Annotated in this window: 51 protein-coding genes (2 of these 51 cut by a window edge); 33 read left to right on the forward strand and 18 right to left on the reverse strand. The window is 52.4% G+C overall.

All coding sequences use genetic code 11. The annotated features are described in order from the left end of the window. The 6 genes from hisS to C9J03_RS15715 all read left to right on the forward strand — a co-directional run. Positions 1-1,010, forward strand: partial view of a histidine--tRNA ligase gene (gene hisS, locus C9J03_RS15690; protein WP_039457932.1) — the 3' portion only. The gene continues 259 nt to the left of window position 1, outside the view; the window shows 1,010 of its 1,269 coding nt (coding positions 260-1,269); the start codon falls outside the window, past its left edge; its stop codon occupies positions 1,008-1,010. Positions 1,011-1,023: 13 nt separating this feature from the next. Beyond that, positions 1,024-1,635, forward strand: coding sequence for a YfgM family protein (locus C9J03_RS15695; protein WP_044624089.1), 612 nt, complete (start codon positions 1,024-1,026; stop codon positions 1,633-1,635). Positions 1,636-1,645: 10 nt separating this feature from the next. Further along, positions 1,646-2,803 (forward strand): outer membrane protein assembly factor BamB, encoded by a 1,158-nt coding sequence (gene bamB / locus C9J03_RS15700; protein ID WP_044624088.1) that lies wholly within the window; start codon positions 1,646-1,648, stop codon positions 2,801-2,803. 181 nt (positions 2,804-2,984) lie between these two features. Beyond that, positions 2,985-4,493: a ribosome biogenesis GTPase Der gene (gene der / locus C9J03_RS15705; protein ID WP_044624087.1), complete on the forward strand. Its 1,509-nt coding sequence runs from the start codon at positions 2,985-2,987 to the stop codon at positions 4,491-4,493. Positions 4,494-4,677: 184 nt separating this feature from the next. After that, positions 4,678-5,553, forward strand: coding sequence for an alanyl-tRNA editing protein (locus tag C9J03_RS15710; RefSeq protein ID WP_107291728.1), 876 nt, complete (start codon positions 4,678-4,680; stop codon positions 5,551-5,553). 403 nt (positions 5,554-5,956) lie between these two features. Beyond that, complete coding sequence (locus tag C9J03_RS15715) at positions 5,957-6,181, forward strand: zinc ribbon domain-containing protein (protein ID WP_082060708.1); 225 nt, start codon at positions 5,957-5,959, stop codon at positions 6,179-6,181. Between the two features lie 84 nt (positions 6,182-6,265). Here C9J03_RS15715 and xseA read toward each other — a convergent pair whose 3' ends face one another. After that, positions 6,266-7,627: an exodeoxyribonuclease VII large subunit gene (gene xseA / locus C9J03_RS15720; RefSeq protein WP_044624084.1), complete on the reverse strand. Its 1,362-nt coding sequence runs from the start codon at positions 7,625-7,627 to the stop codon at positions 6,266-6,268. A 270-nt stretch (positions 7,628-7,897) separates the two neighbouring features. On the opposite strand from xseA, the gene guaB reads away from it, so the two are divergent. The 4 genes from guaB (at position 7,898) to C9J03_RS15740 (ending at position 14,976) form a co-directional block, all read left to right on the forward strand. Further along, entirely contained in the window at positions 7,898-9,361 is a 1,464-nt protein-coding gene (guaB, locus tag C9J03_RS15725) for an IMP dehydrogenase (RefSeq protein ID WP_039459756.1), read from the forward strand. A gap of 114 nt (positions 9,362-9,475) precedes the next feature. Continuing rightward, positions 9,476-11,059, forward strand: coding sequence for a glutamine-hydrolyzing GMP synthase (gene guaA / locus C9J03_RS15730; protein ID WP_039459754.1), 1,584 nt, complete (start codon positions 9,476-9,478; stop codon positions 11,057-11,059). Positions 11,060-11,460: 401 nt separating this feature from the next. Beyond that, positions 11,461-13,020, forward strand: a complete 1,560-nt coding sequence (locus C9J03_RS15735) for an AbgT family transporter (protein WP_039459752.1) — start codon at positions 11,461-11,463, stop codon at positions 13,018-13,020. A gap of 399 nt (positions 13,021-13,419) precedes the next feature. Further along, a complete protein-coding gene (locus tag C9J03_RS15740; RefSeq protein ID WP_039459750.1) occupies positions 13,420-14,976 on the forward strand; it encodes an AbgT family transporter in 1,557 nt (518 codons plus the stop codon). A gap of 79 nt (positions 14,977-15,055) precedes the next feature. Here C9J03_RS15740 and fghA read toward each other — a convergent pair whose 3' ends face one another. Both fghA and C9J03_RS15750 read right to left on the reverse strand, forming a co-directional pair. Further along, positions 15,056-15,898, reverse strand: a complete 843-nt coding sequence (gene fghA / locus C9J03_RS15745; RefSeq protein WP_044624083.1) for an S-formylglutathione hydrolase — start codon at positions 15,896-15,898, stop codon at positions 15,056-15,058. A gap of 56 nt (positions 15,899-15,954) precedes the next feature. Then, positions 15,955-17,085 (reverse strand): S-(hydroxymethyl)glutathione dehydrogenase/class III alcohol dehydrogenase, encoded by a 1,131-nt coding sequence (locus C9J03_RS15750; RefSeq protein WP_044624082.1) that lies wholly within the window; start codon positions 17,083-17,085, stop codon positions 15,955-15,957. Positions 17,086-17,298: 213 nt separating this feature from the next. Between C9J03_RS15750 and C9J03_RS15755 the strand changes: the two genes are divergently transcribed. After that, positions 17,299-18,168, forward strand: coding sequence for a LysR substrate-binding domain-containing protein (locus C9J03_RS15755; protein WP_044624081.1), 870 nt, complete (start codon positions 17,299-17,301; stop codon positions 18,166-18,168). Positions 18,169-18,271: 103 nt separating this feature from the next. After that, positions 18,272-18,832 carry a tRNA adenosine(34) deaminase TadA gene (gene tadA, locus C9J03_RS15760; protein ID WP_170109016.1) on the forward strand — a complete coding sequence of 187 codons (561 nt, stop codon included), beginning with the start codon at positions 18,272-18,274 and terminating at the stop codon, positions 18,830-18,832. 34 nt (positions 18,833-18,866) lie between these two features. Here tadA and C9J03_RS26750 read toward each other — a convergent pair whose 3' ends face one another. Beyond that, positions 18,867-19,016 (reverse strand): hypothetical protein, encoded by a 150-nt coding sequence (locus C9J03_RS26750; protein WP_156149949.1) that lies wholly within the window; start codon positions 19,014-19,016, stop codon positions 18,867-18,869. Between the two features lie 167 nt (positions 19,017-19,183). After that, positions 19,184-20,713, reverse strand: coding sequence for a membrane-bound lytic murein transglycosylase MltF (gene mltF / locus C9J03_RS15765; RefSeq protein ID WP_082060668.1), 1,530 nt, complete (start codon positions 20,711-20,713; stop codon positions 19,184-19,186). A 381-nt stretch (positions 20,714-21,094) separates the two neighbouring features. On the opposite strand from mltF, the gene purL reads away from it, so the two are divergent. The 5 genes from purL (at position 21,095) to C9J03_RS15790 (ending at position 27,848) form a co-directional block, all read left to right on the forward strand. Next, entirely contained in the window at positions 21,095-24,991 is a 3,897-nt protein-coding gene (purL, locus tag C9J03_RS15770) for a phosphoribosylformylglycinamidine synthase (RefSeq protein ID WP_044624080.1), read from the forward strand. Positions 24,992-25,167: 176 nt separating this feature from the next. Further along, positions 25,168-25,845, forward strand: coding sequence for an HAD family hydrolase (locus C9J03_RS15775; RefSeq protein WP_162845573.1), 678 nt, complete (start codon positions 25,168-25,170; stop codon positions 25,843-25,845). A 157-nt stretch (positions 25,846-26,002) separates the two neighbouring features. Further along, a complete protein-coding gene (locus C9J03_RS15780) occupies positions 26,003-26,407 on the forward strand; it encodes a hypothetical protein (protein ID WP_044624078.1) in 405 nt (134 codons plus the stop codon). Positions 26,408-26,525: 118 nt separating this feature from the next. After that, on the forward strand, positions 26,526-26,864 hold the full coding sequence (glnB, locus tag C9J03_RS15785; RefSeq protein ID WP_039459737.1) for a nitrogen regulatory protein P-II: 339 nt from the start codon (positions 26,526-26,528) through the stop codon (positions 26,862-26,864). Between the two features lie 507 nt (positions 26,865-27,371). Continuing rightward, positions 27,372-27,848, forward strand: coding sequence for a Dps family protein (locus C9J03_RS15790; RefSeq protein ID WP_044624077.1), 477 nt, complete (start codon positions 27,372-27,374; stop codon positions 27,846-27,848). 124 nt (positions 27,849-27,972) lie between these two features. Here C9J03_RS15790 and C9J03_RS15795 read toward each other — a convergent pair whose 3' ends face one another. Then, positions 27,973-28,590: a YitT family protein gene (locus C9J03_RS15795; protein ID WP_082060666.1), complete on the reverse strand. Its 618-nt coding sequence runs from the start codon at positions 28,588-28,590 to the stop codon at positions 27,973-27,975. 444 nt (positions 28,591-29,034) lie between these two features. On the opposite strand from C9J03_RS15795, the gene glyA reads away from it, so the two are divergent. From glyA to C9J03_RS15845, 10 genes are all read left to right on the forward strand, one after another. Continuing rightward, positions 29,035-30,285, forward strand: a complete 1,251-nt coding sequence (gene glyA / locus C9J03_RS15800; protein WP_044624076.1) for a serine hydroxymethyltransferase — start codon at positions 29,035-29,037, stop codon at positions 30,283-30,285. A 164-nt stretch (positions 30,286-30,449) separates the two neighbouring features. After that, positions 30,450-30,899 carry a transcriptional regulator NrdR gene (nrdR, locus tag C9J03_RS15805; RefSeq protein WP_039460556.1) on the forward strand — a complete coding sequence of 150 codons (450 nt, stop codon included), beginning with the start codon at positions 30,450-30,452 and terminating at the stop codon, positions 30,897-30,899. A 48-nt stretch (positions 30,900-30,947) separates the two neighbouring features. Continuing rightward, positions 30,948-32,096, forward strand: a complete 1,149-nt coding sequence (gene ribD, locus C9J03_RS15810) for a bifunctional diaminohydroxyphosphoribosylaminopyrimidine deaminase/5-amino-6-(5-phosphoribosylamino)uracil reductase RibD (RefSeq protein ID WP_044624075.1) — start codon at positions 30,948-30,950, stop codon at positions 32,094-32,096. A gap of 8 nt (positions 32,097-32,104) precedes the next feature. Continuing rightward, positions 32,105-32,761: a riboflavin synthase gene (locus C9J03_RS15815; RefSeq protein ID WP_044624074.1), complete on the forward strand. Its 657-nt coding sequence runs from the start codon at positions 32,105-32,107 to the stop codon at positions 32,759-32,761. Positions 32,762-32,796: 35 nt separating this feature from the next. After that, complete coding sequence (gene ribBA / locus C9J03_RS15820; protein ID WP_044624073.1) at positions 32,797-33,900, forward strand: bifunctional 3,4-dihydroxy-2-butanone-4-phosphate synthase/GTP cyclohydrolase II; 1,104 nt, start codon at positions 32,797-32,799, stop codon at positions 33,898-33,900. A 174-nt stretch (positions 33,901-34,074) separates the two neighbouring features. Then, positions 34,075-34,545, forward strand: a complete 471-nt coding sequence (gene ribH / locus C9J03_RS15825; protein ID WP_039460564.1) for a 6,7-dimethyl-8-ribityllumazine synthase — start codon at positions 34,075-34,077, stop codon at positions 34,543-34,545. Beyond that, positions 34,545-35,012 (forward strand): transcription antitermination factor NusB, encoded by a 468-nt coding sequence (nusB, locus tag C9J03_RS15830; RefSeq protein WP_039460566.1) that lies wholly within the window; start codon positions 34,545-34,547, stop codon positions 35,010-35,012. The genes ribH and nusB overlap by 1 nt, the downstream gene beginning before the upstream one ends. A gap of 62 nt (positions 35,013-35,074) precedes the next feature. Further along, positions 35,075-36,046, forward strand: a complete 972-nt coding sequence (thiL, locus tag C9J03_RS15835; protein WP_044624072.1) for a thiamine-phosphate kinase — start codon at positions 35,075-35,077, stop codon at positions 36,044-36,046. A gap of 3 nt (positions 36,047-36,049) precedes the next feature. Further along, complete coding sequence (gene pgpA / locus C9J03_RS15840) at positions 36,050-36,535, forward strand: phosphatidylglycerophosphatase A (RefSeq protein ID WP_044624071.1); 486 nt, start codon at positions 36,050-36,052, stop codon at positions 36,533-36,535. A 114-nt stretch (positions 36,536-36,649) separates the two neighbouring features. Beyond that, positions 36,650-38,716, forward strand: a complete 2,067-nt coding sequence (locus C9J03_RS15845; protein WP_231580687.1) for a hypothetical protein — start codon at positions 36,650-36,652, stop codon at positions 38,714-38,716. Between the two features lie 72 nt (positions 38,717-38,788). On the opposite strand, the gene dxs is transcribed toward C9J03_RS15845, so the two are convergent. Genes dxs through xseB form a run of 3 tightly spaced genes read right to left on the reverse strand, consistent with a single transcriptional unit; the run spans position 38,789 to position 41,810 of the window. After that, positions 38,789-40,648 carry a 1-deoxy-D-xylulose-5-phosphate synthase gene (dxs, locus tag C9J03_RS15850; RefSeq protein ID WP_044624069.1) on the reverse strand — a complete coding sequence of 620 codons (1,860 nt, stop codon included), beginning with the start codon at positions 40,646-40,648 and terminating at the stop codon, positions 38,789-38,791. A 24-nt stretch (positions 40,649-40,672) separates the two neighbouring features. Beyond that, entirely contained in the window at positions 40,673-41,575 is a 903-nt protein-coding gene (gene ispA / locus C9J03_RS15855; protein WP_044624068.1) for a (2E,6E)-farnesyl diphosphate synthase, read from the reverse strand. Beyond that, complete coding sequence (xseB, locus tag C9J03_RS15860) at positions 41,568-41,810, reverse strand: exodeoxyribonuclease VII small subunit (RefSeq protein WP_039460575.1); 243 nt, start codon at positions 41,808-41,810, stop codon at positions 41,568-41,570. The genes ispA and xseB overlap by 8 nt, the downstream gene beginning before the upstream one ends. Positions 41,811-42,128: 318 nt before the next feature. On the opposite strand from xseB, the gene pomA reads away from it, so the two are divergent. The 3 genes from pomA to thiI all read left to right on the forward strand — a co-directional run bounded on the left by pomA (position 42,129) and on the right by thiI (position 45,485). Continuing rightward, positions 42,129-42,890: a flagellar motor protein PomA gene (gene pomA, locus C9J03_RS15865; RefSeq protein WP_039460577.1), complete on the forward strand. Its 762-nt coding sequence runs from the start codon at positions 42,129-42,131 to the stop codon at positions 42,888-42,890. 9 nt (positions 42,891-42,899) lie between these two features. After that, the gene (locus C9J03_RS15870; RefSeq protein WP_039460579.1) at positions 42,900-43,820 is read left to right on the forward strand and encodes a flagellar motor protein MotB; all 921 of its coding nucleotides are present in this window, start codon (positions 42,900-42,902) and stop codon (positions 43,818-43,820) included. A 216-nt stretch (positions 43,821-44,036) separates the two neighbouring features. Next, complete coding sequence (thiI, locus tag C9J03_RS15875) at positions 44,037-45,485, forward strand: tRNA uracil 4-sulfurtransferase ThiI (protein ID WP_039460582.1); 1,449 nt, start codon at positions 44,037-44,039, stop codon at positions 45,483-45,485. A gap of 281 nt (positions 45,486-45,766) precedes the next feature. Here the strand turns inward: thiI and yajL are convergent, their stop codons facing one another. From yajL to C9J03_RS15920, 9 genes are all read right to left on the reverse strand, one after another. Continuing rightward, positions 45,767-46,390: a protein deglycase YajL gene (yajL, locus tag C9J03_RS15880; RefSeq protein WP_044624067.1), complete on the reverse strand. Its 624-nt coding sequence runs from the start codon at positions 46,388-46,390 to the stop codon at positions 45,767-45,769. Continuing rightward, positions 46,380-47,294, reverse strand: coding sequence for a 2-dehydropantoate 2-reductase (gene panE, locus C9J03_RS15885; RefSeq protein ID WP_044624066.1), 915 nt, complete (start codon positions 47,292-47,294; stop codon positions 46,380-46,382). Before panE ends, yajL begins: the two co-directional genes overlap by 11 nt. Positions 47,295-47,407: 113 nt before the next feature. Then, positions 47,408-48,247, reverse strand: a complete 840-nt coding sequence (locus C9J03_RS15890; protein WP_044624065.1) for a nucleoside-specific channel-forming Tsx family protein — start codon at positions 48,245-48,247, stop codon at positions 47,408-47,410. A gap of 307 nt (positions 48,248-48,554) precedes the next feature. Continuing rightward, positions 48,555-49,337 (reverse strand): nucleoside-specific channel-forming Tsx family protein, encoded by a 783-nt coding sequence (locus tag C9J03_RS15895; protein ID WP_044624064.1) that lies wholly within the window; start codon positions 49,335-49,337, stop codon positions 48,555-48,557. 344 nt (positions 49,338-49,681) lie between these two features. Beyond that, on the reverse strand, positions 49,682-51,055 hold the full coding sequence (locus C9J03_RS15900; RefSeq protein WP_044624063.1) for an AmpG family muropeptide MFS transporter: 1,374 nt from the start codon (positions 51,053-51,055) through the stop codon (positions 49,682-49,684). Positions 51,056-51,241: 186 nt separating this feature from the next. Then, a complete protein-coding gene (locus C9J03_RS15905; protein ID WP_044624062.1) occupies positions 51,242-51,604 on the reverse strand; it encodes a hypothetical protein in 363 nt (120 codons plus the stop codon). A 48-nt stretch (positions 51,605-51,652) separates the two neighbouring features. Beyond that, the gene (locus tag C9J03_RS15910) at positions 51,653-52,207 is read right to left on the reverse strand and encodes a peptidylprolyl isomerase (RefSeq protein ID WP_044624061.1); all 555 of its coding nucleotides are present in this window, start codon (positions 52,205-52,207) and stop codon (positions 51,653-51,655) included. Next, positions 52,207-52,776 carry a YajG family lipoprotein gene (locus C9J03_RS15915; protein WP_039460598.1) on the reverse strand — a complete coding sequence of 190 codons (570 nt, stop codon included), beginning with the start codon at positions 52,774-52,776 and terminating at the stop codon, positions 52,207-52,209. The genes C9J03_RS15910 and C9J03_RS15915 overlap by 1 nt, the downstream gene beginning before the upstream one ends. Positions 52,777-52,839: 63 nt before the next feature. Beyond that, positions 52,840-53,970 carry a methyltransferase gene (locus tag C9J03_RS15920; protein ID WP_044624060.1) on the reverse strand — a complete coding sequence of 377 codons (1,131 nt, stop codon included), beginning with the start codon at positions 53,968-53,970 and terminating at the stop codon, positions 52,840-52,842. A 159-nt stretch (positions 53,971-54,129) separates the two neighbouring features. Here C9J03_RS15920 and bolA point away from each other — a divergent pair, with 159 nt between their 5' ends. The 3 genes from bolA to C9J03_RS15935 all read left to right on the forward strand — a co-directional run. Continuing rightward, positions 54,130-54,444, forward strand: a complete 315-nt coding sequence (bolA, locus tag C9J03_RS15925; protein ID WP_044624059.1) for a transcriptional regulator BolA — start codon at positions 54,130-54,132, stop codon at positions 54,442-54,444. 664 nt (positions 54,445-55,108) lie between these two features. Then, on the forward strand, positions 55,109-56,449 hold the full coding sequence (locus tag C9J03_RS15930; RefSeq protein ID WP_044624058.1) for a Na(+)-translocating NADH-quinone reductase subunit A: 1,341 nt from the start codon (positions 55,109-55,111) through the stop codon (positions 56,447-56,449). Positions 56,450-56,452: 3 nt separating this feature from the next. Continuing rightward, positions 56,453-57,671, forward strand: the 5' portion of a protein-coding gene (locus C9J03_RS15935) for an NADH:ubiquinone reductase (Na(+)-transporting) subunit B (RefSeq protein WP_039460606.1). Its footprint extends 26 nt past the window's final position; 1,219 of the gene's 1,245 nt are visible here — the first part of the coding sequence; it begins with the start codon at positions 56,453-56,455; its stop codon lies off the right edge, out of view.

A 57,671-nucleotide genomic window follows, 5' to 3' on the forward strand; every position in this document is an offset into this window, starting at 1 on the left:
GCTGTGTTCGTGCGGGCATCCAGAATGGCCTGCTGTACAACCAAGAACAGCGTCTGTGGTACACGGGCCCGATGTTCCGCCATGAGCGTCCGCAGAAAGGCCGCTACCGTCAGTTCCATCAGTTCGGTGTGGAAGTGTTCGGCCTGAATGGCCCGGATGTTGATGCAGAGCTTATCATGATGACGGCCCGTATGTGGCGTGAGCTGGGTATCGACAAGCACGTTCGCCTTGAGCTGAACTCTATCGGTTCAATCGAGGACCGTGCCAACTACCGCCAGGCCCTGGTGGCTTTCCTTGAGCAGCATATCGACATTTTGGATGAAGACTGCAAGCGTCGTATGCACACTAATCCGCTGCGTGTACTGGATACCAAAAATGCGGCGATCCAGGAAGTGCTGGTGGATGCGCCTAAGCTGTCTGATTACCTAGGTGAAGAATCAAAACAACATTTTGCCGGTTTGTGTGAACTATTGGACGCAGCAGGTATCGAATATCAAGTAAATGAACGTCTTGTTCGTGGTTTGGATTATTACAACCGTACTGTATTCGAGTGGATCACCGAGAGCCTTGGCGCGCAGGGTACCGTATGCGGCGGTGGCCGTTATGACGGCCTGGTCGAGCAGCTAGGAGGTAAGGCGACCCCTGCGGTTGGTTTTGCGATGGGTCTTGAGCGCCTAGTGCTTATGATGGAAACCCTTGAGCTGACCGATGTACGCCGTCCGGTTGACGTTTACATGGTAACGGCGGGTGAAGGCACTATGATGGCAGGCATGAAGCTGGCTGAGAAACTACGTGAAGACGTGGCAGGTCTGCGGGTAATGAGCCATTTCGGTGGTGGTAACTTCAAGAAACAATTCAAGCGTGCTGATAATGTCGGCGCGGCAGTTGCACTGGTACTGGGCGAAAATGAAATCGCTGAGAATACCGTGGTAGTTAAAGATCTTCGCGGCGGTGAACAAACCACGATGGCGCAAGACGAAGTGGCAGCAAAGCTGGCCGAATTGATTTAAGAGAGGACAGGAAGTGGACGGCAATATCACAGAAGAACAACAAGTTGAACAAATAAAGGCTTGGTGGAAAGAAAACGGTAAAGCCGTTGTTCTCGGTACTGTGATTGGTTTGGGTGGTCTGTTTGGCTGGCGTTACTACCAGTCGGAAGTTCAGTCAGCCAAGGAGCAGGCATCCGATGCATATACCCAGGTAGTTAACCGCCTAGCAACTGGCAGTGAGTCTGCCATGGCTGATGTACAGGCATTTATTGCGGCCCATGAAAGCAGCCAGTACTCGGTACTGGCCGCGCTTCAGCTGGCGAAGGCTCAGGTCGATAACGGTGATTTGGACGCTGCGGCAGCACAGTTGAGCTGGGCGATTGCCAATACTAAAGATGTGGCAATTCTTCCTATTGCTCAAACCCGTTTGGCGCGTATCTATGCCGAGCAGGATGCCTTCGATCAGGCGTTGTCCGAGCTTGACAAAGTGACGGCCGATAGCTGGCAGGCCAAGGTTGCTGAGCTGCGTGGTGATGTTCTGCTGCAAAAGGGTGAGATTGCAGCGGCACGTGAAGCTTATATTAGCGCGCAGCAACTTGGCTCATCCCCAGCCTTGCAAATTAAGCTAGACGACTTGGCACAGTAAGGTAGAGCGTATGCAGAAGGTGTTGAAGCAAGCAGTGTCGATCGCATTGGCTGTCGGTCTACTTGCGGGTTGTGCCAGTGAGGAAGACACTATCCAGATGGCACCGTTGCCAGTGGTTGAAAACACGTTTACCCCAGTGCAGGGATGGAGCAGCAAGGTTGGCAATGGCGTCGGCCATTTCTTTTCCAAGCTGAGTCCGGCAGTCGGTTACGGTAAAGTGTTTGTGGCTGATCGTAACGGCCTGGTCAAAGCACTGGATCCGGATACGGGTAAGGAAATCTGGCAGCAAGATCTTGAAGAGGATATGCCGGCTAGATTGGCGGGCGGAATTTCTCTCTCCTACGGCAAGGTGTTCATCGGAACGGAAAATGCCGAGGTGATCGCGCTCGACGAAACCACCGGTGAGGTTGCTTGGCGCCAGACGGTGGAAGGCGAGGTATTGTCTAAGCCGCTGGTTGATGAAGGCCTGGTCGTAGTCAATACTAGCCGCGGTATTTTGCAGGCACTCGATGCCAATAGCGGTGAAAGCCGCTGGCAACTGGGCAGTGAACTGCCGACGCTGACTTTGCGTGGCGACAGCTCGCCAGTGTCAATTTCCGGCGGGGTGTTCTGGGGACAGGCCAATGGCCGTTTGGCTGGTGCCCTGATGGGTAATGGCCAGATGCTATGGCAACAGCCGATCGGCTCGCCGAAGGGCGGGACCGAAATCGACCGTCTGGTTGATGTTGATGCGTCTCCAGTGATTGACGGTGAGCGCCTGTTTGCCCTTGGTTACAATGGCAGCTTGGTATCGATTGATCTGCGTACCGGTCAGGCGGCCTGGAAACGTAACTATTCCTCGGCCACTGACTTTGTCATCGACGGTAGTCAGCTATATTTGATCACAGACAAAGATCATCTTGTAGCAGTGGATACCCGAAGCGGCATGGAGCTGTGGTCGAACAACCAACTCGAGTACCGTTTGCTCAGCGCCCCTGCTGTTATCAATGGTTACCTTGTTGTCGGTGATAGTGAAGGCTACTTGCATTGGCTTGATCCCTACAGCGGTGATTTTGTTGCCCAGCAGGAAACCGATGGCAGTGGTATTGCGGTACCGCCGGTCCGGATGAGTGATGGCTACCTGGTGATCACCCGCAATGGGCGTATTAACAAAATGCAAATGCCTTAATTTGCCGTTATAATACGCGCCATTATTATTCTCGGCTCCTGCTGTGGACACAGTTAGGGGCCGTTGTTGTTATATCCGTTCGCGATATTATTGTCGGATGAAGGTGTGGGCTTTGGGCCTGGCTGGAGGCAAGAATGAATGGAAAATATGTCATTAAGACTATGAAAAGTAAGAGGTACTTATGATTCCTGTTGTTGCCCTTGTCGGGCGCCCAAACGTGGGTAAATCGACGTTATTCAACCGTCTTACCCGCACAAGGGATGCGCTGGTAGCTGACTTTCCTGGCCTAACAAGGGATCGTAAATACGGTAAGGCTGAGCTCGAAGAACACGAATTCATTGTGATTGATACCGGCGGTATCGACGGGACTGAAGAAGGCGTCGAAACCAAAATGGCCGAGCAGTCACTGGCAGCGATCGAAGAGGCGGACGTTGTGCTGTTCCTTGTTGACGGTCGTGCTGGACTGACATCGTCAGACGAAGCGATTGCTAAGCACCTGCGTAGCCGCGAAAAACCCACCTTCCTGGTGGTGAACAAGATCGATGGTATCGATGCAGACAGTGCCTGTGCTGAGTTCTGGAAGCTGGGCATGGATGGTATGTACCAGATCGCTGCAGCACAGAACCGTGGTGTGACAGCACTGATGGAACGTGCGCTAGCGCCGTTTGCTGACAACTTGAAAGCTGCGGCTCAAGAAGACAGTGACGAAGTGCACATCGAAGATCTCACATCGGTAGAAGATATCGAGAAAGCCAACCTGTCTGAGGCGGATGCGGAAGCAGCATATAAGCGCTTGCAGGAGCAGCCGATCAAGCTGGCGATCATTGGCCGTCCGAATGTTGGAAAGTCGACCCTGACTAACCGTATTCTGGGCGAAGAGCGTGTGGTGGTCTACGATATGCCGGGTACGACCCGTGACTCTATCTATATTCCGATGGAGCGCGAAGGCCAGGAGTATGTGCTGATTGATACGGCGGGTATCCGCCGCCGTAAGAACATGCACGAAGCGGTTGAGAAGTTCTCGGTGATCCAGACCCTGAAGGCTGTTGAAGATGCCAACGTGGTGCTGCTGGTTATCGATGCGCGTGAAAACATCTCGGATCAGGATCTGAGCCTGCTTGGCTTTGCCCTGAATGCGGGTCGTTCACTGGTGATTGCCGTTAACAAATGGGACGGTCTGGATAATGAAGTCAAAGAGCGCGTGAAGTCCGAGTTGGACCGCCGCCTGGGCTTTGTTGATTTCGCCCGTATTCACTTTATCTCGGCACTGCACGGCACTGGTGTGGGCCACCTGTACGAATCGGTTCAGGAAGCCTACCAGTCGGCGACCAAGCGTATCAGCACCTCGATGCTGACCCGTATCATGCAGATGGCGCAGGACGACCACCAGCCGCCGATGATCCGTGGTCGTCGCGTGAAGCTCAAGTATGCCCACGCCGGTGGTTACAACCCGCCGATTATTGTTGTCCACGGTAACCTGGTGAACGAGCTGCCGGGTTCGTACAAGCGCTACCTGATGAACTACTACCGTAAGTCACTGGAAATGATGGGGACACCGATCCGTATCCAGTTCCAGAGCAGCGATAACCCGTTCGAGGGCAAGAAGCAGAAGCTGACGGTTTCCCAGGAGCGTCAGCGCAAGCGTCTGGCAACGGCACTGAAAAACCGTGATCGCGACAGTGATAGCTAATTGATGCTGAAATAGCGAATAAGACAAACCCGGCCACTTGGCCGGGTTTTTTGTTTAAGGTTAGACACCAAGCATCAGAATACTCGGAGTTGTAATGACTGAGAGTGTTTGTCATCGGTTTAACCAGTCGAAAGGTAGAATTTTTGTTATTATCGATTCTTCTCCGAGCAGTAAGGATATCCCCATAGTGATCAGTGCGACTCAGGTTCTTTTCCCAGAACGTATTTACCAGTGCGAAGCCAGCATTCAATTGATGACCGACCACCCGGAACAAGGGTGTTATGTGGTTACCGACCAAACGCCTTTTCACCCAGTCAGCCATATCTGGCCCGATCACCCAGCGGATCGCGGCTCATTGATCCACCAAGGGAAGCCGTATGATGTAGTGGGGTGCCATGTCGGTGCCGTAGAGCAGGTAAGTGGCCAGTTATATGTTGGCGCAGACATTCCAGTGAAACGCGATACGCCGGGATGGGGGTTCGTGGTTGTCCACCAACTGGCTCAAGGCCTGGACTGCCAGCCGGGCAGCGAAGTGATCTTGAGTGTCGATGAGCAATACCAGCTGGCATTGAGCCGGGGTCACAGTGGCGGCCACTTATCCTCGCTGGCGTTGAATAAAGTCTTGCACCATGGTTATTGGCGTAAAGACGCTTCCCGCAAGGATGAGCTCGGACATTATGATTTCCACAGCTATGCGCAGACTGAAAGCCGGGTAACGCAAGACTGCAGCACCGACACATACCGGATCGGAAAAACCTTGCGTAAACGCGGTCTCAATGCGGCCGATATGCTGGCGGCATTGCCTGCCATCACCGAGCAGATCAACCAGCAGCTGGCGCAATGGTGTGAGGCGGGTTATGCGGTGGAAATGCGCCGCGAAGGGCCGGCACTTACCGATTCCCGTTATTGGCGCTGTGATCTGCAGGAAGGCGAGGTGGTCGAAATACCTTGCGGTGGCACCCATGTCCGCTCGCTAGCTGAATATGCGATGCTGCGGGTCGAGTTCCGAGTGGCCAGCGAGCAGGAACTGGTGATGCTGACGCACAGCCAGCCGGCTTGATCTGTGGCATGACAGCGCAATGAAGCCGCCTTTTGGTGGCTTTTTTTATATATATCAGGATGTTATTTTCGATTTGCGAATGTGCGCGGCAAGCGGGTGATCCTTTGTTGTTGTTTTTAAAATATTCTGGATCATCTGTATATTGACGGAAAGCAATAGTTTTATATATCGTTTAAAATTGAAAAACAGAATATGTAACTTATGCTTTCGGGAAGTGTATTGATAAATATTCTTTTGATAGCAGATCGCTGATCACCGTGGCTTTTATCGTTGATCAACAGATCGAAGTACATTCTGGGCGCGCAATCTAAACTAGTATGGGATATCGGATGGGAGGCAGGATCTTGAGGCGCAGCAGGGAAAGTTGGATTATGATGGGGTCAGTTGGATTGAGGGTAAGCATATGAGCCAGAATATTTGTCCGAACTGTAGCCTTGAGCTTGAGTGGCAGGATGGGAAATACCATTGCGAAAGCTGTAGCACAGCATTTATCAAGAAGGCTTTTTGCCCAGACTGCGAAGCTGAGCTGGAAAAGCTTCAGGCATGCGGGGCCGCGAGCTATTTTTGCAATAGCTGCAATGAATTGAAGTCTAAGTCTCGGGTTAGAATTCAGTTCGATAAGGCTTGAGGCGGTCCCGGGGCCACTCCTTTGCCACTGAGATGAAAATGCCGCCCAGTATATGTGACAGGGCGGCATTTTTGTGTTGGTAACTTAGTACTGCGCTGGTTCGGATACCACCGAGTGGATCTCGCCGTCGGCGAGGGTTGTTCGGATGCATTCGCCTTGCTTGACTTGCTCGGTACTGCGAATGACCTGTCCCTTCTGGTTGCGGGTGATCGAGTAACCACGGCCTAGGGTGGCCAGTGGACTGACGGTCTCCAGTTTTTCCGCGGCCATGGCTAGCTTATGGCTGGCATTGAGCAGGCGGCGATCCATCCCGTCCTGTAATCGCTGCTGGAGGCGCTCGAGCCGGTTCTGCTGCGCTTGGACGATCTGTGCCGGTGAGTTGAGTGCCAGTTTGTAGCTGTTGCGATCAATGTGCTGCTGGTGGCGGCTCAGGCGTTGTCTCATTGCCAGCTCCAGCTTGCCTGCCAATTCGTCCAGCTGCTGCTGTTGCTGGTTGAGGCGTACCTGCGGGTGCTGGCGATCAAGACGGTGTTGCAGTCTGATTGTCTGTGCTTGCTTACCCGAAAGGTAATGACGCATGGCATGCCGGAGCTGCTGTACTTTCTGGTTGATCTTCTGAGTCTGGAAACCCATGTCACGGCTGATCAGCTCTGCGGCTGCCGAAGGGGTCGGGGCACGGACATCGGCGACGAAATCCGCAATCGTGACATCCACCTCGTGGCCGACCGCGCTGACAATCGGGATCTGGCTGGCGGCAATGGTCCTTGCTACGATTTCCTCATTGAAAGCCCACAGATCTTCCAGCGAGCCGCCACCGCGTCCGACAATCAGCACGTCGCATTCACGGCGGGCATTGGCACGGCCAATGGCCTGGGCTATCGAAATGGCTGCGCCTTCCCCTTGGACGATGGTCGGGTAAATGATCACCGGCAGGCTAGGGTCTCGTCGCTGCAGGACATGGAGGATATCGTGCAGGGCGGCACCGGTTTTCGATGTGATAATCCCGACTCGCTGTGGCTGCTCCGGTAGCGGCTGCTTGAGTGACTGGGCAAACAGGCCCTCGGCCGCCAGGTTCATCTTCAGCTGCTCGAACTGCTGCTGCAGGCGGCCGTCGCCTTCTGGCTGCATGCTTTCGATGATCAACTGGTAGTCACCGCGCGGTTCGTAAAGCGACAAGCGGGCTTTGACCAACACCTGGGTCCCGTTGGCGGGTTTGAAGGTCACACGGCGGTTGCTGCCTTTGAACATGGCACATTTGACCTGGGCCCGAGAGTCCTTGAGGGTGAAATACCAATGGCCGGAAACGGGCATGGAGAGATTCGATAGTTCACCGACCAGCCATACCACACCCATCTCGTTTTCAAGGATCAAGCGGACTTGGGCATTGAGGCTGGAAACAGTGTAGATACGGTCATTGGTCTGGTTCTGTTGAGTAAATAACGTCACGAGACAAGATACCTGTATTGGAAGGCTGATGGTGTGCGGTAGACCGGGGCCAGGATGTGGTGAAAAGAGCCTGGGCAGATCTATGGACAGATCTTGGTCGCAATATGCTGACCGCAGCACCGGATACTTAACCGATATATACTACACATCAAGACAAAATTGTCAATAAAAAAATTAAAAAAAAGTCTAGCCAATCGATTGCATCCTCCGTATAATTCGTCCGCAATATTTTATCCTTCTTTAACCCTTTACTTGGTGTGAGATATTGCAATGTTACGAATCAAACAAGAAGCTTTGACTTTCGATGATGTCCTGCTGGTTCCAGCCCATTCTACTGTACTGCCTAACACTGCCGATCTGCGCACCCGCCTGACGAAAGACATTACGCTGAACATCCCTATGGTGTCTGCGTCAATGGATACCGTGACAGAAGGTCGCCTGGCAATTGCCCTTGCTCAGGAAGGCGGCATTGGTTTCATTCACAAAAACATGTCCATTGAGCAGCAAGCCAATGAAGTTCGCATGGTGAAAAAATTCGAAGCCGGTGTGGTGTCTGAGCCTGTAACGGTGAAGCCTGACAACACGATTGAAGACGTGAAGCGCCTGACTATCGAAAACGGCTTTGCCGGTTACCCGGTTGTTTCTGACAGCAACGAGCTTGTGGGTATTATTACTGGCCGCGACGTTCGTTTTGTTACTGACCTTTCCCTTAAGGTTGAAGAAGTGATGACGCCAAAAGACAAGTTGGCGTCGGCCAAAGAAGGCGCATCACGTGAGGAAGTTGAAGCTATCATGCAGCAGTACCGCGTTGAAAAAGTACTGCTGGTTAACGATGACTTCCAGCTTCGCGGTATGATCACCGCAAAAGACTTCCAGAAAGCAGAGCGTAAGCCGAACGCCTGTAAAGATGAGCGCGGTCGTCTGCGTGTCGGTGCTGCGGTTGGTGCTGGCGCCGGTAACGAAGAGCGTGTTGCTGCCCTGGTTGAAGCAGGCGTTGACGTTCTGCTTATCGACTCATCACACGGTCATTCTGAAGGCGTGCTAGCACGTATCCGTGAAACCCGTGCTGCTTTCCCTGAGCTACCAATCGTTGGTGGTAACGTGGCAACGGCTGAAGGTGCTCGCGCGCTTATCGAAGCAGGCGTTAGTGCGGTGAAAGTGGGTATCGGCCCTGGCTCTATCTGTACTACCCGTATCGTAACCGGTGTTGGTGTTCCTCAGGTTACCGCGATTGCTGATGCAGTTGCTGTTGCAGATCAGTACGGTATTCCAGTTATTGCTGATGGCGGTATCCGTTTCTCTGGCGACATGTGTAAAGCGATTGCTGCTGGTGCCTCTTGTGTGATGGTTGGTTCAATGTTTGCTGGTACTGAAGAAGCACCGGGTGAAGTTGAGCTGTACCAAGGCCGTGCCTACAAATCATACCGTGGCATGGGTTCACTGGGCGCCATGTCTAAAGGTTCTTCTGACCGTTACTTCCAGACAGACAACGCGGCTGACAAGCTGGTACCGGAAGGTATCGAAGGCCGCGTCGCTTACAAAGGCCACATGAAAGAGATCGTTCACCAGCAAATGGGCGGCCTGCGTTCAAGCATGGGCCTAACGGGCTCGGCGACTATCGAAGAGCTGCGTACCAAAGCGGAATTTGTGCGCATTTCAGGTGCCGGTTTGAATGAGTCACACGTTCACGATGTGACCATCACCAAAGAAGCACCTAACTACCGCTTGGGTTAATTTTCATCAGCTGCACTAGCACCTGACGAAAACGTTTGCCTAAACGCGAAACTTGTATAAGATCGGGGGCGTTTTTATGCCCCCACCTTCCAATTATTTTTTGAGACAGCTCGAATGACCACGACCACAAATATTCATGACCAGCGTATCCTGATCCTGGACTTTGGTTCTCAGTACACCCAGCTTATTGCACGTCGTATCCGTGAAATTGGTGTTTACTGTGAGCTATGGAGCTGGGACGTTGATGAAGCGGATATTCGCGATTTCAACCCTAACGGCATCATCCTTTCTGGTGGCCCGGAAAGTGTGACTGAAGAAGGTTCACCTCGCGCGCCGCAGTATGTGTTCGAAGCCGGTGTGCCTGTATTCGGTGTTTGCTACGGTATGCAGACAATGGCCGAGCAGCTTGGTGGTAAAGTTGCTGGCTCGACAGAGCGTGAGTTTGGTTATGCTCAGGTGAAAGTGGTTGAGCCAACGGATTTCTTCAAGAATATCGAAGATGCGATTGCCGATGACGGCAAAGCCCTACTAGACGTATGGATGAGCCACGGTGACAAAGTGGTAGAGATCCCGTCTGATTTCGTGAAGGTTGCTGAAACCGAGACCTGTCCTTACGCGGCCATGGCCAACGAAGAGAAGCACTTCTACGGCGTGCAGTTCCACCCAGAAGTGACGCACACTCGCCAGGGTATGCGTATCATCGAGAACTTCGTTTTGAACATCTGTGGCTGTGAGAAGCTATGGACATCTGCCAACATCATCGACGATGCGGTTGCCCGTATCAAAGAGCAAGTGGGTGACGATGAAGTGATCCTTGGTCTATCTGGCGGTGTTGACTCGTCAGTTGTTGCCATGCTTATCCACCGTGCGATCGGCGACCGACTAACGTGTGTGTTCGTCGACAACGGCCTACTTCGCCTGAATGAAGGTGAGCAGGTAATGGAAATGTTCGGCGACCACTTCGGTCTGAACATTGTTCATGTTAAAGCAGAAGATCGTTTCCTTGATGCCCTTGCGGGTGAAGCGGAGCCTGAAGCTAAGCGTAAGATCATCGGCCACGTGTTTGTTGATGTATTCGACGAAGAATCGAAGAAGCTATCAAATGCCAAGTGGCTGGCACAGGGGACTATCTACCCGGATGTGATCGAATCAGCTGCCTCCAAGACCGGTAAGGCGCACGTTATCAAGTCTCACCACAACGTAGGTGGTCTGCCTGACGACATGGAAATGGGTCTGGTTGAGCCGCTAAAAGAGCTGTTCAAAGATGAAGTTCGTAAGATTGGCCTTGAGCTTGGCCTGCCTTACAACATGCTTTACCGCCACCCGTTCCCAGGTCCAGGCCTAGGTGTACGTGTACTGGGCGAAGTGAAGAAAGAGTACTGTGATTTGCTTCGTCGTGCTGATGCTATCTTCATCGAAGAGCTGCACAAAGCGGATCTGTACCACAAGGTATCTCAGGCATTCACGGTGTTCCTCCCGGTTCGCTCTGTAGGTGTAATGGGTGATGGCCGTAAATATGACTGGGTTGTATCACTGCGTGCGGTAGAGACTATCGACTTTATGACAGCGCATTGGGCACACCTGCCATATGACTTCCTGGGTAAAGTTTCCAACCGTATTATCAACGAGGTAGACGGCATTTCTCGTGTTGTTTACGACGTATCTGGCAAGCCACCAGCAACGATCGAGTGGGAATAACCGCTCAAAGGCAAACCTAGTACGGCTAGATTGGTTAAGAAGAAGCACCCGTGGGTGCTTCTTTTTTTTGGCTAAACTGTAGTCATGCCGGGGGAGCTATTGACGGTTTGTGAGGCTGCCTAAGGATGGGGGAGAGACATCGTTTATATAGATGAAAGTATTGTTGTGCTCTAGGGGCGGGCTTGTAATGTGCTTGTTAGTATAATGTTTTTCATTAATATTTCATTACAATATGCTATTGTGAATATTTCTGAATGTATGGTGAATCGTGCGTATTTAATTGAACTTTTCATTACAATTCACCGCAAGCTTTTTCTTTATGCAGAAAAAACGGATTGACGGCGATACAACGACAATCTAACGCCGCAAATTTACAACATCACTAAGACCATGGAGTTCCCATGAGCAATCAAGCTGTCAATAAGACGCCTAATGAGTCGCCGAGCGCGATGAATAAGTTTCTTAACTTTATTGAGCGAACAGGTAACAAGATCCCGGATCCTGCTTTGCTTTTCTTCTGGGGACTGATCCTGGTATGGGTTCTGTCTGCAGTTTTCTCTCAGTTCGAATTTGGTTTAATTCACCCGGTTTCTGGCCAAGCAGTAGAAGTTAACAACTTGCTGACTGGCGAAGCCTTTGCAAACTTCCTTGCGACAATGGTGAAAAACTTCACTGGCTTTGCACCTCTGGGTATTGTTCTGGTAGCAATGCTGGGTGTTGGTGTTGCAGAAGCATCAGGCTTCATCAACACTGGCCTTAAGAAGATGCTGAATGTTACACCAGCTAAATTCATCACACCTGTGCTGATCCTGGTTGCTATCGTATCGCACACTGCTGCTGATGCGGGCTACGTTCTGGTTATCCCACTAGGTGGTATCATCTTCCACGCCGCAGGCCGTCACCCACTAGCGGGTATTGCTGCTGCATTCGCGGGTGTATCAGGTGGTTTTGCTGCGAACTTCATCCCTTCAGGTATCGACCCTCTATTGGCAGGCTTCACACAGGAAGCGGCACAAATCCTTGACCCTGAATATGTTGTTAACCCGCTTTCGAACCTATTCTTCACAGGTCTGTCTTCGCTACTGATTGTTGCGATCGGCTGGTACATCACTGACCGTGTTATCGAGCCGCGCCTGTCTCAGACGCCTATCGATGAAGATGCTGAAGAAGCCCCTGACATGGGCTCATTCACCGAGCTTGAAAGTAAGGCTTTCTCGCGCGCGGGTTGGGCAATGATGGCGGGTATCGCGGTGCTATTCCTGGCACTGATCCCTGAGACTTCGCCACTGCGTTCTCCTACGGGTGAAATCACGGCGTTCAATGCACCTGTCATGCAGTCTATCGTACCGCTGATCTTCATCCTGTTCGTGATCCCGGGTGTGGTATACGGCCGTATCGCCGGTACCTTCAAAGCGAGCGATGACGTGATCAAGTCAATGTCGGCGACGATGAGCAGCATGGGTAGCTTCATGGTAATGGCATTCTTCATCGCGCAGTTCCTGGTTGCCTTTACCCAGTCAAACCTAGGTACACTGCTGGCGCTTTCTGGTGCACAGCTTCTGCAGGCAATGAACCTACCGGGTCAGGTAACTATCGTTGGTATGATCCTGCTGACGGCTTTCGTTAACCTGCTGGTTGGCTCAGCATCTGCGAAGTGGGCCCTGATCGGTCCAATCATGGTACCGATGCTAATGGCTGTGGGTATTTCTCCTGAGCTGACTCAGGCGGCTTACCGTGTTGGTGACTCTGTATCTAACATCATTTCTCCAATGATGGTGTTCTTCCCGCTGGTTGTTGTCTACATGCAGCGTTACGTGAAGAGCTCAGGTATCGGTTCTCTGGCTTCGATGATGATGCCGTACTCAATTGCCATGCTGATTGGCTGGACAGTGTTCCTACTGATTTACTGGGCAATCGGTATCCCACTAGGTATCCAGGCACCATACACTTACACCATGTAAGTTCAGAAGTATCCTGAAAAAACAAAGCCCCGCACTGCGGGGTTTTTTTATGCCTTCAGGGTAACCTCCGTCATGCTTTATCGGAATGTTATGTTGTTGAAATGTAGGCGTGTATTGTCGGTGTCAATAATTCAGTGTCGAGTGATTGTTAATCCTGATTTTGTTGTATTGTTTGAAATTTAATTTTGCAAAATTTAAATCCTGTACTAATGCAATAGTACGGTTTGAGTTGTTGCTTAACCTGAGCTGAACGGGTTTTTGTTCTGGGTTTTGTGTATATGATGGTTTTTTGATTTGAATTGGTGCCGATTTAGTGGTTTTACTCAAATGAAATGATTTGTTAGCTTTCTTTGAAAGCACAACATTAAAACTCAATCGGTGTATTAAGGAAGTACGATTATGAGTGAGACCATTTCTAGCCCGCCTTCGCAGAAAGGCATCATCGCGTTCATTGAGCGTGCCGGTAAAAAAATCCCTGATCCTGTGATCATTTTCATGTCGCTGTTTGTATTCTGTCTGGCGCTAACTGCTGTCATCGGCGGCTTGCAGTTTGAGATCACGGGGGCAGATGGTGGTGCCGTCACCCACAGCATTAAAAACATGATGGCGACGGAAAACGTCCGCTGGATGTTTGATAATGCGTTGCTGACAAACTGGCTATCGTTTGGCGGTGGTGTGCTGGGCGTGATCCTGATTGTGATGCTGGGGGTCGGAATTGCCGAAAATTCGGGGTTGTTGTCGGCCGTTATTAAGAAAGTCGGCCTGCGTATCAATGAACGCTACCTGCCACTGTTGGTGATCTTCCTGGGTATCATGAGCTCGATTGCAACGGATGCCGGCTACTTGATCCTGATCCCGCTTGCCGGTCTGCTTTACGCGGGGCTGGGCAAGAACCCATTGATCGGTATGGCGGCAGCGTTCGCCGGTGTGTCGGCGGGTTTCAGTGCCAACTTGATCCCGGCTACGCCAGTTGACGTCATCCTGGGTGCCAACGCACGGATCTTTGCGGAGTCTCAGGGGATCCCATTTGAAACCGCGGCAGGCGAAGCCATTAACCCGGCAACCATGCACTACTTCTTCATTTTCACCTCGACCTTTATCCTTGCGGGTCTAGGTGCTTGGGTAACAAGCCGCTTTGTTGCTCCGCGCCTTGAGAAAATGTCGTACCAACTGCCGGAAGATCTGAACCTGAATGACTTCCAGGTTTCGGATTCAGAGAACAAAGGCCTGCGTGCCGCTGGTCTAGGCCTTATTATTGCATTGGCTGCAGTGGTGGGTTTGGCAATGGGCCCGTTGGCGACCTACACCAATGAGGCCGGACGCGAGGTAACGCCGTACTTAGACAATGTGATCTTGTTGATTGCGATGGTGTTTGCGGTTGTTGGTATCTTCTTCGGTGTGGCCACTGGCAAGTTCAAATCACTGCAGGATGTAGTGAAGGCGATGGTTACGCAGATGAACACCATGGGGTACATCCTGGTATTGACGTTCTTCTGCTATAACTTCCTGGCACTGCTTGGCTTCTCTGGCCTAGGTACGTATGTGACTTACCTGGGGGCGACGTTCCTGAGCGCACTTGGTCTGCAGCAGTTCCCAATTCTGTTGATCATCGGCTTTATTCTGACCACGGCGGTTATCAACCTGTTCGTCGGTGGCCTGACGTCGAAGTGGATGCTGCTTGGTCCTATCTTCGTGCCGATGTTGTACCAAGTAAACCCGAACATGACCCCGGATCTTGTGACGGCGGCCTACCGCGTCGCGGACTCTTCGACCAACATCATCACACCGATGATGAGCTATGCGGGGGTCATCCTGGCCTTCATGCGTAAGTACAAGCCAGAGCTGTCGTTCGGTGATGTGATTGCCATGATGGTACCTTACTCGGTGGCTTTCCTGACGGTATGGACGTCGGTGCTGGTTGCTTTCTTTGCTTTCAATATCCCTCTGGGTTTTTAATTGAGTCTGCAGACAGTAATCGTCCGATAAAACGAACCCCGCGCAAGCGGGGTTTTTTTATCCGTGCCCGAAGGCTGGTTTACAGCAGGTACTGGGCATGGAAGCGCAGGTGATCATCGATAAAGCTAGCGATGAAATAGTAGCTGTGGTCATAACCTTCCTGCATCCGGAGTTCAAGCGGGTAGTCGACGCTCTGGGCGGCGGCAGCGAGTGAATCCGGCTTTAGTTGCTCGTCAAGGAAGTTGTCCTGATCGCCTTGGTCAACGAGGGCTGGCACCGGTTGCTGGTTGTGCTTGAGCAACTCGGTGGTGTCGTATTGCAGCCAGTTGGTGCGATCGTCACCGAGGTAACCACGCAGGGCTTTTTCGCCCCACGGGCAATTAACCGGATTGCTGATCGGGCTGAAAGCGGAGACCGAGCTGTAGCGTGATGGGTTGCGCAGGGCAATCATCAGTGCACCGTGGCCGCCCATAGAATGGCCGCTGATCGCCCGTTTATCGCTGACTGGAAAGTGCGCCTCGATCAGGGCTGGCAACTCGTTGACCACATAATCGTACATCTGATAATGGCGGTTCCACGGGGCCTGGGTGGCATTGACATAAAAGCCAGCACCGAGGCCGAAGTCGTAGGCCCCTTCTGGATCGTCCGGTACTCCTTCGCCGCGCGGGCTGGTATCCGGTGCCACGATGGCAATGCCGAGCTCCGCCGCTAGGCGCTGAGCGCCGGCTTTTTGCATGAAGTTCTCATCGGTACAGGTCAAGCCTGACAACCAGTACAGCACCGGCACTTTAGTACCTTGGGCAATGTGCGGCGGGAGAAAAATGGCGAAGCGCATGTCACAGTTCAGCACCGAAGAGTGGTGGGTATATTGCTTGTGCCAGCCCCCAAAGCTTTTGTTCCAGCTTGTGTTTTCGATAGTCATTAGATTCTCATACTCTCTAGGGTAACTGGGCTCCCGAAGGAGCCCAGCGCTTTGCATTATTTGTTGTAGTGAATGACAGAGCGGATGCTCTTGCCTTCGTGCATCAGGTCGAAAGCGTCGTTGATGTCATCCAGGCCCATGGTGTGGGTGATAAAGTCATCAAGCTTGAACTCGCCAGCCATGTAACGTTCAACAATTTCAGGCAGTTCAGAGCGGCCTTTGACACCACCGAATGCCGAGCCTCGCCATACACGGCCTGTCACTAGTTGGAACGGGCGGGTGGAGATTTCCTGGCCAGCGCCGGCAACACCGATGATCACCGATTCGCCCCAGCCTTTGTGGCAGCACTCAAGGGCGGAACGCATGACGTTAACGTTACCGATACACTCGAACGAGAAGTCGACGCCGCCATCGGTCATTTCCACAATGACTTCTTGGATAGGCTTGTCGTAGTCATTCGGATTGATGCAGTCGGTTGCACCTAATTCTTTGGCCAGAGCATATTTGCTCTCGTTGATATCGACACCGATAATGCGGCTGGCACCAGCCATAGTCGCGCCGATGATGGCTGACAGGCCAATCCCGCCAAGGCCGAATACGGCAACCGTATCCCCCTTTTGTACTTTGGCGGTTTTCAGTACCGCCCCCATACCGGTTGTTACGCCGCAGCCGAGTAGGCAAACTTCTTCCAGTGGCGCTTCTTTGTTCACCTTCGCCAGGGAGATTTCAGGCAGTACGGTGTATTCCGAGAACGTCGAGCAGCCCATGTAGTGGTAGATTGGCTGGCCATCTTTGTAGAAACGGGTGGTGCCGTCAGGCATCAGGCCTTTGCCTTGGGTTTCGCGGATTTTCTGGCACAGGTTGGTTTTGCCTGATTTACAGAACTTACATTCGCCACATTCCGGGGTGTAAAGCGGGATAACATGGTCACCGACTTCTACGCTGGTCACCCCTTCACCCACCATTTCAACAATACCGCCACCTTCATGGCCAAGAATTGCCGGGAAGATCCCTTCCGGATCATCGCCTGACAGGGTGAAGGCATCGGTGTGGCAGACACCGGTGGCAATGATGCGTACCAATACTTCGCCTTTTTTCGGCAGCATGACATCCACTTCTTCGACAGAAAGTGGTTGGTTCGGACCCCAGGCGATAGCTGCTTTGGATTTGATAAATTGTTCAGACATTGTATTTCTCTCTCATTATCGGTCGGCCGATTGCTTCACTGGCCAGTATTGGTTCCTGCTGTAGCTTTAACAGTAGGTGAGATTTTTAACGGCGGTGCAGAGATTGTCTGCACTGCCGTTTCGTTTTGATGGGCTTAGTATATTCATTTCTATTTGGTTGATAATCACCCTATAATGCAAATAACTTTTTCTAGTGTGTAACAATGGTGGGATATGTTTTTGTGGGAAGGAGTCAGTGAATTTGTCGCAGTGGCGGAAGCCGAAAGTTTTACCGCGGCATCCAAGCAGTTGGGAATTTCCACCGCGCAAGTGAGTCGCCAGATCAGTGCATTGGAAAATCGGCTCAATACCAAGCTGTTTTACCGCACTACCCGCAAGGTCTCGCTGACTGAGGAAGGGGCGATTTATTACCAGCATTGCCGCCGCTTGATGGATGGACTGCAAGAAGCCGAGCGGGCGATCAGCGATCGGCGCGATACCCCTCAGGGTAACCTGAAGTTGACGGCACCGGTGACCTATGGCGAGCAGTACATTATGCCGTTGGTCATAGACTTCATGTTGCAGTATCCCGAGGTCGAGGTGACGATGAATTTGACCAACCAGACCGTGGATCTGGTCGAGGGCGGGTATGATTTGGCGATCCGCCTTGGCAAGCTCAGCAGCTCGACCATGATGGCCAAGCGCTTGGCCAGCCGTACCCAGTTTGTCTGTGCGTCGCCGGGGTATTTGGAAAAGTTCGGGGTACCCCACTCGCTGTCAGAGCTTCGCCACCATAATTGCCTTGTGGGCAACTATGATCACTGGCGCTTCCAGGAGGCAGGCAAAGAGCGCAGTGTTAGGATCGATGGCACTCTGCGTTGTGCCAGCGGCCATGCCCTGCGTGATGCGGCCTTGAAAGGGCTGGGCCTGATCCAGTTGCCTGACTATTACATTATTGATGATCTGGAGAGGGGCGATCTGGTCACCGTGTTGGATACTTTCCGTGAGCCGGAGGAGGGGATCTGGGCGCTGTATCCCCATAATCGCCACCTCTCCCCCAAGGTACGCCTGCTGGTGGACTTTCTTGCCAAATCCTTGTCATAGTGCCGTTGATACGGGCCAGGACGGTAGGGGACGCAGCAAACCTCGCATCCGGTGGGTATTTGGGTATAATCAGCGGCCTCAAGCAACAGAGAGAATATGTTCTATGACCGAGCCATCGATGTCAGAGCTAGCGAGGGCAGAAGCCATCCAGGAATACAACGACGAAGAGTTCATGCGCCGTGCCATGGAGCTTGCCGCCCGTGCCGAGGCGGATGGTGAAGTGCCGGTCGGTGCCGTTGTGGTTTATCAGGGACGGGTGGTCGGTGAAGGCTGGAACCGCTCGATCACCCAGCATGATGCCACCGCTCACGCCGAGATCATGGCACTGCGCCAGGCTGGCCAGGTATTGCAGAACTATCGCCTGATCGACGCCACTTTGTATGTTACCTTGGAGCCATGCCCGATGTGCGCCGGTGCGATGGTCCACAGCCGGATCGGCAAAGTGGTCTTTGGGGCCCACGATCTGAAAACCGGGGCGGCTGGCAGCATCATGAACTTGCTGAGTTACGAGCAGGTCAATCACCATGTGGCTATCGAGTCAGGGGTATTGGCCGAGGAGTGCCGTGCCCAGCTACAGGCTTTTTTCAAACGCCGCCGGGCGGAGAAAAAGGCTGAGAAGAAAGCCCGCCAGCAAGCCTTGCAGGCAGCAGACAAACCTTCCTAATTCTTTCCTATCACACTTTCATGGCCAGCAGGGATCAGATCCCTGCGGTACTGTGGATGACGTAGCTGCGCTGGCGCCATAGGATTTTCTTGCGGATGTTGGCGTTGAGCCGCTTGCGGCGGGTGGCAGCAGATGCCATCCGCTTGCGCATGTTGCTGATCGTTTTTTTCTTCGAAAAGTGCATTGAGCCTCCTCCATTAGAACTGCTCTGGGGCGAAGCATATAACATTAGTATCTCTGATCTCTCCCATTTATCTAACGACAATGGTCACGCTTTGCGATCATTATTTTCAGCGTGGGACATCAAACTGTGAGCAATCTCACCCCGGCTAGGCCGGGGTGAGAGGGAGGTTAATTGCTGGCGGTTTTGCCTGGCGCAGCCACATCCTGTGTAGCAGGAGCTTCCTCACCCGGCGGAAGTTGCTGGGCCAGGGGTTGGGAGGTTGGCGTAATGGTGTGCAGCCCATCAATCAGCTCGATGTCTTCGAGCTGCGGCTCCTGACTGTGGGTTTGCTCGTAACCGATGATGCTCTGGTAGTAGCGGCGGATATTTTCTACATAATGCAGAGCTTCATCACCACGGGCATAGCCATAACGGGTTTGCTTGTAGTATTTGCGCTGGCGGAGCAGCGGCAGGCGTTGCTTCACATCGCTCCAGGCATCGGGGTTGCCGCCTTGTGATTGGGTCAGGCGGCGGGCATCCATCATGTGACCGAAGCCGACATTGTAGGAGGCCAGGGCAAACCACACTTTCTCGTGCTCTTCGATACTGTCAGGGATCCGGTTGATCATCTTGCGCAGGTAATCGGTACCACCACGGATGCTCTGCTCCGGATCCAGGCGGTTCTGTACCCCGACAGAGCGGGCCGTCGGTAGGGTTAGCATCATCATCCCGCGTACCCCGGTTGGTGAGACCGCGCGAGGGTTCCAGTGTGACTCCTGATAGGACAGGGCGGCAATCAGACGCCAGTCAAACTCGTTGGCGTACTGCTTGAAGAGGTCTTTCCATTTAGGCAGCTTGCTTTCAACCGCACGCAGGAAGGCACGGGTATCGACATAATCGAATTTGTCGACATGGCCGAGGTATTTCTCTTCCAGCTTGGCTAGTTCACCGCTTTGCTGGATTTCACCGAAGAATTCGATCAGCAGCGCATAGAGGCTGTCATCGTTATTCTGGTTGACGAACCAGGCGATCGGTTCATCCTCGGTCAGCTCCAGTGCCGTGGTGACATCCGGCAGGATACGCTGGTTCAGGGCAATATCGACGGAGTCTGCCAGGGTATAGTCAAGCTCGCCCTCGGCCACCTGGCGTAGCAGCTCGTCGCTGTCGATTTCTTCCAGTGACTGCCATTCAAGGCTTGGGTGCGCCAGCTTGAGGGCCTGCAAGGTCTTTTCATGGCTGGAGCCTTTGACCACGGCCAGCGTCCCTTTGTTTTCGGCCAAGTCTTCAATGCTGCGCGGGCGCCACTGGCCTTTTTTGTAGACCACTTTCTGGCTGGCATAATAATAAGCCGGCGCGGCACGAAACTGGGCCAGGCGCTCATCGGTCATGGTCAGGCCGGCGGCAAGGATATCCACATCGCCGCGCTCAAGACCGGGAAACAGGCCCGAGAGGGTGAACATGGCTTTCATTTCCAGTTTCACGCCAAGTCGGTCGGCAAAGCGGCGGGCCAGCTCGTAATCCAAACCGGTTGGGCCTTCATTACCGATATAGTAGGAGAGCTGGTTATTGAGCGTGCCGACCCGTAGGACACCTTCTTCCCGGATCCGTTCTAATTCCGTACCGGGCTTTTCTTGCCACAGGCAGCCATTGAGAACAAACAGACTCAATAGTAAGGCAATGAATTGTCTAAAACTTGGATTCGGGCGAAGAATGCTCAACGAGTTATGCTCTTGGTAAAATCAGGACGTCCTTTATACCAAAGCTCGCCCGATCCGCAAAATAATCACATTCGTTTGGTGCCTCGTTTGTGGCAGAAAAAAGCACTTCTTAAATCTGAAATCGTAAAAAAATGTGTGAAAAGCAGACGCTGTGACAGATATCCCACTGGTTTTTGGTGCTGATTGAAAAAAAAACACGCAAACGGTTGCGTCAGGTGTTACGTCACAAAAAAAATTCCCTTATACTACGCCCCATCCTGAGCTGCTCGCCTCAAACAGGTCATGGCAAGCGAGGTGGCATTGACGTAATTGTCCCGGTATCGCCCCGGGGGTTAGGCCAATATCACCTTCATTCAACTGCTAATCGAGAGACGTACGCACATGGAAATTTTGCGTGGTTCACCCGCACTGTCTGAGTTTCGCGTTAATAAGCTACTAGAGCGTTGCCGCGAATTGGATCTGCCTGTGTCAGGTATTTATGCTGAGTTCATGCACTTTGCAGACTTGTCTGCGCCATTGAGTGCGGACGAGCAAGAAAAGCTGGCAAGCTTGCTGACTTACGGCCCTACGATTGCAGAGCATGAGCCGTCTGGCCTACTGCTGCTGGTTACCCCGCGTCCGGGAACAATCTCCCCATGGTCATCGAAGTCCACCGATATCGCCCACAACTGTGCCCTGGGCCAGGTTAAGCGTCTTGAGCGTGGTACGGCTTACTATATCGAAGCTTCAGCCGAGCTGTCTGCTGAGCAAATCACCGAACTGAAAGGCCTGATCCACGACCGCATGATGGAAGTGGTGTTCACTGAACTTGATTCGGCTGCTGCCCTGTTCCAAGTGGCAGAGCCTGCTCCTGTTGCGGATGTTGACCTACTGTCAGGCGGCCGCAAGGCGCTTGAAGAGGCAAACGTTACCCTGGGTCTTGCGCTGGCGGAAGATGAAATTGACTACCTCGTAGACAGCTTCGTCAACAAGCTAGAGCGTAATCCGACTGATATCGAGTTAATGATGTTTGCCCAGGCGAACTCGGAGCACTGCCGCCATAAGATTTTCAACGCAGATTGGACAATCGACGGCGTTAAGCAGGAAAAATCCCTGTTCAAGATGATCAAAAACACGTTCGAAACGACACCTGACCATGTCCTGTCTGCGTATAAAGATAACGCAGCAGTAATGACGGGCTCTAAAGTCGGTCGTTTCTTCCCTGATCCTGAGACTCGCCAGTACAACTACCACAACGAAGATGCGCACATCCTGATGAAGGTTGAGACGCACAACCACCCAACGGCTATTTCACCTTGGCCGGGTGCTTCAACCGGTTCTGGCGGTGAAATCCGTGACGAAGGCGCAACAGGTATCGGTGGTAAGCCAAAAGCTGGCCTGGTGGGCTTCACTACTTCTAACCTGCGCATCCCTGGCTTTGAGCAGCCATGGGAAACAGACTTCGGCAAGCCAGGCCGGATTGTTAACGCCCTAGATATCATGCTGGAAGGCCCACTGGGTGGCGCGGCGTTCAATAACGAATTTGGTCGTCCAAACCTACTTGGTTACTTCCGTACTTACGAAGAAAAAGTGACTTCACACGCTGGTGAAGAAGTACGTGGTTACCACAAGCCAATTATGATTGCCGGTGGTATGGGTAACATCCGGGACGAGCACGTTCAAAAGAAAGAGATCCCTGTGGGTGCCAAGCTTATCGTGCTGGGTGGTCCTGCGATGAACATCGGCCTGGGTGGCGGTGCGGCTTCTTCCATGGCCTCTGGCCAGTCGGCAGAAGATCTGGACTTCGCGTCTGTACAGCGTGAGAATCCAGAAATGGAGCGTCGCTGTCAGGAAGTGATCGACCGCTGCTGGCAGCTAGGCGATGCTAACCCTATTGCCTTTATCCACGATGTAGGCGCAGGCGGTATTTCTAATGCACTGCCAGAGCTTGTAGACGATGGTGAGCGTGGTGGTATCTTCCAGCTACGTGATGTGCCAAACGATGAGCCGGGTATGAGCCCACTTGAGATCTGGTGTAACGAATCGCAAGAACGTTACGTGATGGCCGTTGCGTCAGAGAACATGGCAGCATTTGATGCTATCTGTAAGCGTGAGCGTGCACCTTACGCAGTCGTTGGTGAAGCAACAGAAAAGCGCGAGCTGAAACTGGAAGATTCACACTTCGACAACACGCCAATCGATATGCCGATGGATATCCTGCTTGGCAAAACGCCGAAGATGCACCGCGATGCGAAAACATTGAAAGTTGATAGCCCTGCGATCACCCGTGACGGCATCGAAATCAATGAAGCGGCTGACCGCGTTCTTCGCCTGCCTACGGTTGCTGAGAAGACGTTCCTGATCACTATCGGTGACCGCACGGTGACAGGCCTTGTGGCGCGTGATCAGATGGTTGGTCCATGGCAGGTGCCTGTGGCTAACTGCGCGGTAACCGCAGCAAGCTACGATTCTTACCATGGTGAAGCCATGTCGATGGGTGAGCGCACGCCCGTTGCCCTCCTAGACTTTGGTGCCTCTGCCCGTCTAGCGGTGGGTGAGTCCCTAACTAACATTGCCGGTACTGACATCGGTGATATCAAGCGCATTAAACTGTCTGCTAACTGGATGTCTCCAGCCGGTCACCCAGGTGAAGATGCTGGCCTATATGAAGCCGTTAAAGCGGTCGGTGAAGAGCTTTGTCCGGCGCTTGGCCTGACTATCCCTGTCGGTAAAGACTCGATGTCGATGAAGACCAAGTGGGAAGAGAATGGCGAAAACAAAGAAGTCACTTCTCCGCTGTCTCTTATCATTACAGCATTTGGCCGTGTGGAAGACGTGCGCAAGACAGTCACGCCTCAGCTTCGCACTGACAAAGGCGAGACTTCACTGCTTCTTGTTGACCTAGGTAACGGTAAGAACCGCCTGGGGGCAACGGCTCTGGCTCAGGTTTACAAGCAGCTGGGTGATAAGCCGGCTGACGTAGACAACGCAGAGCAGCTAAAAGGTTTCTTCGATGCGATGCAAACTCTTGTTCGTGATGACAAGCTGGTGGCTTACCACGACAAGGGTGACGGTGGTCTGTTCGTGACACTGGCAGAGATGGCGTTTGCCGGTCACTGTGGCGTGAAAGCAGAGGTTGCTGGCCTAGGTGATGATGCACTGGCTGCACTATTTAACGAAGAGCTAGGTGCGGTTGTTCAGGTGAAGAACGACGACCTTGAAGCGGTTAAAGCGGTACTGGCCGCAAATGGCCTAGAAGCTTGCTCGCATGTTATCGGTAGCGTTGAAGCTTCTGACAGCATTGTTATCACTGCAGGCGATGCGGTTGTCCTTGAGCGCTCTCGCACCGAGCTTCGTACTATCTGGGCTGAAACCACGCATAAGATGCAGGGCCTTCGTGATAACCCAGCCTGTGCTGACCAAGAGTTCGAAGCGAAGAAAGACAATACTGACCCAGGCCTTAACACCAAGCTGAGCTTCGACATTAACGAAGACGTAGCGGCACCGTACATTGCTAAGGGTGCCAAGCCGAAGATGGCTATTCTGCGTGAGCAGGGTGTTAACTCTCACGTTGAAATGGCGGCTGCTTTTGACCGCGCCGGCTTTGAAGCAACCGATATCCACATGAGTGATATCCTGACCGGTCAGGCGGTACTGGACGAGTACCACGGCCTAGTGGCTTGTGGTGGTTTCTCTTACGGTGACGTACTGGGTGCCGGTGAAGGTTGGGCGAAGTCTATCCTGTTCAATGGCCAGGCTCGCGAGCAGTTCCAGAGCTTCTTCAACCGTGACAACACCTTTTCGCTAGGTGTGTGTAACGGCTGTCAGATGCTGTCGAACCTGAAAGAGCTGATCCCGGGTGCTGACCTATGGCCGCGTTTCGTGCGTAACGAATCTGAGCGTTTTGAAGCGCGCTTCAGCCTGGTTGAAGTACAGAAGTCTGATTCTGTGTTCTTCAGTGGTATGGAAGGCTCGCGCATGCCAATCGCGGTATCGCACGGTGAAGGTCGTGTTGAAGTTCGTGATGCTGACCACCTGGCAGCGATTGAAGCATCTGGTACGGTTGCGGTACGTTACGTGGACAACCACGGTAACCCAACCCAGCAGTACCCGAACAACCCGAACGGTTCACCGAACGCTATCACTGGCCTGACAACGCAAGATGGTCGTGTGACTATCATGATGCCTCACCCAGAGCGTGTGTTCCGTACCGTGGCGAACTCTTGGCATCCGGATGACTGGAGCGAGAACAGCCCGTGGATGCGCATGTTCCGCAATGCCCGCGTGAATATCGGCTAATAAGCTAATCACTTAATATTGATGAAAAAAACCGCTCCCAGTGAGCGGTTTTTTATTATCGGTATCATTTTTGGGAAATAAAAGTAGCAACAAATGCAAGACTATGATTAAGCTGAAGTTATCCATCAGGTGAATAATCGATGGGGCATAAGTCCAAAGTGGGTGCTGGAGGTGTAATGATTTTTTTCGATCTCGACAATACCCTGCTTGATCATGATGGCGCGGAGCAAGACGCCATTCGTGATTTCGCCAAGCGTTACCGTGATGAAATTATTGACTGCCCAGACGGTATCGAAGTGATGTGGCGGGCAATTACTGACCAAAAGCGCCAGCAGTGGCGGGCCGGAAAGCTCAACTTCGAAGGGCTGCGTCGGGCCCGGATCAGTGCCTTGTTCCGCCGCCCGCTCAGTGAAGAGTTGGCGGACGAGCTGATTGCAGAGTACTACGCCAATTACCGCCAATACTGGCGCTTGTTTCCCGATGTCCTGCCAGCACTGAAGAAGCTGCGCAATGTCGCTCCGCTTGCCATCATCACCAATGGTTTTACCTATCATCAGGAAGCGAAATTACAGGTGACAGGGATCCGCGAGTATTTCTCGTTCTTGGTGATCTCGGAGCAGGTGGGGGCCGCCAAGCCAGACCCGAAAATCTTCCAGCATGCACTGAAGCAAAGCGGCAAAACAGCGCAGGAGTGCTGGTATATCGGCAATCACCCTTTCAATGATGCCATGGCAGCCAGCGAGCTGGGGTTCAAAGCGGTGTGGCTTAACCGCTATAAGCGTGATACCAAAGTCTCGACCCGGGTGGTTAGAAGCCTTGAAGGGCTGGTGGATTTGGTTACCGTGCATTACTAGTGAGGGAACCTATTGTCAAACCAAGGTCTAATCAAGAGAAGGGAAACTCCCCCCAAAATAGATTGAATAATTGTTGTACTGGTTAAAATACCCGCATAAAATGTGCGCTCATTTTTGCGGGCTCTAAATGTCATTACCTCATGGAAGAGAGACAACAATGGATGTAACACGTCGTGGACTGCGTTTTGCCACCAAGGGGCTAGCAGTACTTGTAATGATTTGCCTGGTAAGATACGCCGACAACTTTGTGTTGATTTTCAGCCTAAACCAGGTCGGCATTGTGCCAAGCTTCATCGCACTCTTGGTCTTACTTTCCGGTATCGGTGCGATATTGGGTCTTAGCCGCGGCAATCGCTGGGGCTTCATCCCGCTGTACTTTTTTATTCCCGCCGTCACCATGTTTTTCAACTATAGCCTGATCCCTTACCTGCCTCAGTTGGTAACTCCTGAGTTTCGCAGTATCGTGATCTTTTTCCTCAACAGTAGCGTGCTACTTTTTTCTGTTCTGCTATTGCTGAAAATGATGGACAGTGATGTCATATTCTCGATAGAAAAATACTGAAACGCTGATCTTTCAGCCCCAGGCTTTTGATATACTTCAGCTTAAATCAAACAGGTCGTTGGCAGGTCCCCAGTTCCAACTTTGCCAAATGCCTCCTGCTCAGCAAAGGATGATGAGAATGAAAAAAATTGAAGCCATCATCAAGCCGTTCAAGCTTGACGATGTTCGCGAAGCCCTAGCCGATGTCGGTATCACCGGTATGACCGTCTCTGAAGTTAAAGGTTTCGGCCGCCAGAAAGGCCACACCGAGCTCTACCGTGGTGCCGAATACATGGTCGACTTCCTGCCGAAAGTGAAGCTGGAAATCGTCGTGGCCGATGAAGTGGCCGATCAGTGTGTCGATACCATCATCGAAACCGCCCAAACCGGTAAGATCGGTGACGGCAAGATCTTCATGTTTGACGTCGAGCGCGTGGTGCGTATCAGGACTGGTGAGGAAGACGAAGACGCTATCTAAATTAAGATGATAGCTTCGTTATTTCGCTCAATAACTTTATCGGGAGTGCTCATTTATGCGTATAAACTCCGCGCTCCCTCTGTGTTCTTGAGCGAAATCTCTTTGCCCTCATCTCAATTGCTCAATTCAAACTCCGCGCTTCCTCTTAGCCTGAGAATGAAACAGCATAGCCAAAGTCGATTTGGCTGAATAAACTCCGCGCTCCCTCTGTGTTCTTGAGCGAAATCTCTTTGCCCTCATCTCAATTGGCCATTGGCAGGTGGCTATCGGCCAGTGGAAGAGCAAAGGGCAGGAGCAAGAGCTTGATTGGGGAAAGTTATTCCACAATCCTGAGTCGCCCATCGCCCATCGCCCATCGCCCATCGCCCATCGCCCATCGCCCATCGCCCATCGCCCATCGCCCATCGCCTGATTAATAGGTTTTGCTTATTGAATGTATAAACCAATACGAATGGAGTCTGGTTATCCCCACCCGTATTATTGAGGAAAACCAAGGGGGAAATGATTATGTCGACACACAATATGATTGGCCTGGATAGCGTTAAATCTGAAGAGCTAGCCGTTGAACTCAACAAGCTGCTGGCCAACTACCAAGTGCTATACATGAACACGCGTGGCTATCATTGGAATATCAAGGGTAAAGAGTTCTTTGAGCTGCATGTGAAATTCGAAGAGATCTATACCGATCTGCAGGTAAAAATTGATGAACTGGCCGAGCGTGTGCTGACCCTAGGGGCTACACCTTCACATAGCTTTAGTGAATATCTAGAGGTAAGCGAAATCAAAGAGCACCTTAACGCCCATACTGGTGATGAGTGTGTTGGCGGCCTGCAACAGGGCTTCCAAACCGTGTTGGGTATGCAGCGCAGTATTCTTACTTTGGCTGGTGAAGCAAATGACGAGGGCACTGCCGCGATCATGGGTGATTACATCCGTGAGCAAGAAAAGCTGATGTGGATGTTCAACGCGTATAACCGCAATTGACCCACAGCCTCTAGGCACAGCAGCACAAACGGGAATTAGGCACGAAAAAAAGAGGTCGCAGGAAGCGACCTTTTTTATGTTTTTTTAAACCTAGGATCTAGGAACAAGGGGCTAGAACCGCGCTTTATCCTGCCTGTGGCTTTAGCTCACCGCTGTAGCGGCCTGGTTTGTGGTTCATCGCCAGAACCAGGTTCAGCATGAAAGCGCCGACGACCGAGAACATCAATACCATCGGGCTGACAAGGAAGAAAGAAGCCACCAGAATAGTGATATCAATGCCCATCTGTAGCTTACCGGCCGACCAGCCCATTTTTTCCTGTAGGAACAGCACCAGCACGTTGAAGCCACCCAGGCTAGTTTTATGGCGAAATAGGATCAGCATACCCAAGCCCATCAGCAAGCCACCGATCAGGGCGCAGTAAAGTGGTTCGAGGCGGCTGATCTCCAGTACGTGGTGGAGGTTGTCGGTAATGATAGATACCAGACCGCCGGAGATCACACTGGTGATTGCAAAGCTTTTGCCCATGCGGAACCAGGCCATCAGGTAAAACGGGCAGTTCATCAAAAAGTACAGCTGGCCAAACGACAGATCGACAAACTGGCTAACCAGCAGAGCAAGGCCAGTGGTACCGCCGGTGAGAAGATCGGCTTGCTGGAGAAAGAAAACCCCTTGGGCCACGATGAAAGTACCGGTAAGAATAGCAATGATATTTTCTTTCAGTGAATGATGATAACCGCTCAAGACAACACTCCTTATGTATAGAGGTGTCATGATATAGGGCATTGATGACAAGCGTGATAGCCGACATGAAATCTGTCTGTTGGTCGGTGTACAAATTAGATTACGCTGTCGTAAAAAATTAATTTCAATCATTACTTGTAATGTGGGTATTTTAGATTTGGTTACCTACGCCGAGGGAGTGAACAACTTGAAAACAATTCATACCAAAAATGAAATAAATACCAATAAAAAGTCACAACAGGGGTATCTGATTTAGATCAAATTATGTAAAATACTGCGTTATCTACAGGCGAGACGAAAACGTTTGCGTCCGCGTGACGCCTAGCTTTGCGGTTTTTCCGTTTTTTGCCAATTTTATGTGTTTACTGCCTCTTTGTCGGCGTGGCTACTAACCGGCTTGCCAGAGACAAAAAGGACTAAAACAATCTGAGTCAGGAGATACAGATGCTAAAGCGCGACATGAATATTGCCGACTACGATGCTGAACTATTTGCAGCGATCCAGGAAGAAACGGCGCGTCAGGAAGAGCACATCGAGTTGATTGCTTCTGAAAACTACACCAGCCCACGCGTGATGGAAGCCCAGGGCTCCCAACTGACCAATAAGTATGCCGAAGGCTACCCGGGCAAGCGCTACTATGGTGGTTGTGAGTACGTTGACAAAGCCGAGCAGCTAGCGATTGACCGTGCCTGCCAGCTATTTGGTGCCGAGTACGCCAACGTTCAGCCTCACTCTGGCTCGCAAGCGAACAACGCAGTGTACATGGCGCTACTGAATGCTGGCGATACCGTTCTGGGAATGAGCCTGGCACACGGTGGCCACTTGACTCACGGCTCACCAGTTAACTTCTCCGGTAAGCTGTATAACATCATTCCTTACGGTATCGATGAGCAGGGCCAGATCGATTACGACGAGATGGAAGCCTTGGCAGTAGAGCACAAGCCAAAAATGATCATCGGTGGCTTCTCTGCCTACTCGCAGGTTGTTGATTGGAAGCGTATGCGCGAAATCGCCGATAAGGTTGGCGCTTACCTGTTTGTTGATATGGCGCATGTTGCCGGTTTGATTGCCGCAGGTGTCTACCCGAACCCGGTTCCGCATGCTCATGTGGTAACAACCACAACGCACAAGACACTGGCTGGTCCACGTGGCGGCCTAGTGCTGTCTAATGGTGGCGAAGATCTTTACAAGAAGCTGAACTCGGCGGTATTCCCGGGTGGCCAGGGCGGTCCTTTGATGCATGTGATTGCAGCGAAGGCGGTGGCATTCAAAGAAGCGATGGAGCCGGAGTTCAAAGACTACCAGGCCCGCGTGGTTGAAAATGCCAAGGCGATGGTTGGCGAGTTCCTGGAGCGCGGATACAAGATTGTTTCTGGCAGCACAGAGAATCACCTGTTCCTGGTTGATCTGATCGACAAGGGGATCACCGGTAAAGAAGCCGACGCGGCGCTGGGTGCGGCCAACATCACGGTGAACAAGAACAGCGTACCGAATGATCCGCGCAGCCCGTTTGTGACGTCGGGTATCCGTGTCGGTACGCCAGCGATCACCCGTCGTGGCTTTAGCGTTGAAGATGCCAAGCAACTGGCGAACTGGATGTGTGATGTGATGGATAACATCGACAACCCAGAAGTGATTGAAGCGACCAAGGCGAAGGTATTGGAAATCTGTCACCGCCTACCTGTTTACGCGTAATGACAGGTGCCGGTCAGCGGCGGTATTAGAACGAAAGAGGGTCTGCGGCTTGCAGGCCCTTTTTTATTGCCTGTTGGCCGCATTTTCGCGAGAAATTTTGTGGTAATAGTCTCCCCCCGTTACTGAAATGGGTTACACTGGTGCGACGAAGTTGAGGAGGCAAGATGCATTGTCCTTTTTGTGGTGCCAATGACACCAAAGTAATAGATTCTCGATTGGTGGCCGATGGCCATCAGGTTCGTCGCCGCCGTCAATGCTTGGCATGCAGTGAGCGTTATACGACGTTTGAAACGGCTGAGCTGGTGATGCCTCGGGTGATCAAAACCAATGGTAACCGTGACCCGTTCAATGAAGATAAATTGCGCGGTGGGATCCAGCGTGCGTTGGAAAAGCGCCCTGTCAGCGCCGATGACATCGAGCGCGCCATCAATACCATCAAGTCACGCCTGCGGGCGACCGGTGAGCGCGAAGTGCCGTCGGAAATGATCGGTAACCTGGTGATGGAAGCCTTGAAAGAGCTCGATAAAGTGGCTTATATCCGCTTTGCTTCTGTCTACCGCAGTTTTGAAGACATTCGTGAGTTTGGTGAAGAAATCGCTAAACTGGAAAAATAATTGATGCCGGACGAAATGCGCCGGCTTTCTAACCGATACTGAAATCCCATGTTCTCATCTATCGACCATGCCATGATGCTGCGCGCAATCTCGTTGGCGAAGAACGGTCAGTACACCACCACCCCCAACCCCAATGTCGGCTGTGTGATCGCTTACGGCGATGAAATTGTCGGCGAAGGCTATCATTATCGTGCAGGCGAACCCCATGCTGAAGTGTTTGCGCTTCGGGCTGCCGGTGAAAAGGCAAAAGGGGCAACGGCGTATGTCACACTGGAGCCTTGCTCTCACTATGGTCGCACCCCGCCATGCGCTGAAGCGCTGGTCAAGGCCGGTGTCAAACGTGTGGTCTGCGCGATGGTAGATCCCAACCCGAAAGTTGCCGGACGAGGCATTGCCATTCTGCAACAGGCGGGCATTGAGGTGCAAACCGGCTTGTTGGAGCAAGATGCCGAAGCGTTGAATCCGGGTTTTATCAAGGTGATGAAGACCGGTCTGCCGTATCTCCAGCTCAAGCTGGCAGCCAGCCTTGACGGCCGTACTGCCTTGGCCAATGGTGAAAGTAAATGGATCACGGGGCCGGCAGCCAGGGCGGATGTCCAGCGCTACCGTGCTAAGGCCGGGGCTATTTTGTCGACCAGCGCAACGGTGTTGGCCGATGACCCGTCGTTGAACGTCCGTTGGCAGGAGCTGGGTGAGGACGTGCAGCAAGTGTACCCGCAGGCAGAGCTGCGCCAGCCGGTGAGGGTGGTGATTGACAGCCAGAACCGGGTGACACCGCAGCACCGTCTGATTAGCCTGCCGGGCACAACGCTACTGGCAAGAAAGCAGGCCGATACGTTGGAATGGCCGCAGGATGTAGAACAACTGGTTATGCCAGAAGGTGAGGGGATTGACCTCCACGCGCTTATGATTGAGTTGGCTAAGCACAATATCAACCATATCTGGGTGGAAGCGGGCGCCGGGCTTGCTGGTGGCCTGTTGCAGGCGGGGTTGGTGGATGAGCTGATCCTGTACCAGGCCCCAAAATTGATGGGTAGCGATAGCCGTGGTCTGGTGGATCTCAACGGACTGGTGTCGATGGCCCAGGTTCCCGAACTGACCATCTCGGATGTACGAATGGTCGGCGGTGATGTGCGTATCACTTCCCGTATTCAGCATCACATCCAATCTGATTTACTCAATGCAGACAAAGAATAAGGTTTGACATGTTTACTGGCATTATTGAAGCCGTGGGTACGATTACGGCCCTGACCCCAAAAGGCAAAGACATTTCTGTGACGGTGGACTCCGGCAAGCTGGACCTATCCGATGTAAAATTGGGTGACAGTATTGCCACCAACGGTGTGTGTCTGACTGTGGTAGCACTGACTGGCTCGGGCTACGTGGCTGATTTGTCGCTAGAAACCCTTAAGCGTACCGCATTTGTCAATTACCGTACTGGGCAGAAGGTTAACCTCGAGAAAGCCATGCTGCCAACCACTCGCTTCGGTGGCCATATGGTATCTGGTCATGTCGATGATGTGGCCGAGGTGATTGAGCGTACCCATACCGGCCGTGCGATTGAGTTTTGGCTCAAGGCTCCAGCACATTTGGCGAAGTATATTTCGGAGAAAGGCTCGGTGGCTGTCGATGGCATTAGCCTGACGGTCAATGCGATCCGGGGCGACGAGTTCAAGCTGACCATCGTGCCGCATACCGCTTCGGAAACCACCATGGAAGCGTTCGCCGCTGGCCGCAAGGTTAACCTGGAAGTTGACGTGATTGCCCGTTACCTCGAGCGCTTGATGCTGGGCGAGAAGGCTGCAGAGCCGAAGTCAGAAGTTTCTATGGATTTGCTGGCCCGCAGCGGGTTCCTTCGATAAACAGACAGAAGATTAACAAGAATTAAGGTAGCGATATGGCTCTAAGCAGTGCAAAGGAAATCATCGAAGATATCCGCCTAGGTAAGATGGTTATCCTGATGGATGACGAAGATCGTGAAAATGAAGGCGATCTGATCATTGCGGCGGAAAAAATCACCCCCGAGGCAATTAACTTCATGGCCCGCCATGGTCGTGGTTTGATCTGCCTGACCTTGACCAAGTCGCGCTGTAAGCAGCTTAAACTGCCTCTCATGGTGCAGGACAATACCGAGCAGTTCAGCACCAACTTCACCGTGTCGATTGAAGCGGCTGAAGGCGTGACGACGGGGATTTCGGCATCAGACCGCGCTGTGACCGTGCAGGCGGCCGTGGCGCCTGATGCGTCGCCAGCTGATATTGTGATGCCCGGCCATATCTTCCCACTGATGGCGCAGGAAGGCGGTGTTCTTGCACGTGCCGGTCACACCGAAGCCGGCTGTGATGTGGCCCGTTTGGCAGGCCTTGAGCCAGCGAGCGTGATTGTTGAGATCCTCAACGAAGACGGCACCATGGCGCGCCGCCCAGATCTTGAAGTCTTTGCTGAGCAGCACGGCCTGAAGCTGGGCACTATTGCGGATTTGATTGAGTACCGCAACAACAACGAGACCACTATCGAGCGTGTCGCGCAGTGTACCCTGCCAACCGAATTCGGTGATTTCGAGATGATCACTTACCGTGACACCATCGACAACCAGGTTCATTACGCACTGCAAAAAGGCGAGGTTGTTGACGGTGAGCCGACCTTGGTCCGTGTTCACCTGCAAGATACGTTCAAGGATATTCTCCACTCCGGGGCGACCCAGTGGACGTTGCCGTCGGCGATGCAGCGTATTGCCGACGAAGGTGGGGTATTGGTGGTTCTGAGCAAGGCAGAAAGCCAGGAATCGATCATTACCAAGGTACAGCACATGGCGGCTCAGGAAGAAGGCAAGCCGGGTGTGAAATTGAACCCGAAAGATCAATCGCGCCAAGTGGGTGTCGGCTCTCAAATCTTGGCCGACCTGGGCATTTCAAAAATGCGTCTGCTGTCATCGAGCACCCAGCGTTACCATTCGCTATCGGGTTTTGGCCTCGAAGCAGTTGAATATATTTGCGAATAATATAGGCGGGCACAGTGCCCGCTGTTGTCTGAAACATTTGCCCATTTATTAAATTGAACATTGCCGGTACAGGGCGGGCGGGGGCTGAAATATGCTAATTGGTATAACGCACAAAGTGTGATAGACTCCCGCGGTTTCTCATACCGGAAAAATGACATAGTCACAGGAAGGCCCATGAAGGTAATCGAAGGCGCCATCGCGGCACCAAACGCAAAAGTTGCTATCGTAATTTCACGCTTTAACAGCTTCATCAATGAAAGCTTGCTGGAAGGCGCGCTAGACGCTCTGAAACGTCAGGGTCAGGTAAGCGACGACAACATCACTGTTGTTCGTTGTCCGGGTGCATACGAGCTTCCGCTTGTGGCACAGCAAGTTGCTAAAAGCGATCGTTATGACGCTATCGTTGCGCTTGGCTCTGTGATCCGTGGCGGTACGCCACATTTTGATTATGTTGCCGGTGAGTGTAACAAAGGTCTGGCACAGGTTGCGCTTGAGTACAATACTCCAGTAGCATTCGGTGTTCTGACTGTAGATTCTATCGAACAAGCCATTGAGCGTGCCGGTACCAAGGCTGGTAATAAAGGGGCAGAGGCTGCACTAAGCGCGCTTGAAATGGTTAATGTCCTGTCCCAAATTGAATCCTAATGGGGGTTAGTGTGAAACCAGCCGCACGTCGTAACGCACGTCACTTTGCTGTACAAGCAATCTATTCTTGGCAAATTACCAAAGGTAACGTTGCAGATATCGAGCAACATTTCCTTTCTGGCGACAACTTTGAAGAAGAAGAGCACCAGGCAGATGCCCCGGCGCTAGCAGCACCACATACCGACGTAGCTTACTTCCGTGATCTACTGACCGGTGTTGTTCTGAACCATCAGGAGCTGGACAGCAAGATGCGTCCTTACCTGTCGCGTCCGCTTCAGGATCTGGACCAAATGGAACTGGCGCTACTTCGTCTTGCCATGTACGAGATGATGAAGCGTGATGACGTACCATTCAAAGTGGTGATCAACGAAGCAATCGAACTGGCGAAAGCCTTCGGTGCAGAAGACAGCCACAAGTTTGTGAATGGTGTGCTGGACAAGGCAGCACCATCACTTCGCAAGAAGTAATCACAACATGATTGTAAAAGGCCAGCAATGCTGGCCTTTTTTCTGTCTACCCAAAGAAGAATATGGCAAACGAATTTGATCTGATCGCCCGGTACTTTGAGCACCAGGCCGTGAAACGAAAAGATGTGCCTTTGGCAATCGGTGACGATTGTGCCTTGCTGGAGGTACCGGAAGGGAGCCAGCTGGCCGTCAGTACCGACTCGCTGGTTGCGGGGACCCACTTTCTGGCCGAGGCTGATCCGGCCTGGGTTGCCCACAAGGCCCTGGCCTCCAACCTCAGTGATTTGGCCGCCATGGGGGCGACGCCGGCTTGGGTTTCGCTGGCTCTGACTATGCCCAAGCCTGATGAGGCCTGGCTGGCAGGGTTCTGCGAGGGCTTTTTCGCCTTGGCCGAGTATTACAATGTCCAGCTAGTGGGCGGTGACACCACCAAGGGGCCGCTTAGTATCACCCTGACCGTGCATGGTTTTATTCCTAAGGGTAAAGCCTTGACCCGCAGCGGCGCCCACTCCGGTGACTGGATCTACGTCACTGGAAATTTGGGGGATAGTGCCGCCGGCCTGGCATTGCTGCTGGGACAGAGGACAGTCGATGATCCGATGCTCGAGTCCATTTTGCTTGAGCGCCACCATAAGGCAGAGCCTCGTATTCTGGCTGGACAGGCATTGCGCGGAATAGCCTCGGCCGCATTGGATATCTCAGATGGCCTGATTAGCGACCTTGGGCATATTTTGCAACGCTCAGGGGTGTCAGCAGAAATTGACGTTGATAAACTACCTCTTTCGCCAGAGCTGGAAGCCTTTGAGCCTGAGCGGGATAAAGCGTTGCAGCTAGCCTTGGCCAGTGGCGAAGAATATGAGTTGTGCTTTACGGTGCCGGAGCAGAATAGGGGCGCAGTAGATATCGCCTTGGCCCACAGTGGCGTAAAGGCAACCTGTATTGGTCAGTTGCGACCGGGACAGGGGACTCGCTTGGTACGCGATGGCCAGCCGCTCAACTGGCAGCTGCACGGATATGATCATTTTGCGGAGTAAATTGTGGCAAACCCGAAAGACAAGATTAACCTGAAAAACCCATGGCATTTGTTGGCGACCGGCTTTGGTAGCGGCCTTTCTCCAATCATACCGGGTACCATGGGAACCGTGGCTGCGATCCCGTTGTATTTGCTGATGGTGCAGTTGCCTTTCACGGTCTACCTGCTGATCACCGTGGTGGCTGCCTTTATCGGTATTACGATTTGCCAGAAAACCTCTGATGATATGGGTGTCCATGATCATGGCAGCATTGTCTGGGATGAGTTCGTCGGTTTCTGGATCACCATGGCGATAGCCCCTGTTGTTAGTTGGCAGTGGGTTCTGGCGGGGTTTGTGCTGTTCCGCTTTTTCGATATGGTTAAGCCATGGCCGATCAGCTGGCTCGACAAGCATGTCCACGGTGGGCTTGGCATCATGGTCGATGATATATTGGCCGGTTTCATGGCGATGATTGCCCTATGGGGCATTGGCCACTGGCTGGGTTGGTAACCCAGTATTCTTGCCTTGATGAGATTGAAGCCGTGCACTAGCACGGCTTTTTTTATTTCTAATTCAGTGGGCTAAGCTTTAAGGGGCTAGAGGAGAAGGCACTATGGAGAGGGCATGATCAGGAAATATCGAGAATGGGGAGGGTTGATAGCCATGATCCCCGTCTTAGCCTACGGCCAGATCTTCCCTTCGACTGGGGCGGCCTGGGTGCTACCGGGCAGTTGGCAAGATGCGGTGATTGACGGCAAGCCGGTCACGGCCGAGCAGGTAAAAGCCTGGGAGAGCCAGCATGCCGATGTGGTTTTCGGTAGCATGCAAGATCGGGCGATGAACCAGAAGATGAACGCGATGGGGTATATGTATGCCCACAAGTTTGACTGCCGTCCGGGTAAGCAAGAGGCTTGGCTGAGCCGCCAGGCTTTTCTCGCTGGAGTAGACGTGGAAGAGGGGTATCTGCACTTTGCCGAAGATACCGTGTTGCTGATGGATAAGCCAAGCTCGGGAATGGCCTACCTGCTTGAGGGGCATCCCTATCACTTGCTTCTGGTTCGCAACCACCAATTCTCCACGGCACGATTGCCGATTGATTTGCAGGCCGGCGATCAGCTCATTGTCATGTCGTCATATCCCTTTGATGCTTTTGAACTGGAGGCCGATAGCCTGCCCCGTGTCTCTCGCCATGTAGCCGATGACACCGGCGCCGTTGGGCGATGGCAGCCCGTAGCGGTGAGTTGGCAGGCCGAGGGCTCTAGTTCAAGCCTAGGAACGTTTGTGCCGGGCGGGGCATGGCACAGTGCCTTTCCCCGCTATCTAGGGCGGGAGCTCAACACCGGCGATCCCGGCCTGGCTGCAGGGCTGAGGGTATGGATGCTATCGCTGTCTTGGCCGCAGGCCAGTCGGCTTGACACCCTGGCCATCTCTCCTTGGCTTGCGGTTTCGCAGACCGGGCAACAGCAGGGCCTTGCCATTCCCGGCTGGGATCCCCGTAACGATAAGAATAGTGACGGCTATGTCGATGAGCATGAATTTTCGGTACGTGCCAATGTCAGTGCATCGGCCCGCTTCCGCCATCAAGCAAGGCTGATCCCGGCAGGCTATTTATGGCCGGGAACCTGCTGGTATCGGGTCAACTTGCTCGATAGCGCATTCAATACCCTTCATGCCCAGTGGTACCAACAGGATTGGCAGCGGCAGGGGCTGTCTGGAGCTTACAACGATGATATGGCGAAGTTGTTGGGTGACAACCAGTTCAAGGTGGTGTCGGGCGGTAAAATCAATGAGCTGCCGTATGTCGCCGGAAGTCAGCAGGCCGAGTACGATTATGCGATGCAGCTTGCTGGCTTTCTTAAGCAAGTCAAGTCCCTGACTGGTACCCGGTGGCTGGCTGCCAATATCTCCGAGCTCAACCTGTGGCACTATGAAGCCTGGCCGCCGGCACTGAGGGAAGTGATTGATGTCTGGTTGCGGGAGCACTACCTCACTCCGGCTATCGGGCTTGGACGGCTTCAGCGATATTGGGATAACTTTGCCCTAGCAGGCCAACAGGACAAGAGCTTGATCATGGCTTCCACCAAAGGGGGGAGAAGCCAGCTCTCACCAAGGGATCTATCGGCATGGCAGCAGGACATCGAAACCGGCCTGGCACTCTACTATTTGTTCAACGTCCCCGGCCAAACCTATTATCACAGCTGGAACCAGAGCTATCGTTACGGCAGTGGCCACACCGATACTGCAAATTGGCCACAGCCGGGTATGGCCAAGAATAGCGCCTATCAACCGACAGCCATGCTGAGCGTTGACATCGGTGTTCCGGAGATAGCTCCGCAAGGGACTGAGCGGGTTGTGTTCGAAGGCAAGGGGGTAGAGGCAGACTCTGCTGCAACGGCTATCGGTGGTATTCCCCTCCAGCCTTCGGGCTGGTATTGGCTTCAGCGTAGTGGCTGGTTTAGTGATTTCCCCAAGCAGGGGGTGATTGCCCGCCGCTACAGCAAGGGGCTCGTTGTCTATCGGGGAGCCAGGGAGCGCAATCAATCCGACTTCTTCGCAACCGAGCCGCTTGATGTCAGTCTGGATGGACATTACCAGCGAGTTAATTTTGATGGCAGCTTGGGACCTGCGGTTAGCCAAGTGTCGCTAAGCGGCTATCAGGGAATGATCTTGAAACGAGTTGGCGACAACTAGCCGAGATAAAAAGCCCCAAGCAACCAGAGTTGCTTGGGGCCCGGAGTGTAGCTGTTATCGCTGGGTGTCGGCTTAGTCGAGATAAGCGCGGATCTGTTTCTCGATCCCCGGGCCGTCAATTTCCAGCATCGCATGGAGTTCGGCTTGGGTGCCTTGTTCAATGAAGCGGTCCGGCAGGCCGAGGTTCAGTACCGGCTTGAGCACCTTCTGTTTCATCAGGAACTCGTTGACACCGCTGCCTGCACCGCCGGCGATGGCATTTTCTTCCACCGTGACCAACACGTCGTGGCTGGCAGCCAGCTCGAGGATCAGAGCCTCATCCAGCGGTTTGACAAAGCGCATGTCGGCGACGGTTGCATTGAGGCTTTCGGCGGCCTCAAGCGCGTAGCTCAGCATGGTGCCGAAATTGAGGATAGCGACTTTCTCGCCTTGGCGGCGAACCACCCCTTTACCGATTGGCAGTGCTGTCATTTCTCGCGCGGGCGCAATGCCTGTTCCGCTACCGCGAGGGTAACGTACCGCACACGGGCCTTGGTGCTGGTGGCCGGTGTAGAGCATCTGGCGGCACTCGTTTTCATCGCTCGGCGCCATGATCACCATATTCGGAATGCAGCGCATGAAGCTCAGGTCGAAGGCCCCCTGGTGGGTCTGGCCGTCGGCACCGACCAGTCCGCCGCGGTCGATGGCAAACATGACCGGCAGATCCATAATGGCGATATCGTGGATCAGCTGATCGTAGCCCCGCTGCAGGAAGGTCGAATAAATCGCCACAACCGGGTGGTAGCCACCAATCGCCATACCCGTGGCCAGGGTCACGGCATGCTGCTCGGCAATTGCCACGTCAAAATACTGCGACGGGTACTCTTTGGAGAAGCGGACCATGCCAGAGCCTTCGCGCATCGCCGGCGTGATAGCCATCAGCTTATCATCCTGCTCGGCCATGTCGCACAGCCAGTCACCGAAGACATTGGAGAAGGTCGGTTGGCTTTTCGCTTTCGGGATCGGGTTCTGGCTCAGATCAAACTTGGGTACCGCGTGGTAGTTGATCGGATCGGCCTCGGCAGGGGCATAGCCTTTGCCTTTCTTGGTCATGATGTGCAGGAACTGCGGTCCCTTGAGGTTGCGCATGTTCTTGAGGGTTTTGACCAGCTCTTCGACATCGTGCCCGTCAATTGGGCCGATGTAATTAAAGCCCAGCTCTTCGAACATGGTGCCAGGAACCACCATGCCCTTGAGGTGCTCTTCGGCACGTCTCACCAGCTCTTTGATCGGCGGCGCACCGGAAAGGACTTTTTTACCGCCTTCACGGATAGTGGTGTAAAGGTTACCGGACAGCAGGCGCGCAAGGTGGTTGTTCAAGGCGCCGACATTTTCCGAAATCGACATTTCGTTGTCGTTGAGGATCACCAGCATGTCCGAATGGACATCACCGGCATGGTTCATTGCCTCGAAAGCCATCCCGGCGGTGATGGCACCGTCACCAATGACACTGACGACCTTGCGGCCCAGACCTTCTTTTTCCGCGGCGATAGCCATCCCCAGACCGGCACTGATCGAGGTTGACGAATGACCGACCGACAGGACATCGTATTCGCTTTCTTCACGCCACGGGAAGGGGTGTACCCCGCCTTTCTGGCGGATAGTCGGCATCTGATCACGACGACCGGTAAGGATCTTGTGCGGATAGGCCTGGTGGCCGACATCCCAGATCAGGTGATCGAAGGGGGTGTTGTATACATAATGCAGAGCGACGGTTAACTCGACGGCTCCCAGGCCAGAGGCAAAGTGGCCACTGCTCTGGCTGACCGAGTTCAGTAGGTAGGTACGTAGCTCGTCGCACACCGCCGGCAGGCTCTCTGCTGGCAGCAGGCGTAACTCATCTGGTGTGTTGGCCAACGCCAGATGAGGGTATTTTGAAATATCCAGTGTCATAACATTCACGGCGCTTTGCTGTTTTTAGTTATTGCGCTCGATGACGTATCGGGCAAAAACTTCTAATTGTTCTGTATTGTAAGGGATTGCACTCAATGCGTGTAGTGCCTGTTGGTACAGTTGCTGAGCTTTTGCCTTTGCGCCATCCAACCCGAGAAGAGCAGGATAGGTACTTTTTTCCAGCTCGATATCTGAACCTTGCGGCTTGCCCAAGGTTTCGGTATCACTTATTACATCTAGAATATCGTCTTGAACCTGAAACGCCAAACCAATTGCATCGGCATAGGCATTTAGGTGGGGCAGAACAGCAAGTCCTTTGTCTCCGGCTGCCAGCGCTCCCAGGCGAACCGCGCAGCGGATCAGCGCCCCGGTTTTGTGGCGATGGATGGTTTCGAGCCGCTCAAGGCCCACCTGTTTGCCTTCAGCATCCAGATCAAGGGCCTGGCCCATACACATACCGCTGGCCCCGGAGGCTTTGGCCAGTTCTCGGATCATGGTGACCCGCTGGGCTTCGCCGTCGGCACTCAATGGGCCCGAGGCCAGAATATCAAACGCCAGGGTTTGCAGCGCGTCACCGGCCAGAATCGCCGTCGCTTCATCGAAAGCAACATGGCAGGTCGGCTGGCCGCGGCGCAGATCGTCGTTATCCATCGCCGGGAGATCATCATGGATCAGTGAGTACGCATGGATGCATTCCACCGCAGCGGCCGGTGTATCGAGATCAGCCACGTTGGCACCGAGCATTTCACCGGTCACATAGGTGAGGAACGGACGGGCGCGTTTGCCGCCAAGCAGGGCACCGTGTTTCATCGCTTTGATCAGCGGTAGGTCGGCAAAGGGCTGGGTATCGATCCAGTCCCCGAGTTGCTGGTTGCTACGCGCTTGGTAAAACTGGAGTGATTGCGACAGTGATGGCGTGTTATTCATTATTTGCATCAAATTTGGTCAGGGGAGCTTCGTCGTCTGCCTGAAGCAGGATTTCAACGCGCTGTTCGGCTTGGGTCAGCTTTTGTTGGCTGGTACGGGCAAGAGCAATGCCGCGCTCGAACTTTTTCAGCGCATCTTCTAGCGCAATATCACCGGATTCCAGCTCGTTGACGATTGAGTCTAGTTCATCCAATGCGGCTTCAAAGGCCATATTTTCTGGTTTTTTGGCTGCCATAGTGGTGTCGCTTCTTATATAAGTGCTCGAAAAAATAGCGTAGAGCGTATTCTGGGTCAAATTATCTCACAGTAATTTGTGTCACAAACAGGATTTTTCATTTTTTATTGGGGCAGGACTAAACCTGAGCAGCCAAGTGCCGATAACAAGGTGCAGCAAAGAGAATTGCGGGGGTGGGTTTCGTCTGGAAGCTTCCCGAAGCGTGAATAATGAACGAATGCAGCCCTTTTTGCATTGTGGCTTTGAAAGGTCACAAGGGGCTAGATACAATGTTCGCTCGAAAATGATTCCTGAGAGCAACGAACTGGAGACTACCAAGTGGATTTGGCAACCCTTATAGGATTAATTGGGGCATTTGCTTTTGTCATAATGGCGATGGTGCTTGGCGGCAGCTTTGGCATGTTCGTTGATACCCAGTCTATTTTGATTGTGTTCTGTGGTTCGCTGTTTGTAGCATTGATGCAGTATAGCGTCGGCCAGTTTTTGGGGGCGACGAAAATTGCCCTCAAGGCATTTATGTTCAAGAACGACAACCCGGAAGACTTGATTGCTAAAATCGTCGAGATGGCCGATGCCGCCCGTAAAGGTGGCTTCCTCGCGCTCGAAGAAATGGAAGTGGACAATACCTTCCTGCGCAAAGGCGTTGACTTGTTGGTGGATGGCCATGACGCCGATGTGGTAAGGGCGACACTGCAAAAAGACATCGCCTTGACCAATGAACGCCACGAGCAGGGGATCAGTATCTTCAAGGCGCTGGGCGATGTTGCGCCGGCGATGGGGATGATCGGTACGCTGATTGGTCTGGTCGCCATGCTGTCGAATATGGACGATCCTAAGTCGATTGGCCCGGCGATGGCAGTTGCCCTTCTGACTACCCTGTACGGGGCGATTTTGGCCAACATGGTGATGCTGCCCATTGCGGCGAAGCTGGGGCTGCGCAAAGATGAGGAAAAGCTCAACCGCCGCCTGATCCTCGATGGGGTGCTGGCGATTCAGGATGGCCAGAACCCGCGGGTTATCGACAGCTATTTGAAGAACTACCTCAACGAGAAAAAACGTACTATCAACGTTGACGATTAAGAAGGGCAGATGGAAGAAGAACATAAATGTCCCCCTCCGGGCCTGCCACAGTGGATGGGCACTTTTGCCGACTTGATGTCGCTGCTGATGTGTTTCTTTGTTCTGCTGCTGTCCTTTTCTGAAATGGACGTGCTGAAGTTCAAGCAGATCGCCGGTTCGATGAAATTTGCGTTCGGGGTGCAGAATATGCTGGAGGTGAAGGATATTCCCAAGGGCACCAGTGTGATCGCCCAGGAGTTCCGCCCGGGTCGGCCCGAGCCGACACCGATTGAGGTGATCATGCAGCAGACCATCGACATGACCCAGCGTACCTTGGATTTCCACGAAGGGGATTCCGACCGGGCAGGCGGGACCAAGCGTGATGCCGGCAAGCTGACCGGTGGTCAGAGTGCAGAAATCGCGACCCAGCAAAACCAGAACAACGAGTCGGAAATGTCCGAAGCCCAAGAGCAGTTGCTCGAGGTACTCAAGCAGGCCCTGAACCGCGAAGTGGAAGAAGGGGCCATCGAGGTGGAGAACCTCGGCCAGCAGGTGGTGATCCGCATCAAGGAGAAGGGTGCCTTCCCGGAAGGATCGGCCTTCTTGCAGCCGAAATTCCGTCCGCTGATCCGCCAGGTGGCGGATTTGGTCAAAGACGTGCCGGGGGTGATCCGCGTCAGTGGCCATACCGACAACCAAAAATTGGACTCAGAGCTTTATCGCTCTAACTGGGACCTCTCTGCCCAGCGCGCGGTGTCGGTCGCGCAGGAGATGGAGCAGGTTGATGGCTTCGACCATCAAAGGCTGCGGGTGGTTGGCCTGGCCGATACCCAGCCACTGAACGACAACAGCACCCCGGATGCGCGCAAGGCCAACCGTCGGGTAGAAATTTCCATCATGCAGGGCGAGCCCCACTACAGCGAAGAAATTTCCAGTCGCGGTACTCAGTAAGCCGGCTTGGTGTGATTTTACAGGCCGTCTCCCGAGCAGGAGACGGCCTTTGTTTGTTTGGGGATAAGCAACTGGCTAACGCTAAATGAAAATATGCCTACACTATATTTAAGTAGCTTGACTATATATCCTTGTTTCAGCAACAGCCTGCTTGCTGTATAATCCGCGCCTTTGATCCTTTTTGGTATTGTTTGGCCCAGTGTAGCGAAGCGTGTTATGAAATTTATCGTTAAACCCCATCCTGAGATTTTCGTAAAGAGTGAATCCGTACGTAAGCGTTTTACCAGAATCTTAGAATGTAACATTCGCATTATCCTTCAGCGTCTGTCTGATTCTATTGCGGTATACAACCGCCGCAGCCACATTGAAGTGGTGCCAAAAGACGAGAGCCTGCGTGAAGAAGTGTTGGCTGTCTTGACCCAGACTCCGGGTATTCACCATACATTGGAAGTTAAGCAAACGGATTTTACCGATCTGCACGATATCTACGAGCAGACGCTGGCCCATGTTGGTGACAGCCTAGAAGGCAAGACTTTCTGTGTGCGTGCCAAACGTACCGGTAAGCATGACTTTACCTCGATTGAGCTGGAGCGTTACGTCGGGGGCGGTTTGAACCAAGCGATTGAGTCGGCATCGGTGAAGCTGAAGAACCCGGATGTGACGGTGCGTGTCGAAGTCCAGAACGACAAGCTTAACCAGATCCTAGCCCGCCATAAAGGGTTAGGTGGCTTCCCGCTGGGGACCCAGGAAGACGTATTGAGCTTGATCTCCGGTGGTTTCGACTCGGGTGTGTCGAGCTACTTGCATATCAAGCGCGGCAGCAAAGTCCATTACTGCTTCTTCAACCTAGGCGGTCCAGCGCACGAAATCGGCGTGAAGCAGGTTTCCCACTTCTTGTGGAAGAAATTCGGTTCATCCGCTAAGGTCAAGTTTATTGCCATCGACTTCGAACCGGTAGTCGGCGAGATCCTTGAAAACATTGATGACGGCCAGATGGGCGTTGTGCTTAAGCGCATGTTCATGCGTGCAGCGGGTATGGTTGCTGAGCGCTTTGGTATCGAAGCGTTGGTAACCGGTGAAGCTCTGGGCCAGGTATCGAGCCAGACGCTGACTAACCTACGTCATATCGATAACGTGACCGATACGCTGATCCTGCGTCCGCTGATCAACTGGGATAAGGAAGACATTATCGATGTTGCCCGCCAGATCGGTACCGAAGATTTTGCCAAGACCATGCCTGAGTTCTGTGGTGTGATTTCCAAGAGCCCGACAGTCAAAGCGGTGAAAGAGAAGCTGGAAGCCGAGGAAGCGAAGTTCGATTTTACTGTTCTTGAGCGAGTGGTCACTGAGGCGCGTGTGATTGATATCCGTGACATCGAAAAAGAGAGCCAGGAGCAGGCACCGGAAATCGAGCTGGTCGACCAGATCGAGACCGACGCCGTGGTACTGGATATCCGTAGCCCGGATGAAGAGGACGAGAACCCGCTGGAAATCGACAATGTCGATGTGAAGCACCTTCCGTTCTACAAGCTGGCGACCCAGTTTGGCGATCTGCCGCAGGACAAAACGTACCTGCTGTACTGTGACCGTGGCGTAATGAGCCGTCTTCAGGCGCTGTACCTGAAAGAGAACGGCTTTGATAACGTCAAGGTGTATCGTCCGTAAGAGCGATGCGATGGTACTGTGGTGCTATGGCCCTATGGGTTTAAAGGCGGTCCATAGAAAGTTAGATACTGTGTCTATATGATTGTTCTGACATTAGCTTTTTGAATGTAAAAAGCTGATGGTTGACAATAATCATGGTTTGGGAAATCTGTCCACAGAACCACAGAACCACAGAACCACAGAACCACAGAACCAAAACAAAAACGAGAACCGTAAGGTTCTCGTTTTTTTATGTCTGTACCTCGGGCAGGACTAATTTCCTCGGCCCTATTTCCTTGGTGTTATTTTCTAGGTAAAACCGTGTAGTGCATATTCGGCCACACCACCATCGGCTCCGCGACCTCGGCGGCCTTTTCCTTGCCGGCCAGGTGGTTGATGATCTCAAACGCGAATTCCATCGCTGTCCCCGGCCCTTGGCTGGTCAGTAGACGGTGATTGATGTCGTAAACCACTCGCTTGGTACGCAGGCGCTCGGCCGGGATATGGTCGTGGAAGCTTGGGTGCGCGGTCATCAGTGCGTCGGGATAGAGCTGGTGGTGCTCAAGCACCAAGGCTGGGGCAGCGCAAATGGCGGCGACTAATTTGCCGTCGTATTTATGCTGTTTGACAAATTCAACCAGCAGCGGGCTGTCGCGGAAGCATTCGGCCCCGCCGAGGCCGCCCGGCAGGACCACGCAGTCAAACGGCTCATCGGCAATATTGACCAAGGCGGTATCGGCGACCAGCTTGATGCCGCGCGAGCCCTCCATGATCAAGGCACCATCCGAGGCGACACTGGCGGTAGTTACCGAGAAACCGGCGCGTACCAGCATATCTATGGTGGTCACGGCTTCCATTTCTTCGGTACCCGGGGCAATGCATACCGCTACCCTGATCGTTTTTGGGCGGGCGCTGTCATTGGTCATGGTATTGTTTCTCCAGTTCTTTTATTGCTTGCCACAGGCGTTGGTTGCAAGGCACAGCGATCTGGTGTGCTGCCGCCCGGGCAATAAGATATCCGCTAATATAGTCGATTTCAGTCTGTCTTTGATGGCAAACGTCCTGATTCATGGAAGAAAAGTTGCCTGCCGTTGCTTTTATCACCGTGTCGACCTGTTGCCGGAGTTCAGAGCCTGCCACTGGGTAGCCCTCTGCGGTCATGACCTCAGCTACTTCCTGGCAAATATTGGTAAGTTCGGTATCAAACTGTGCCAGTGCCAGCTCACCATTTTTGCAATTATGGAGGGCGGTTAGCGGATTGATGGCGCAGTTTATCGCCAGCTTGCGCCATAAGGGGAGGTTGATGTCGTCCTGCCACTGGCAAGGGGAAAGGGCATCATCAAAGAGCTGGCCCAGGTGCTGTAAGCGATTTCCCTGAGCAGTGATGCCGCCCAATAGGGTTGGACCGATACCGGTATGGCGTACTTCTCCCTCGCTTGGACGGAACGCGGCCTGTGCTGTTGTGGCATAAATGATAGGATTATCAGGAAGCATTTCCATTAGGGTTTGCTGGCTCCCCATGCCGTTGTGCATGACGACGACGACGGTACTGGGTCTCAGGTGGGCTTTGACCGCTTGAATAGCGGGTTGTACCTGAAACGCTTTGACGGTAACTAGCAACAGCTCACTGCTACTGAGCTGAGGCGGCTGGTTAGCGTCAAACTGATAGCTGGCTTCTGACGTGATATTGGCTGTCGCGTCAGTGCCTGATAGATGAATCGATAGTTGCTGTTTGTTATCACGCGTCCAGAAGTGGACTTCGTTTTTTGCGGCAAGTTTGCAGCCCCACAGCCTGCCGATGGCACCTGCACCGAGAATGGTGATCTTCACAACGTGCTTCCGTGTTTCGTTTCTTTAGCGTGATGATATCACTGATGGAAATGAGAAGAGAGTGTTCCGCTCTTCCCTGAGCGGAGGTAGGCAGAAGTTAGATGGGGAACCGGTCAGAATTTATAGTTGGCCGAGAGGTAGTGGCCAAATCCTGTCGTTTCGCCGGCTATCCCACCATCTTTGAACAGAGCCATATTGTCATAATATTTGAGGCCGTAGCCAAAAGCCCATTGAGGGGTATGGTAATAGATACCATTGAACCACTCAATTGACGTAGTACTACGGTTTGGATCATCGGTTATCTTTGATGCGCCGAATTTATAATCCAAGTAGCCTTGATAGGTGACAAAATGGCCGCTGGCAAAGGTGTACCAGGGCTTGAACCAGTTGGTCGACACCATGTAACCGTCCCATTTGCCCTCGTTAGCGGCGCCGAAGTTCTCGCGCACATAGCGGGCATAGGTATTGAGTCCCATCTTGCCGAACCAGGGCATCTCGATGTCAGAGCCCAGCCCGATGTAATGTTCAAACAACGCGTTATCGCCGACGTTGGTGACGGTGGAAATATAGAGTTCCTGTACCGGACCAAACGACAAGTCTTTGCCGGTCATGCCATCGATTGACAAGCGCGGGGCAAACTTGAAGAAAAAGTTGTCGGCGAAATCATCGCTGCCTTGTGGCTTGTTGCGGTCTGAGGTGCTGGAGTTGAATATGTCGAACACATCCAGGTAGCCGTATACGTCAAGCCAGCCTGAGCGGCCGCCGAACTCCATTTCAAAGTAGGTGTCATCTTGGAAGCCAAAGGGGATCTTGTTGTCGATACTTTGCATCAGGTTGAATGTTATCCATTTATAGTCGTTCTTGCGGATATCATCGGAGTAGTCGACAGCATAGCTGGTTACGGGCAGCATCAATGCTGCGCTGATACTCAAAGCGGTCAGGGTTTTATACATGATAGTGTCTCGCTAGCCATTTGCCATTGCCTGTTGAGCGCTGGTGGGCCATGTAGTCTGGCGTAGTCCAGTGCTAATTAAAGGCTAGCGGAAGTGGTCGGCGACGGGGCGCTGTCTTGCAACTGCGGCAAGGATCTTGCGTGTGAAATTCTTAAAGCTGGAAAAATGTGCCAGAAATGAACAACAAAGACAGGGTGTCTCGAAAGTAATTTCTATCTTAGATTTGAGAGACCAGGGAGTAGCAGGAGCCAGCCAAAACAAAAAAAGCACCCGAAGGTGCTTTTTCGTCAACTACGTGAGCAGCAACTTAGAACTTGTAAGTTACGCTGAAGTAGTGGCCAACGCCGCTTGATTTAAAGGCGCTTGTGTCTTTGATACCGTATACGTCTTTATACGCTTTCAGGCCGTAGCCCACTGCGTAGCGGTCAGAGTGCCAGTACAGGCCATTGAACATCGCACCGCCGTTGCTTGCTGATGCGTATTCATCTTCCATACCGAACTGGTAATCGATGTAACCTTGGTAAGAGATGAATGAGCCGTTCTCGAAGAAGTAGAATGGCTTGAACCAGTTAGTAGATACCTGGAAGCCGTTCCAGTCCTTGTGGTTTGAGTCGTAAGTACCGTAGAAGTTAAGGCCAACTTTGCCCAACCATGGCACCATGACGTCAGAACCCAGACCGATTTTCTGAGAGTTAACACCAGACATGCCGCCCCACTCCATAACAGTCGCTAGGTATAGCTCCTGTACAGGACCGAAAGACAGATCTTTGCCTGTTACCGCGTCAAGAGACATACGCGGCGCAAACTTCATGAAGATTTTTTCTGCGTTAGCTTTGTCGCTACCTGGATCACTAGTTAGGTTGAATACATCAACGTAACCGTATAGGTCGAAGATACCTGAACGGCCGCCGAATTCCATTTCTAGGTAGTCGTGAGTTGACTCGCCTGGAAGTTCGTCAACAGCCATCATCAGGTTGAACTGAGACCAGCTGTAGTCGTTTTTGTGGATGTCGTCAGAGTAATCTGCCGCATTTACTGCTGTTGCAGCTGAGGCAGCTAGAACGCTTAGTGCTACTAGTGATTTACGCATGGGTGAACTCTCGCTAATTGTGTTTTAAGACCGGACTTTTGATTGTCCGTGTTCTGTTGGCGGAGAGTTTATTGCTTTATGTCACCTTTGTGAATGTAACGATTGCGCAATCCTTTGCTAAATGTGATCTTGATCGTTTGTAATCGATTACAAAATCAGGTAAAAGTGATCTTTAGCGTGTTTTTTATGCATTTCATGGTAATTTTTCTGAACTAAGTGTGAAGAGGGGGCTCTAAGCGCACTTTTGCGAGCCCAATTAGCGATAAAAACAATGGCAAATAAAAAAGGAAGTATTCCTGCTCAACAGAATACTTCCTTTTTTGCTATTTGCTGGGGAAATGTAGCTAGTGACTCTCTGCGGCCAAGCTTCCAGTGTGCCTATTGACGATATAAATCAAGCCTAGTACCGGTAGGCCAATCAGGGCCGTGGTGAGGAAAAAGATATTGTAGCCAAACATATCGACATATAAGCCTGAGAAGCCTGCGATAAATTTCGGGAACAGCAGCATGATAGAACTGAACAAGGCGTATTGTGTCGCCGAAAAAGCCACGTTGGTCAGGCTCGACATGAAGGTAATGAAAGCCGCAGTGGCGATACCGGCGCTAAGGTTATCGAGTGAGATCACCAGGGTCAGCATCGGCAGGCTGTTGCCGATATAGCTAAAGACCATGAAAGCCAAGTTGGTAACGGCAGCGAGCACAGCACCGAGGGCAAGGATACGCATGGTCGAGTATTTGCTGACCAGGATCCCGCCGAGGCCAGCGCCGAGCAGGGTCATGATCACACCATAGACCTTGGATACCGAAGCGACTTCGGTTTTGGTAAAGCCCATGTCGACATAGAAGGCGTTGGCCATGACTCCCATTACCACATCGGAGATCCGGTAACAGCCGATCAGGGCCAGAATGAGCAAGGCCTGTTTGCCATACCGATCAAAGAAATCTTTGAATGGCATGATGGCGGCAGTATAGAACCAGGCCATAAGCCTTGCCGTGCGAGGGGAAGTCCCTTTGGCAATCAGTTCCTGGCGGAATTCTTGTTCGACATTGTCTATGGCGGAGCTATCAATAGTCGGCTCGTGGATACACAGCGCAGTCACGAGGCCAACGCCCATCAGGCTGGCCATGATGAAGTAGGCGTATTTCCAGCCTTCAGGATCATACCCGGTATTGGAGCCGAACCAGGCGGCAAAGGCCAACGCACCGGCACCGGCCATGATCATCGCCAGGCGATAGCCTGTCATGTAGGCCGCTGCCAGCGCCGCCTGCAACCGCTCCGAGGCCAACTCGATACGGTAGGCATCGATCACGATATCCTGCGAAGCCGATGAAAAGGCGACGATGACGGCAAAGATCGCCAGCTGGACTAAATCGCCCTGCGGATTGCTGACGGCCATGCCGGCTAGAGAGGCAATGATCAGCAACTGTGAGAACACCATCCAGCCTCGCCGGCGTCCGAGTAGTCCGGAAAGAACGGGAATAGGAAAGCGGTCGATAAGGGGCGACCAGATCCATTTGAAACCGTAGGCCAAGGCCACCCAACTAAAAAAACCGATATCTGTGCGGCTGACATCGGCTTCACGCAGCCAGAAAGACAAGGTACCAAATACCAGCAGCAACGGCAGGCCGGAAGAAAAGCCCAGTGCCAGCATGATAAGGACTTTTTTCTCTAGATAAACTCGCCAGCCAAGTTTTTCATTTTCAATCGATTGCTCCATGGATCCCTCAGGTCTTTCTGATTTAGCAGCCAGTAGTATAACCCCAAGCAATAGGGGTATACCCGCAAGCTACCGAGTAATTTGGTAAAAATACAGTAAAAGGTGGTGGCAAAGTATGAAACTTGTGTATTGCTGAAACAAAGCGAAAGAAAAGAGGGAAGAAAGACCAGGGTTACATGGCGCAGGTTAAGGGCGGATCCCCTGCATCTTGGCCTGACGCTCACCCAATCCCAGCAAATAATGCGCCGCCGAACTGACCTTGTATTGCATGAAATTGTTGCCCAGCAGCTCGTGCTCCTCGAGGGACTCCAGCAAGTGGATTAAGTACCAGTAGGTCGACTCGTAATGATCGTCTGGCGAGCCAGAGGGGACAGAGAGTTTCCACCATTCGTGCAGGTGTTCGGTGACGGTGGTTTTCATCGCGTCATAATTGATGCTGCCGCTGATGGTGCCCAGGGCGCTGAGGGCGATAGCGGGGGCATGATCAGCAATGTGCTGGCTGATCAATGATGCGGGGACACCTTGTTTGGAAGAGACAAGTTTGAGCATAGCTGTCACCTGATCACAGGCTAATGATCAGGTGACATTAACCTGTGTCTAATTTTTAATAATTTTGACACTTTCAATAACTATAGGCTGCTCCGGAACATCTTTCATACCCATGGAGCGGATAGTTGTTGTCGGAATTTCTGCCATTTTTTCAATAACTGCGAAGCCGCTCACAACTATACCGAATACCGCATAGCCAGGCTGGCTGCCCTTGGCATCTAGGAAGGTGTTGTTTTGGTAGTTGATGTAAAACTGACGGGTGGCCGAGTCTGGTGCCTGGGTACGAGCCATGGCGACCGTCGCCTTGGCATTGCTCAGCCCATTGGTCGATTCATTTTTGATTGGCTCGTAGCTCGAACGGCGCTTGAGATCTTTATCAAAACCACCGCCTTGGGCCATAAACCCCGGGATCACCCGGTGAAAAATGGTGCCTTCGTAGCTGCCATCTTCCACGTAACGAAGGAAGTTTTCACTCGAAATCGGGGCTTTTTCCTGCTCAAGCTCGATGACAAACTCGCCCAAGTTGGTGGTTACCGAGACTTGCGGGGCCGCACTGACCGGCAGAGCCAGGCAAAACAGTAGGGTCGATAGCAAACGACGCATTATAGGTTCTCCTGCATATAAGCGTTCAACTCTGGATCAGCATAGATGTCTTTGAGAACGGCGGTGATCAAATTGTTCATTGCCTGCTCCATGTCTCCTACCGATGCACTCATTGCACCATTGCGGGAAGATTTGCCTGAATAGCGCTTGACGAACTTTCCTTGCGGGGTCTCAACGACCAGCTGGAGCTGTAGCTTGCTGCTCAATTCATGGCTCATCACACTGTGCTTGACGTTGACCATGGCTTCCAGGATATCAAGGCGCAACGTGCCTGCACTGTCTTCTGAGAGGGTGTATCCCTGCGCCGTCAACTGGCGTGATAGGGCATCTTCCAGTGTCAGGCGCAGGTTTTCGTTGCTGTGCAGCGGCTGGACATTTTCACGGCCGCTGTCGACCACGGCAATGAATTGGGCGGTGCGAAGATCACGGCTATCGAGGTTCAAACTTTTGCCTTGTACCAGAGGCTGTGAAGCGATCACCGGCTCAGGGTTGATCGTAAGCTGGGGCTCTGACGGGCTAGAGCAGGCGGTCAGGGCAAGTATGGAGGCCGCAACAAGAAGCTTCTTCATAGTTATTCTATCCTTGGGTAAAGCGGGGGCAGCGCTAGCCCCCGTAAAAAGTGATATTGTAATTTACTTATCTGATTGATAAACGACAAATTTGTTATTTTGGGCAATCACAGTGACATTGCCAAACAGACGCTTTAGCTTTGCGCCATAACCTAAGTGGCGGTTACCTATCACAACCAGCTTGCCATTGGCGCGCAGGGCATGCTTGGCATCGCAAAACATTTGCCAGGCAATATGGTCAGTGATCGCGGACTGCTGGTGGAATGGCGGGTTACACAACACCAAATCGGCACTCTGGGCCGGGAAGCCGTCCAGGCAGTTATTGACCTTGGCGGTGAGCTGGTCAGGATTGTCAAGGTTGTGCTCGGCATTCATTTGGGCCGACGCCGCGGCCATGTAGCTCTCATCCACACAGATCACCTTCGCCTGTGGGTTAAGGCGGGCGGCTTTGATACCGATCACCCCATTACCGCAGCCCAGATCGATGATGTCCTGATACTGCCCACCGCGCGGGATGTGCTCGAGCAGCAAACGGGCACCAATATCCAGACTATCGCTGGAAAATACGTTGGCATGGTTGGACAGGGTCATCTTGTGCTCGGGTACGTCCCATTGCTGAGGGGCAGGCAACGGTTGGGCAAGAGCCGGGTTGGCCTGGCAGAAAATCAGTCTTGCTTTTTTCACTGCCAGCGAGGTTTTGGTCTCACCCAGATGCTTTTCGAACAGTTTCAGGGTCGAAGAGTGGATATCGCGGGCCTTGGCTGCCGCAATGACTGGGCAATCAGCCGGCAGCAACTGGCAAAGTTGCTGCAGTTGCCATACCAGCAGTCGATTGTTTTTCGGCAGCTTCATCAATACCAGCTGCGGATTTTCAGGCAGCTCTGCCAGGCAGTCGATGATGGAGGCTGGTGGTAGCCGATTCTCGGTGAGGTTAGCCATACAGCCTTGCTTGGCGATAAAAGAATCGGTAACCGTTGTGACTTCCCCGTCATCGGCAAACCAGCAGCTCAGTGCCCCGAAACTATCGTTGAGGATAATAATGGGACGGGTTGGGTCGAGGGGAATACCCGCTTCTGTGACGTGATTGATCAGGTACTCGTCTGCAGCGTCCCATGCTTGCAGGGTTTCATTGTTCCTTGCGGGGTAGCGCTGCAGGGTCAGCGTACGCTCATGAAGGGTTAGCTCTGGTTTCATTAACGGTTACTTTACGGTATGTTTACTCATTGGCTGGTATTTTCGCAAAACCAGCACCTACTTAAAACAAATTTTATGTCAGTCTTTATAGGGTATTTATCACTACTGCCGATTAAGTTGTCAGCGGCAGGGGGATTTTACCGTCGGAGAAGGTAAACCATGATCCAGGAACGTATAGAAGATAAATTACAGCAAGCGTTCTCGCCCCTTCACCTCGACGTGATCAATGAGAGTTACATGCACAATGTGCCGGAAGGCTCTGAAAGTCACTTTAAGGTGGTTGTCGTCAGTGAGCAGTTCGAGGGGATGCGCCTTATCGGTCGCCACCGAGCGGTTAACACGGCACTGGCAGACGAGTTGGCCAATGATATCCATGCGCTGGCCATCCATACTTACACCGAAGCCGAGTGGCAGAGTCAGCAGCAAGGTGCGCCGGCTTCACCGGCCTGCCGCGGTGGCAGCAAACTGGGCTGACTGACAGCTGAACCAGTTAAAAAACCGCAACCGTTGCGGTTTTTTTTATTCTGAAGTTTGAGATTTGCAGCATCATTTTCGTACTCAATTTCGTACTATTGCAGAGATACGGCCTATTATAGGTAGATTGAAATTGTATCCCGTGACCGAGCCTCACTTCTGGCTTGGTATAAACCTTGGTGCTTTGCTTGATGTTGTGGTGGAAAAGTAAGACTGCCAAGGGATCTTAGGCGCATCAGTTGTTAACATTGATTAACATGGCGACATATTTGAAACATATAATAATGGGGCATTTTGCCCCATTGTTGTGACTGTATGGTAAATGTTGGGTTTTTATTAATATTTCGGTGACGATGAGAAAAAAATGATAATTGCACCGGATTGTCACTTTTGTGTGTCAGTTCAAAATAATTACCCAACATTGATATTGCGTTTAAAGAGTTAGCCGATTTTCAGCCCGATTAGCGTTGTTTGCCATGGTAAAATCCAACGAAATAATGCTAAAATTCCGGCCTCAAAATTACTCGTCGCCGAAAGTGTGATAGGTAAGTGAATAGGATGTTGCGTTGCTGGTTGCGGATCAAGCCGGCTTCGGACGAAGGAAAGTCGTGTCTAAATTGCGCAATAGAAAAGTTTTTTTCCCGTTAATGTAGTGCAAGTGCGTATGATTACAATAAAGAAGGGTCTGGATATCCCTATTTCAGGGGCTCCTACCCAGGCGATAAATGATGGCAAGGCCATCACACGTGTCGCCTTGCTTGGCGAAGAATATGTTGGTATGCGTCCTACAATGCATATCCGCGTAGGGGATGTAGTGAAAAAAGGTCAGGTTCTTTTTGAAGACAAGAAGAACCCAGGCGTTAAGTTCACTGCTCCAGCCAGCGGCAAGGTTGCAGAAATCAATCGTGGTGCAAAGCGCGTTCTACAATCCGTTGTGATTGATGTAGAAGGCGACGAGCAGATTACATATAACAGCTACGACGCAGGTCAGATTGCTCAGCTTGAGCGTTCTGTACTGGTAGACCAGCTGGTTGAGTCTGGTATGTGGACAGCGCTTCGTACGCGTCCTTTCAGCAAGGTCCCTGCGATCGATGCTGAAACGCAGGCTATCTTTGTAACTGCTATCGACACTAACCCTCTAGCGGCTAACCCAGAAGTTGTTATCAACGAGCAAAGCGATGCATTTACTGCGGGCCTGACAGTACTGTCACGTCTAACAAGCGGTAAAGTATTGGTTTGTAAGTCTGGTGCAAGTCTACCTCGCTGCAGTGAAGCCAATGTGGAAGAGCATGTATTCAACGGTCCGCACCCTGCGGGTCTGGTTGGTACTCACATCCACACCCTGTTCGGCGCAAGCATCGAGAACGTGGCATGGCACATCAACTATCAGGACGTTATCGCATTCGGTAAATTGTTCCTGACAGGTGAGATCTTCACTGACCGTGTGGTTTCTCTGGCTGGTCCTGTAGTTAACAACCCTCGTCTAGTTCGTACCCAGATCGGTGCGTCTATCGAGCAGATCACAGATGCTGAAATGATGCCGGGCGAACTGCGTATCCTTTCTGGTTCTGTACTGAATGGTGTTCACGCCGAAGGCCCTCACGCCTACCTAGGTCGCTATCACCTACAAGTTTCTGCCCTTCGCGAAGGCCGTGAGAAAGAATTCTTGGGCTGGATCGCGCCAGGTAAAAACAAATTCTCTGTTACTCGCTCTTTCCTAAGCCAGTTCTTCCCGGGTCAGCTATTTAACATGACTACGTCGACGAACGGTTCTGAGCGTGCGATGGTGCCAATCGGCAACTACGAAAAAGTGATGCCGCTTGATATCGAGCCGACTCTGCTTCTTCGTGACCTGTGTGCAGGTGACGTAGACAGTGCTCAGCAGCTAGGTGCACTAGAGCTGGACGAAGAAGATCTAGCACTATGTACCTTCGTATGCCCAGGTAAGTATGAATTTGGTCCTTTGCTACGTCAGTGCCTGGACACAATTGAGAAGGAAGGGTAATTCATGAGCCTCAAGAATTTACTCGAGCAGGTTGAACACCATTTTGAGCCGGGTGGTAAGCACGAGAAGTGGTTTGCGCTTTATGAAGCGTTTGCAACTTTGATGTACACACCGGGTCAGGTAACCCGTACAAGCGCACACGTTCGTGACAGCGTTGACCTAAAACGCATCATGATCATGGTGTGGTTTGCGGTTTTCCCAGCAATGTTCTGGGGTATGTACAACACCGGTCACCAAGCTATCGCAGCGCTTAACCACCTTTACGTGGGTGAGCAACTGGCAACTATCGTTGCTGGCGACTGGCACTACTGGCTAACAGAAATGCTAGGCGGCACTATGTCAGCAGACGCTGGCTGGGGTAGCAAAATGCTACTGGGTGCGACCTACTTCCTACCTATTTATGCTGTTGTATTTGCAGTTGGTGGTTTCTGGGAAGTCCTATTCTGTATGGTGCGTAAGCACGAAGTTAACGAAGGCTTCTTCGTAACCTCGATCCTTTTCGCACTGATCGTACCGCCAACACTACCACTATGGCAGGCTGCACTGGGTATTACCTTCGGTGTTGTCGTTGCTAAAGAAATCTTCGGTGGTACTGGTCGTAACTTCCTTAACCCTGCATTGGCAGGCCGTGCGTTCCTGTTCTTCGCATACCCAGCTCAGATCTCTGGTGATCTAGTATGGACTGCGGCAGATGGCTTCTCTGGTGCAACAGCACTGAGCCAGTGGGCACACGGTGGTCAGGCGGCAGTGATCAACACTGTGACTGGCGATACTATCAGCTGGATGGACGCGTTCATCGGCCGTATCCCGGGTTCTATCGGTGAAGTTTCAACCCTAGCTATCATCCTTGGTGGCGCAATGATCGTGTTTATGGGCATCGCTTCATGGCGCATCATCGCGGGTACGCTGATCGGTATGATCGCGACAGCGACGCTATTCAACATTATCGGTTCTGACACCAACGCAATGTTCAGCATGCCATGGCACTGGCACCTAGTTCTAGGTGGTTTTGCATTCGGTATGATGTTTATGGCGACCGACCCAGTGTCTGCAGCATTTACCAACAAAGGTAAGTGGTGGTACGGCGCACTAATCGGTGCAATGGCTGTTATGGTTCGTGTGGTTAACCCTGCGTACCCAGAAGGTATGATGCTAGCAATCCTATTTGCTAACCTATTCGCACCTCTATTTGACAACCTAGTAGTTCAGGGCAACATCAAGC

It is taken from the genome of Photobacterium gaetbulicola, assembly GCF_003025515.1.
GTDB lineage: Bacteria > Pseudomonadota > Gammaproteobacteria > Enterobacterales > Vibrionaceae > Photobacterium > Photobacterium gaetbulicola.

Coding starts and splice junctions, on each gene's coding strand:
- bamB (WP_044624088.1), top strand. CDS start 1,646: ATGCAGAAGGTGTTGAAGCAAGCAGTGTCGATCGCATTGGCTGTCGGT.
- der (WP_044624087.1), top strand. CDS start 2,985: ATGATTCCTGTTGTTGCCCTTGTCGGGCGCCCAAACGTGGGTAAATCG.
- C9J03_RS15715 (WP_082060708.1), top strand. CDS start 5,957: ATGAGCCAGAATATTTGTCCGAACTGTAGCCTTGAGCTTGAGTGGCAG.
- guaB (WP_039459756.1), top strand. CDS start 7,898: ATGTTACGAATCAAACAAGAAGCTTTGACTTTCGATGATGTCCTGCTG.
- guaA (WP_039459754.1), top strand. CDS start 9,476: ATGACCACGACCACAAATATTCATGACCAGCGTATCCTGATCCTGGAC.
- C9J03_RS15735 (WP_039459752.1), top strand. CDS start 11,461: ATGAGCAATCAAGCTGTCAATAAGACGCCTAATGAGTCGCCGAGCGCG.
- C9J03_RS15740 (WP_039459750.1), top strand. CDS start 13,420: ATGAGTGAGACCATTTCTAGCCCGCCTTCGCAGAAAGGCATCATCGCG.
- fghA (WP_044624083.1), bottom strand. CDS start 15,898: ATGACTATCGAAAACACAAGCTGGAACAAAAGCTTTGGGGGCTGGCAC.
- C9J03_RS15750 (WP_044624082.1), bottom strand. CDS start 17,085: ATGTCTGAACAATTTATCAAATCCAAAGCAGCTATCGCCTGGGGTCCG.
- C9J03_RS15755 (WP_044624081.1), top strand. CDS start 17,299: ATGTTTTTGTGGGAAGGAGTCAGTGAATTTGTCGCAGTGGCGGAAGCC.
- tadA (WP_170109016.1), top strand. CDS start 18,272: ATGACCGAGCCATCGATGTCAGAGCTAGCGAGGGCAGAAGCCATCCAG.
- C9J03_RS26750 (WP_156149949.1), bottom strand. CDS start 19,016: ATGCACTTTTCGAAGAAAAAAACGATCAGCAACATGCGCAAGCGGATG.
- purL (WP_044624080.1), top strand. CDS start 21,095: ATGGAAATTTTGCGTGGTTCACCCGCACTGTCTGAGTTTCGCGTTAAT.
- C9J03_RS15775 (WP_162845573.1), top strand. CDS start 25,168: ATGATTTTTTTCGATCTCGACAATACCCTGCTTGATCATGATGGCGCG.
- C9J03_RS15780 (WP_044624078.1), top strand. CDS start 26,003: ATGGATGTAACACGTCGTGGACTGCGTTTTGCCACCAAGGGGCTAGCA.
- glnB (WP_039459737.1), top strand. CDS start 26,526: ATGAAAAAAATTGAAGCCATCATCAAGCCGTTCAAGCTTGACGATGTT.
- C9J03_RS15790 (WP_044624077.1), top strand. CDS start 27,372: ATGTCGACACACAATATGATTGGCCTGGATAGCGTTAAATCTGAAGAG.
- glyA (WP_044624076.1), top strand. CDS start 29,035: ATGCTAAAGCGCGACATGAATATTGCCGACTACGATGCTGAACTATTT.
- nrdR (WP_039460556.1), top strand. CDS start 30,450: ATGCATTGTCCTTTTTGTGGTGCCAATGACACCAAAGTAATAGATTCT.
- ribD (WP_044624075.1), top strand. CDS start 30,948: ATGTTCTCATCTATCGACCATGCCATGATGCTGCGCGCAATCTCGTTG.
- C9J03_RS15815 (WP_044624074.1), top strand. CDS start 32,105: ATGTTTACTGGCATTATTGAAGCCGTGGGTACGATTACGGCCCTGACC.
- ribBA (WP_044624073.1), top strand. CDS start 32,797: ATGGCTCTAAGCAGTGCAAAGGAAATCATCGAAGATATCCGCCTAGGT.
- ribH (WP_039460564.1), top strand. CDS start 34,075: ATGAAGGTAATCGAAGGCGCCATCGCGGCACCAAACGCAAAAGTTGCT.
- nusB (WP_039460566.1), top strand. CDS start 34,545: ATGGGGGTTAGTGTGAAACCAGCCGCACGTCGTAACGCACGTCACTTT.
- thiL (WP_044624072.1), top strand. CDS start 35,075: ATGGCAAACGAATTTGATCTGATCGCCCGGTACTTTGAGCACCAGGCC.
- C9J03_RS15845 (WP_231580687.1), top strand. CDS start 36,650: ATGATCAGGAAATATCGAGAATGGGGAGGGTTGATAGCCATGATCCCC.
- dxs (WP_044624069.1), bottom strand. CDS start 40,648: ATGACACTGGATATTTCAAAATACCCTCATCTGGCGTTGGCCAACACA.
- ispA (WP_044624068.1), bottom strand. CDS start 41,575: ATGAATAACACGCCATCACTGTCGCAATCACTCCAGTTTTACCAAGCG.
- xseB (WP_039460575.1), bottom strand. CDS start 41,810: ATGGCAGCCAAAAAACCAGAAAATATGGCCTTTGAAGCCGCATTGGAT.
- C9J03_RS15870 (WP_039460579.1), top strand. CDS start 42,900: ATGGAAGAAGAACATAAATGTCCCCCTCCGGGCCTGCCACAGTGGATG.
- thiI (WP_039460582.1), top strand. CDS start 44,037: ATGAAATTTATCGTTAAACCCCATCCTGAGATTTTCGTAAAGAGTGAA.
- yajL (WP_044624067.1), bottom strand. CDS start 46,390: ATGACCAATGACAGCGCCCGCCCAAAAACGATCAGGGTAGCGGTATGC.
- C9J03_RS15890 (WP_044624065.1), bottom strand. CDS start 48,247: ATGTATAAAACCCTGACCGCTTTGAGTATCAGCGCAGCATTGATGCTG.
- C9J03_RS15895 (WP_044624064.1), bottom strand. CDS start 49,337: ATGCGTAAATCACTAGTAGCACTAAGCGTTCTAGCTGCCTCAGCTGCA.
- C9J03_RS15900 (WP_044624063.1), bottom strand. CDS start 51,055: ATGGAGCAATCGATTGAAAATGAAAAACTTGGCTGGCGAGTTTATCTA.
- C9J03_RS15905 (WP_044624062.1), bottom strand. CDS start 51,604: ATGCTCAAACTTGTCTCTTCCAAACAAGGTGTCCCCGCATCATTGATC.
- C9J03_RS15910 (WP_044624061.1), bottom strand. CDS start 52,207: ATGCGTCGTTTGCTATCGACCCTACTGTTTTGCCTGGCTCTGCCGGTC.
- C9J03_RS15915 (WP_039460598.1), bottom strand. CDS start 52,776: ATGAAGAAGCTTCTTGTTGCGGCCTCCATACTTGCCCTGACCGCCTGC.
- C9J03_RS15920 (WP_044624060.1), bottom strand. CDS start 53,970: ATGAAACCAGAGCTAACCCTTCATGAGCGTACGCTGACCCTGCAGCGC.
- bolA (WP_044624059.1), top strand. CDS start 54,130: ATGATCCAGGAACGTATAGAAGATAAATTACAGCAAGCGTTCTCGCCC.
- C9J03_RS15930 (WP_044624058.1), top strand. CDS start 55,109: ATGATTACAATAAAGAAGGGTCTGGATATCCCTATTTCAGGGGCTCCT.